Below are 55,381 nucleotides of genomic sequence, written 5' to 3'. Positions count from 1 at the left end.
GGGCTGGCGATGGGCACCAGGCTCATCACCTCCACCCCGCCGGCGACCACCAGATCGGCGGCCCCGGAGCCGACCGCCTGGGCGGCGAAGTGCACGGCCTGCTGGGAGGAGCCGCACTGGCGGTCGACGGTGGTGCCGGGGACGTGCTGCGGCAGCCCGGCCGACAGCCATGCGGTACGCGCGACGTTCCCGGTCTGCGCGCCGATCTGGCTGACGCACCCGAAGTACACGTCGTCGACGGCACCCGGATCGACACCGGTGCGCTCCAGCAGAGCGCGCAGCACGTGCGCGCCGAGATCAGCCGGGTGCACACCGCTCAACGCGCCCTTGCGGCGACCGACGGGGGTACGGACGGCTGAGACGATGAATGCCTCGGACACGATGGCTCCATGAGTTCGGGGTACGAGGGTCAGATGCGGGGCGGGACGCGTGAGAAGTCGGGCGCCCGCTGCCGAAAAAGCCCTCCACGGCCTCTCGTCCCGCAGCGGACGCAGCCGGTGGCCAGCGCACGGGCCACGTGGTCCAGCCGCGGGCCAGGGTCGAGCGTCAGGCGGGAGGACATCAGCCGCCGGGGGCGCCGAAGATGGTGATAGGTCGGCGGCGCAGGGCCTCGGCGATGCGCGCGACCTCGGTGACTGGCCGATCGACCGGGACGACCCGGCTCACCAGTCCGATCGCCGCAGCTTCCGCTGCCAGGTCCCGCGATTGGCCAGCAGACGGTCCAGGATCGCTGGAGCCCGACGCGACTTGTAGAGTTGAATTCAATTCAAAATTCTAGCATAGAAGTCCGTAAGAGCAAGAGCCCTGCAGGAGTTCTTCGGTCGGGTGGGGACGGGGCCAGGAGCGACACACCACGCGGACAAGTGGATCCACCCCGGCTCCGGGTCGTGCGGAACGTGTCCCGGCCGCCGTCTCAGGAAGCGCACGACTCGGGGCGACCGAGATCGTCTTCGCCAGATACGCCACACGGCTCCCCGACCGCGCCCGTCTCCCCGCCCTGACGTCACCCAACCATCCGGGGCCGAAGCCCTGAGTTGCAACACATGCCCGCCGCCGACTGTGGTTACCTGGACACCTCCCGCGCCCCCGCCCGCAGGGCGAGTACCCGTTCCGTCGTGCGCGCTCCCGGGCCGGGCGACGGCGACCGTTGAGCGTCAGACGCCAAGCTTCGCGACAGCCATCTGACGTTCGACGAAAAAGTCCTCGACCTGTCGCAGCGACACCGTGCCTCCCGGCCGGTACCAGTGCCAGACACTGGTGTTCATTCCCAGCAGCGCTCGCGCGAGCATCGCAGGGTCGGCCTCCGGGATTACACCCTGCTCCATCCCGCGCACGAGATAGGCCGCCCAAGCGAATTCGAGCTCGCGCAGGCGTTCCCGGGCCAGCATCCGCGCCGACTCCTCCAACTCGGACTTGCGCCGGATGGCCGCACGCCCTTGCTCCGCGACGAGGATCCGCATACGCGCCACCTCATGGTCACTGAGCCGGAACCCGGCACGCAGGGCCTCGTTCAACCCCGTGTCGAAGTCCTGCGCGTTCTTGGTGACGCGCTCGAACTCCTCGCGGTGGCCCTGGAGGGCTTCGGCCAAGATCACAAACAGGCAGTGCACCTTTGACTCGAAGTAGTAGTACAACGCGGTCGGCCCGATGCCCACCGCATGGGCGACGTCGGCCCACTTGCTGTCCTCGTAGCCGTCCCGAGCGAAGACCTCGATCGCTTTCGCGATGATGACCTCTCGCCTGCCCCCAGACGACACTTGCTCCCCCGGACGCTCGCCGGCCCTGGCTGAGGACGTTCCCGCCTTCGACATGATGCTCCCGACAACTCGGCTTCTCGCCACAATACCAACTTGACATCAGTTGAGCTTGCCCCCGGTCCCGCATCTGCCGAAAATTACTATGCCCACGAGGAGGCAAACTGAAGTGACTTCTGTTTATGATGGGTCACTGCATCAAACGAGGAGCATGAGGTTGACCGGAACGCGTGACGCCTTCTTCGAGGACTTCACCGAAGGACTCGTGATCGAAACACTCCGTCGGACCATCACAGAGCCCGATCTCGTCGGCTTTGTGCAGATCGCTGGGCTTTTCGAAGAGATCTGGCTCGATGCGGGCAAGTCAGCGCGGATCGGGCTCGGAGGCCGTGCGGTGCCGGGCGGGCTCACCTTCGTCATCTCCGAGGGACTGCTGGTACTGACCGGTTCCATGGGCAACGCCGTGGGCATGCTCGGCGTCGACAACCTGCGCTGGAGCCACCCGGTCTGCGTCGGCGACACCGTGCACGGGCGCAGCAAGGTCACCGAAGCGCGCCGTAGCTCGTCGAAACCCGACCGCGGCGTGGTCAGCATCACCCACGAACTGCTCAATCAGGACAATGAAGTGGTCCTGAGCTACTCCAGCACCCGACTTATCGCGGCCCGCGGAACGGAGAAGTGCGCATGACGACCACCCGGCCGCACTGGATCATTATCCCCGGCGCCGGCGGCGTCGGCCTGACCTGGAAAGCGATCGCCGAGAAGCTCGACGCGGTGATCACCCCGATCCCGTTCGCGGACTCGGTCACCGAGATCGCCGAGGGCATCGCAGCACAACTGCCCGAGCACGACGGCCCGCACTACATCATCGGCGCGAGCTCGGGAGCGATGGTCGCGCTGGAACTCGCCCGGCTCGTCCGCGTCGATGGCTGCCTGTTCACCGCGAGCGGCTTCGGCATCGAGGTCGGTGACCGTCTACTGCGCTGGCTGGCGGACGATCCACCCGGTATCCACACCAAGATCGCGAAGATCGGCCTCGCCGACGACGGAGCCGACAGGGACAAACTCGACGCGGTCGTCGCCGACTATGACGCCTGTGGCGCCGAACTCCATGTCAGCCAGCTCTCGGCGATCGCCCACTACCGTCCCGACAGCGGCGTGCGGCGTCCGTTCTCCTTCGTCCTCTGGGGCGACCACGACAGGTCCATCCCGTTCGAGGCGCACCGCGTGCTCGCGATGGAATGCGGCGGAGCGCTGGTGCCGCTCGAGAACTGCGGCCATCTCGTGCACGTCGACCGGCCCGACGCGGTGGTGGCCTGGGCACGTCGCCTCGAAGCTCTGACCACCCGCTAAGCGACAGCCGGACATGCGGCGCCGCTCAGCGGGTGGCAAGCCCGCCGTTGCGGACGGCCCGGGGCGAGCACACCCTTGCCGACCATCGCAGTCGGTTGAATACGCCCTGTCCGCTGCCGTAGTTCCAGGGCAGGTGAACCCACTACTATCCGGTAGGGAACGCCGGGCGCACTTGCTCGATCCGGGTCCACTGCGCATCGGTCGACGATTCGAGTCCACTCATCGGGTGGTCGGCGGGGCCGTCTGATCCGCGTGGTTCGCGCTGTCCGCGATCCGGCGGCGGATCTCGGCCCGGTGGAACTTGCCGACATCGGTTCGGGGCAACTCATCGAGGAGGACCAGTCGTTCAGGCAGCTCCTGTTTGGGAAGCCCCTGTTCGATCAGGAACCGACACAGTTCATTGAGGGAAGGGGCGGCGCTCCCGGCACACGGGACAGCGACCGCAGTCGCCGTCTCCCCCAGTCGGGGATGTGGCTCCCCCACCACCACGACAGTGTCCACGGACGGATGCCGGGACAGCAAGCGCTCCAGCTCGAGCGGGTCGATCTGCAGCCCTCCTCGCCGGATGATGTCCTTCGTGCGGCCGCTCCAGGTGAGATAGCCACTGCTGTCGAGGAACATTGTGTCGCCGGTGTCGTAGAACCCGTCTTCGTCGACGGCGGCGGCAGTCACCTCCGGCTGGCCTGCATACCCGAGGAACAGGTTCGGCCCCCGGCACCGATAGCTGCCGGGTGTTCCTTGCGGCACCTCCTGCGCCGTCTGAGGATCAAGTAGCTTTCCGTCCATGCCCTCGAAGGGGATACCGTCGTGCGACAGCCGGTATTCAGACGGCTCGGTGAGTCTGCCGAGGGCGTGCCCTGGCACCTCGCCACATCCGTAGTTCCGAATGATCGGCACCTTCAGCGAGCGTTCCGCGCGCAGGAAGAGCTCCGCACCGGCGGCACCCGAGGTGACGACTCGGATCGAAGCGAGCAAATCGGCCGCACCCTCGACACCGAGCAGGTCGTAGACGTGCGTTCCCATGGTCTTGAGCACCGTTCCCTGCCAGCGGGCTATCTTCTCGGCCGCGTCGGGGGCGCGCCAGCGGCCCACCGGCAGCATCGACGCGCCGTACATCAGGGGAAGGTAGATGTCGAACAGCGAGCCGCCGGCGTGACCGTAGGGAGCGATCGAGACGAAAACGTCCCGCTCGGTGAAGTCGAGCGCCTCGGCCATCTTCCGCGTGGCGTACACGAGCGCGTTGGAGCAGTGGACGATGCTCTTCGGTGAACCCGTGGTGCCTCCGGTCGACAGCACGAGACAGGGATCGCCGCCGCCGACCGCAACGGGCGACGCGATCGGCCCGTCTACCGAAACCGCCTCGAGGACAGGGATGTCCGGGGATTCGGTGTCTCCGCACTCGCCCTGCAGCATCGCGACGCGCCCGGGCACACGCAGATGTTCCCTCCAGAGCGTCCGCCACTCTTCTTGCTCCAGCTTGTCGCCCATGAGTACGACACCGCGAACGTCGAATTGTTCGAGCAGACGCTCGACCAGAGCAGGCACCACTGTCGGTGCCCTCGGCACGAACACCCAACCGCCGATGGACGCCGCCAACTCCATCACCACGCCCTGCCATGAGTTGGGCAGCACGGCCAGCACGGCCTGCCCCGGCTCGACACCGTCGGCAAGGAGGCGCCCCGCGATCCTGCGGGCGCGGTCCCAGAGCTGCCCATAGGTGAGCTCGAGCGCGCCGACGACGGCCGCGCGCTCTGGGTGTGTCGCGGCCCAGTGCTCCACGAAATGGGCGAGGTTCAGATCCTCCCAGTAGCCCTGCTCCCTGTAGTGCCGCTGGAGCTCGGCCGGAAGAAGCGGATGTGCCGCACCGGCCGAACGTTTGCTGTTTACAGGCGTCACGTGCATCCTCCTCGCCCCACCATTTTCCAAGACGTCGCACCCGCCGAGCAAACGACCGTCAATGTGACGAGCATCGACATTGGAGCACCGTGAGGTAAAATTATGTGAACCCGGGTTGGACATCAATAAGACTGCAAATTCGGGCAGCCTCATTCAATTAAGCTGAGGTCAGTTCAATAATTTGGGTTGCGAATTTCCGGAACAGTCAGGAGTCCGGCGGGCCCAACGAGCCGGCAGTGAGGCTATTGCGGCCACCGTCGACCACGATCGCCTCTCCCGTGACGAACGACGCGGCCGAGGAGGCGAGGAACAGGACAACCTCGGCGACCTCGGCCGCCGCCCCCAGCCGCCCCAGCGGGGTCAGCCGGACGACTTCATCGCTGACGCGCTGGGGAACCTGCGTCGCCATCGGCGTGGCGATCCCGCCGGGAACGACACTGTTGACCCGGATGCGGTGGGTACCCAGCTCATGCGCCATCGCCCGGGTCATCGTCAGCAGAGCCCCCTTGGCGAGGCTGTACACGGGGGCCGCGGGGTGGCCGAAGAGCCCGTCCACCGACGCGTTGTTGACCACCGAGGCGCTCGGCGCGGCCCGCAGGCTCGGCAGCAGCTCACGGATCAGCAGGAACGCACTGTCCAGGTTCACCGCCAGCATGCGCCGCCAGTGCTCCATGTCCGCGGCCTCGACGGACACGGCCTCGAAGAGCCCCGCATTGTTGAACAGGACATCTATCCGCGGACAGCGCTCGACGATCCGTCGGGCGACGCGCACCGCTTCGCCGGGCTGTGCGAGGTCAGCCCCGACCGCCTCGACGCTGAGCCCCTGGGCGACGAGCTCGTCGGCCAGGGCGCTGTTGGCGTCCGCGGTGACGTCGACAGCCACGACGTGCGCGCCCTCCGCTGCGAACCGCTCGACGCTGGACCGGCCGATGCCGGAGGCGGACCCGGTGACGACCACGACCTGGCCGTGGAACCGGCCGTTCATCGCAGTGACCACTGGATGTGCTGCGGCTCGAGGAACTCCCGCACGCCCCACTCGCCGTACTCCCGGCCGATCCCGCTGGCCTTGAAACCGCCGAAGGGTGCGTCCAGCCGGAACCCCCCGCCGCCATTGACATAGACGGTGCCCGCCCGCAGCCGTTTCGCGACGCCGATGCCCTCGGCGGTCGTGGCCGAGAAGACATCGGCAGCGAGGCCGTAGGGCACGTCGTTCGCCAGCGCCACGGCGTCGTCGATGTCCTCGTAGGTCAGGAGCACACCGACCGGGCCGAAGATCTCGTCCTGCGCGATCGGTGCCGTCGGGGCGACGTTGTCCAGCAGGACGGGGTTCATGAACCAGCCCTTCTCGATCTCCGGACGGCCGCCGCCGGCGGCGACGACAGCGCCGTCCCGGACGGCCGCATCGACCATTTCCTCGACCCGTTGCCGATGTTCCAGCCCTATGAGCGGACCAACGATCGTCTTCGGGTGCCACGGGTCCCCGGTCCGGATCTTCGTATAAGCAGCCGCGCTCAGTTCGACGAACTCGTCGTGTTGGTCGCGGTGGACGAGCAGACGCGAAGGCGCAGCGCATGCCTGGCCCGCGTTCATGAGGTACTTGAGGTGCATGCGACGGACGAGCGGCGCCAGCTCCACGCCGGGCAGCACGACGGTCGGCGTCTTGCCTCCCAGCTCGAGGGTCACGCCCTTCAGGCTGGGTGCGGCCTGCCGCATGATCTGCTCGCCGACCTGGCGCGAGCCGGTGAAGCCGATCTTGTCGATCTCGGGGTGGCTCGTCAGCCTGCGCCCGACCGACGGACCGCCGAGCACGATGTTGACCACGCCGGGTGGGAAGTCCGCGGCGGCGATCGACTCGGCGAGCATGAGCGTCGCCAGCGGGGCCCTGGGGCTGGGGGCGATCACCACGGTGCAGCCGGCGGCCAAGGCACCACCCATCGTCCGCAGGGCGAGAACCAGCGGGTAGTTGTAGGCGGGGATGACCGCGACCACGCCGACGGGCTGATAGTTGACCAGGCTGTCACTGGGCATCGGCCCGAGGTCGACTCCGAGCGGCTCGGTGCGGTCCACCGCGGCGAGATCGGCATAGGAGCGCAGGATGTCGAGCGGCATCTTGACCTGGCCGACCCGTGACTGGGCGATCGGCGTACCGCACTCATAGGTGATGGCTGCCGCCAGCTCCTCGGACCGACGCTCGAGCTCGTCGGCGAGCCGGTGCATCAGCCGGGCGCGGCCGCGGGCGCCGAGCCCCGTCCAGGCACCGCTGTCGAACGCCCGGCGCGCCGCCAGGACAGCGCGGTCGACCTGCTCCACGTCGGCCTGCGGTACCGCCGCGAGCTCGAGCTCCGTTGCCGGGTCGAACACCGTGACCGGGGTGTCGCGTCCCGGCTCGGGCTTACCGTCGATGAAGAGGTCAAGGGTCCAGGTAGGACTGGGCGCGGCCGTGTGGCCGGTGGTCGTGCTGGTCAATGGCCTTGCCTTCCGATGCGAGGATGTCACTTCGCGACGTAGCCGCCGTCGACCGGCATGGCCACGCCGGTCACGAAACGGGCATCATCACTGGCCAGGAACGCCACGACGTCGGCGACCTCGCCCGGCTGCCCGAGCCTGCCCATGGGCACCTGGCGCTTGACGTAGCTGGGGATCTTCTCCTCGATGGCCGGATTCTCTTCCCGGGAGAAGAAGCGCGGCAGCATCGGCGTGTCCATCATTCCCGGACAGACGGCGTTGACCCGGACGCCCTCGGACGCGAGGGTCAGCGCGAGCGACTGCATGAGCAATACGACGCCCCCCTTGGTCATTCCGTACAGCGGCGCACCTGGTGAACCGACGAGACCACCGGTGGAGGCGTTGAAGATGACGGCGCCGCGACCCTCGGCACGCCGCAGCGCCGGCAGTGCGTACATGGTCGCGAAGTACGCACCGCGCATGTTGATGTTGACGGCGCGATCCCACTCCTCCAGCGTGATCTCGATGCCCGCCGCGCCAGGAATACCGGCGTTGTTGAAAAGGATGTCGAGGCGCCGGTGGCGCTGGTCGATGTCCGCGAAGAGACCTTTCAGGCCATCGACGTCGGCCACATCGACCTCCGCCACCTCAGCGCTGCCGCCGTCGGACTCGATCAGCTCGACCGTTTCGCGCGCCGACTCCTTGTTGATGTCGGCCACCACGACGGTGGCACCGTCCGCCGCAAGTCGCCGAGCACTGGCCTGGCCCATGCCGGACCCGCCAGCCGTCACGACCGCCACACGATCCTGAAGTTTCATTTGGCACCTCCTCACTTCGCGCGCCTGCTCGCCGCGCACCGTCTCGGTCCTCCCGCACCCGCCACGCCCTCGCCCGGGTGACACATCTGAATCTAGCTGAGTTGAGTTCAAATTAGTAGCCCGGGGTTATAGTACTGATACACGTCCGCAACGGAACCCCCCTGTGCGCATTATTGAAGTCACTTCAAACAAGGAGTCACATGCGGGACCTGTTCGATCTCCATGACCACGTCGCCGTCCTGTCCGGCGGGCACGGCGCCATCGCAGAGGCGATGGCAGGCGCGCTCGCGGCCCGCGGTTGCCACCTCGTGCTCGGTGCCCGCCGCGTCGACCGCTGCGAGGAGCTTGCCCGGCGGCTCACGCGCGAGCACGGCGTGACAGCGCTCGCCCACAGCCTGGATGTGAGCGACGAGAAAAGCGTGCAGTCGTTCGTGACCGCCGCGCTCGGGGTGACAGGACGCATCGACGTAGCCATCAACAGCGCCGCCACCTTCTGGGCGGCGCCCCCCGAAGAGGTGCCGATCGAGCGTGGCTGGCGCCGAGTCATCGACGTCAACCTGACCGGCGCCTTCCTGCTCGCCCAAGCAGCCGGTCGGGTGATGCTCACCCAGGGCTGTGGCTCGATCATCAACGTGTCGTCGTTCGGCGGCCTGACCACCTTGCTGCCCAGGGACGGGTCAACGATCAGCTACACCACGTCAAAAGGGGCCATGATCAGCCTGACCCGCGATCTCGCGGCACAATGGGCGCACAAGGGTGTCCGGGTCAACGCCCTGGCTCCGGGGTTCATCGCCACCGGCATGGCCGACACCATCGAAAAGGAACGGATCGAGCGCTTGACCGCCGATATTCCTATGGGCCGGTTCGGGCGTCCTGAGGAACTCGCCGGCGCGGTCGTCTTCCTTGCCTCCGCAGCCTCCAGCTACGTCACCGGCGCCGTGCTCAGCGCCGACGGCGGCCGCGCGATCGTATGAACGTGCGGCCGCCAGGCAGGCTCACCGCGCGAGAAAGCCCCCGTCAATGACCAGCTCGCTCCCGGTCATGTAGGACGATTCATCGCAAGCGAGGAACAAGACCCCGTACGCGATCTCCCGCGGCTCTCCGAGCCGACCGAGCGGGATGCTCTCGGTGCCGCTGCCGCGCTCCGAGGCCGAGGTCGAGCCGCCCCGCATCGCGGGCATATAGCCGGGATGCACCGAGTTCACCCGGACGTTGTCGCGCCCGAGGCGCAGGGCGGCCATCTTGGTGAACGTCCGCACGGCGCCCTTGGACGCGTAGTACCCCGGGTGGCCCCCGGTGCCTCCCACGATGCCCACGATGGACGAGATGTTGACGATCGAGCCGCGTTTCGCGGCCGCCATGCGCTTCCCGACTTTGGTCGTCCCCAGGTACACGCTCGTCGCGTTCACGGACATGAGCGTGTTCCAACCGTCCAGGTCGTCGTGATCGGGAAAGGTCAGCCCGCTCAGCCCGGCGTTGTTGACCAGTGCGTCAATCCGGCCGTGGCGCTCCATCACTGTGCCGATCAGCCGGTCCCAGTCCCCCGGCACGGTGACGTCGGCCTGATGAAAGACCACATCCCCACCGTCGGCCGAGCTCGAGTCGGTCAACTCGTCGCCGCAGTGCCCATCAATGTCCGTGGCGATGACGTGCGCCCCCTGAGAGGCAAGCAGGCTCACCTGCGCCTTCCCCAGCCCGCCACCTGCGCCCGTCACGATCGCAACCCTGTCTTGCATCCGCATCCGCTTCACCTCTTTCTGCCCTGAGCTTCCGCGGGCGCGAACCACAGGAGTCCGAAACCGTCCTTGCGCTCCACTTCGGCGACCACGGCAAGGCCCGCCAGGAGGTCTGAGGGGTCACCGAGGTAGCGCCCGATCAGGCGGCCCCCGTCGCTGAGGTCCACCGCCACGATCCCGTAAGGCACATCCTGGCCGAACTCAGGGGCGAACGACCTGTTGGCGACCACCCAGGAGTAGACGCGGCCATCGCCCCGTACCGGTTCGAGGTTCCACCCCCGGGAGCCGCAGTGCGGGCAGAAGGGCTGGGGCGGGAAGAACCGCCGGTGACAGTTCGTGCACTCCGGCATGGTGAGGCGTCCCTGCGCCATCGCGTCCCACCACGGTGCGGTGTCGCGGTTCGGCGTAGGGACGACGTACCCAGCGGCGCCTGGCCCGTTCATGTCCTGTCCCCGGTCAGGATGAGAGCCGAGCCGTCCATCATCGCTCCGGACGTGACGACTGCGATGTCATTGCGGTCGAGCTGCCGCTCCCGCTCGTTGCCCTGGATCTGCAGGACCGCTTCCGCCAGGGTGTTCATCCCGTGGAGATACCCCTCACTGAGCAGGCCCCCATGGGTGTTGATCGGGAGCGAGCCGTTCGCCCGCGTGGCACCGCTCGCGACGAACGCCGGAGCCTCACCGCGGGCGCAGATCCCGAGCCCTTCCAGCGTCATCGGGACGACCGCGCTGAAACAGTCGTAGATCTCGGCGAACTGGACTTCATCCTTCGTGACGCTCGCCGCGCCCCAGAGCCGGTCGGCGAGGTATGTATGGCAGTTCACGGACCAGTCCTCCCAGCTGAAGAGATCGGACATGTCGATGCCCGATCCGCGCGGCGTCGTCCATGCGGCGCTGTCGATGACGGCGGGACGCTGCCGAAGGTCACGCGCGTGCTCGAGGGACGTGACGAGCACGGCGCAGGCTCCGTCGACCTCGGGGGTGCAGTCCGCGGTGCGGAACGGGTCGACGACCCACGGCTTGGCGAGATACTCGTCGATCGTCAGCGGATTGCGCAGGATGGCCCGCTCGTTGCGTGCGGCGTACTCGCGTTGGGCGACGACTATCTCGCCGAGGTCACGGGAGGTGGCGCCGGTCTCCACCATGTAGCGCCGTGCCCACATGGCAATGTACTGGGGGTAGGCGCCGAACCCGATCGGATAACGAAAGTCGCTGGTCAGCGACTCGTAGCTCGTCGAGCCTATCCGCAGGCCGCTGCGGCCGTTGAGTGCGCGGAAGACCAGGACGTTGCGTGCCATTCCGGACTCCACCGCCATTGCCGCGAGGGCGACCGCAAAGCACGGCGCCTGCCCTCCGAGGCTCAAGTCGATCGCGAAGTCGAGCGGGCGCCCGCCGAGGCCGGCGGCGACCGCCTGGCCGTAGACCGAGTCGTTGAGCAGGCTGTACGTGACGATTCCGTCGATCTCTGCCGTGTCGAGACCGGCGTTGTCGGCCGCGGCGCGGCAGGCCGTCGTCGCGAGGTCGAGGACGCTGACGCCGGACTCCCGGCTCAGTGAGGTGTAGCCCACCCCGGCGATGGCCGACTTTCCTGCGAAGGTGGGCCTGCGGACGGTGGTCATCACAGGTCCCGGTAGCGCGGCTCGCGCTTCTCGATGAAGGCGTTGATGCCTTCCATCGAGTCCGGTTTGGTGAGGCAGTACTCAAGTGCGTTGTCGCGCTCGATCCTCAGCGCGTGCGCGAAGTCGGTTCCCAAGCCCGCCCAGATGGTCTTCTTCATGTAATGCAGCGCCGTGGGGCTCTTGAGCGCCAATCCGCGGGCGAACTCGATGCCCTCGTCGATCAACTGGTCATCCGGCACGATCCGGTTGACCAGCCTCCACTCGAACGCCTCGCGGGCGTCGAGCATGCGCCCGGAGAATGCCAGTTCCAATGCGCGGGACGAGCCGACGAGCCGAGGGAGCCTCGCGAGGGCTCCGGCTCCACCGATCTGCGCGAAGTTGATGTGCATGTCACCGATGCGCGCCGATTCCGCGGCCCAGGCGAAGTCGCAGGCGAGCAGCAACTCGGTGCCCCCCGCGGCGCAGATGCCGTTGACGAGCGCGACAACGGGTTTGGTCATCGACGCGATGCCCTCGACCAGCCGGCAGTACTCGTCAACGAACTTGGTGAACGCCACGGGGTCGGCCTGCAGCTTCCGGTACGCAGTGATGTCGCCTCCCGCGCTGAACCCGCGGCCCGTTCCGGTGACCAATACGGCACGGACGTCAGGGTCCGCTTCCGCGGTGGCCAGTGCCTTCGCGAGTTCTCGCTGGGTGTCCCAGTTGATCGCGTTGAGCTGGTCCGGGCGATTGAAACGAAGGACGGCGGCCACCTGGCCTGCCGAGTCCAGGGGTTCGTGGTCGACGACGACCAGAGCGGTTTCGTGATCCGTGGGGGGCGCTGCTGACTTGATCGTCATGGCGGTTGGTCTTCCTGTCTGCCGGGACGGACGGGCTGCTGTGACGGATACTCGTGATTTAGTTGAATTCAGATCATGCTGTTGCCTTGCTGGTTCAGGTTTGTGAGCGCAGGTGGCGGCGCTGGATCTTCCCGGACGTCGTCGTGGGCAGGTGCGCGACCAGGCGGACCTCCCGTGGCGCCTTGTAGGCCGCCAGGTGCTTGCGCGCAAAGGCGATGAGGTCCATGTCCGTCACGGTCACGCCTGGCTTCGTGACCACGAATGCGCTCACGCGCTCGCCGCGATAGGCGTCCGGCAGGCCGACGACAGCCGCCTGCTGCACATCGTCGTGGCGAAGCAGGACCTCCTCCACCTCGCGCGGCCAGACCTTGTAGCCGGAGGTGTTGATCTGGTCCTTCAGACGATCAACGATGTACACCCAGCCGTCGGCGTCCACGATGGCGCCGTCCCCGGTTCTCAAGGCGCCGTTGGGCATCGCATCGGCCGTTGCCTCAGGGTTGCGCCAGTACCCGGGGACCACAGATGGCCCGGACACCTCGAGTTCGCCCTGCTCTCCCGGGCCGAGCGGGGCACCGTCCGGGTCGACCACTCGCAGGGTCACCCCCGGCATGGCCTTGCCCACGGACAGGACACCGGAGGCCACATCGACCGGAGCGCGGGTGCCGAGGGGCACCGCGACAACCGCCGACGTCGTCTCGGTCATGCCGTAGACGTTGTGAACGTAATGGCCGAGCCTGCGCTCCAGCGACTCGACCGTGGCCGGGGACACCGGCGCGCCTCCCGAGTAGAGGGCTCGGACACCGGCCAACACCTCCGGTGTGGCCCTCGTGCTGCCTGCGAGCGAGAGGTACGCCGTGATCGCGGCGACGGTGAAGGTCACGTGGTGCTCGACGAAGGCATCGAGCACCACGTCGGGATGAAAACGTTCGGTCAGCACCAGCGGACTGCCACTGACAAGTCCCACCACCGCGTTGATCACCGCACCCGTGATGTGGAACAGCGGCGCCATCGCCAGCACGGTGTCCCGCTCGCCGAGCCCGGCCACGGCCGCGAACCCCGATGCCGAGGCCAGCACTGCCGCGTGAGTGTTCACGGCGCCCTTCGGTGGTCCTGTGGTCCCTGAGGTGTAGGTCAGGAAGGCACACGATGCCGGGTCGGGGGACTTCGCCCCCGGCCGTTCTCCCAGGCGTCGCATCGCCAGCTCGACGAGGTCTGCCTGACGCGTAGCGGCCGGCTCGGGCCCCAGAACGCGGTCGTCGTCTCGCGTCTGGAAGTGCCGTGAGGAGGTCGCCAGCGACCACGCGTCGACCCGCTCGCAGATCGCGCTGACGTGCTCCGCCTCGCGGGTGCCGCAGACGACTCCCACGGCGCCGGAGTCGGACACCAGGTACTCCAGTTCCTCACCGTGGTACATGGGGTTGATCAGCAGTGGGACCGCCCCGATCTTCCAGAGCGCGAGCACGGTCAGCACGAACTGCGGACAGTTCTGCAGGGCGATGCCGACGACATCCCCGCAGCCCACGCCGCGTTCCCTGAGTACGACTGCCACGGCGTCCGACAGGTCGTCAGTCTCGCCCACCGAGAGCGTGCAGTCGAAGTAGACGAGGGCCGTGGAGCCGGGAGCCGCGTGGACGCGCGAGCGCCAGGAGTCGAGGGCGGTCAGGGAAGCGGCAGGTGTCATCGATGCCCTCCTGGTCTTGTCTCGTCTCTTGTCTCGTCCGACATCGACTTATACTATCTGAAGTGAATTCAATAAAGCTAGCAAGAGAAGGGGCCTTGCAGTGAGAGGCAGTGATCCGGAAGTTCGATATGACTTCAACACGATCGAAGTCGTGCGCAAGAACGACATCCTCCACGTGACGCTGGCGAACCCACGCAATGCCGTCAACACCGTCGACGGGCCCATGCATCGCGAGCTCGTCAGGCTCTTCGAGCAGCTGAAGAACGAGCGGGCGGCGCGAGCCGTGGTCCTGACCGGCGCGGGCACGGCATTCAGCGCGGGTGGCGACTTCGCCTGGATGCGGGAGCAAGGGCCTGACACGCTCCGCAACCTTCGCAACGAGGGCAAACAGCTCGTCTGGAACGCGCTCGATGTCGAGGTCCCGATCGTGGCCGCAGTCAACGGCCCGGCGGTCGGACTGGGCGCGACACTCGCCTTGCTGTGCGACGTCGTCGTGATGGGAGAGTCGGCCACGATCGCCGACCCGCACGTGAAGGTAGGACTCGTGGCGGGAGACGGCGGCGCGGTGCTGTGGCCCATGCTCATCGGCCCCGTCCAGGCCAAGCGTTACCTGCTCACCGGCTCGGCGCTGACGGGCCCCGACGCCGAGCGGCTCGGGCTCGTCACGGAGTGCGTGCCGGACAGTGAACTGGCCGAGCGGGCCCACGCCTGGGCACGCCGCCTGGCCTCCGGCGCATCGGTGGCGATCTCCTACACGAAGCTTGCGGTCAACCAGATGATCAAGCAAGCAATGACCACCGCATTCGATTACTCAACCGCGCTCGAAGTCCTGACCTTCGTCAGCGCCGATCACAAGGAGGCGCTCGACGCGATGGAGCAGAAGCGCACGCCAGAGTTCCAGGGCCGATGAGCGACGCGACCGAGGCGTGCGCGGCCGAACCGCCCGGTTTGGACCTCGCCGCCCTCAGAGCCCACCTCGAATCGGCGCTGCCCGGCACCACCACGGGTGAGTTGACCGGCTCCGTGATCGCAGGCGGGAAGTCCAACCTCACCTACGACGTGACCGACGGATCACGGCACTGGGTGGTGCGGCGCCCGCCCCTTGGCCATGTGTTGGCGACCGCCCACGACATGAGCCGCGAGCATCGAGTGCTGACGGCCCTGCACGGCAGTCAGGTCCCCGTCCCCCGCACGTATCTGCTGTGCGAGTCCCCCGACGTCATCGGCGCCCCGTTCTACATGATGGAACGCGTCGAGGGAATGACCTTCCGCTGGCGCTCGCAACTCGAACCGCTCGGAGCCGGGCGGGTCGAAGCAATATCACGCCGTCTGGTCTCCACACTGGCGTCCCTGCACGCGGTAGACCCCACGGGGGTCGGCCTGGGCGACTTCGGCCGCCCCGACGGCTACCTCGAGCGCCAGGTGCGGCGGTGGGGCCGCCAGCTCGACGCGTCACGCAGCCGCGACCTCGCAGGCGTCGACGAACTCCGGCACCTGCTGGAGTCGGCCGTGCCGCCCTCGGGTGAGGCGGCCCTTGTGCACGGCGACTTCCGGTTGGACAACACGCTCGTCGACGACCAGGACAACATCGTCGCGCTGCTGGACTGGGAGATGGCGACTCTCGGGGACCCGCTGGCCGATCTGGCGCTGATGCTCGCCTACGACCGGCTCGCCAGGCACCCCGAGGGTGACGGCATCGCCGATGCCTCCACGGCCACCGGATACCTCAGCGCCTCCGAGGTGGTCGATCTCTATGCCGCGTTGAGCGGTCGCGACGTGTCACGGATCGGGTTCCACCTCGGCCTCGCGTTCTTCAAGCTGGCCGTCATCCTCGAGGGCATCCATTTCCGCTTCGTCAGTGGGCGGACCGTGGGGGACGGATTCAACCGCGCCGGGGCACTGGTCGAGCCTGCACTCGCCGCCGGCCTCGAATCACTGAAGGAGCAGTACTAATGGACTTCGCGCACGACGACGTCACGAAGGTGAAGCTCGAGGAGCTGTCCTCCTTCATGGACGACTACGTCTACCCAGCCGAGCAGACATTCGCCGAACAACTCGCCGCACTCGACGACCGGTGGGCATGGACGCGTGTCCCTGTGCTGCAGGAGCTCAGGGCCGAGGCCCGCCGACGGGGCCTGTGGAACCTTTTCCTGCCTGGCAAGGACGGCGGCGGTCTGACGAACTTGCAGTACGCGCCACTGGCCGAGCTCACCGGGCGCAGCCTTCACCTTGCTCCGCCCGCGCTGAACTGCTCTGCGCCGGATACCGGCAACATGGAGGTGCTGCACCTGTTCGGCACCGAGGACCAGCGGAAGCGGTGGCTCGAACCGCTGCTGAACGGCGAGATCCGCTCGTCGTTCGCGATGACGGAGCCGCGCGTGGCGTCGTCCGACGCGACCAACATCGAAACGTCGATCGTCCGGGACGGCGACGAATACGTGCTGAACGGCCGCAAGTGGTGGATTACCGGGGCGCTGAACCCCGACGCGGCGATCTTCATCGTCATGGGCAAGACCGATCCGAGTGCCCCTCGGCACCAGCAGCAGAGCCAGGTTCTCGTCCCGAGGGACACCAAGGGGCTGACCATCCTGCGCGGGATGCACGTCTTCGGCTACGACGATCACAGCCATGGCGGGCATGCCGAGCTCGTGCTGGAGAACGTCCGGGTGCCGGTGTCCAATGTGATCGGCCGCGCAGGCGACGGCTTCGCCATCGCGCAGGCTCGGCTGGGCCCCGGTCGCATCCATCACTGCATGCGCTCGATCGGTGTCGCCGAGCGTGCCGTGGAGCTCATGGTGCGCCGCGCCTCGGAGCGAGTCGCGTTCGGTAAGCGCATCGCCGATCAGGGTGTGGTGCGTGACTGGATCGCCGAGTCCCGGGTCCGGATCGAGCAACTTCGGCTGCTGGCGCTGAAGACGGCCTGGTTGATGGACACGGTCGGGAACAAGGGCGCGCACTCGGAGATCCAAGCCATCAAGATCGCGACACCGAAGACGATCGAATGGATCCTCGACAAGGCCATCCAGGTACATGGCGCGGGGGGCCTGAGCCAGGACTACTTCCTGGCTCAGGCATTCGCCGGGATGCGAACGCTGCGTTTCGCGGACGGCCCCGACGAGGTCCACAAGAACTCGCTGGCACGCGCGGAGATTCGCCGCCTGGCGGGTGTCTAACGGGCCGTCCACCCGCCGTCGACGGCGAGCACTTGCCCGGTGCAGTAGGAGGAGGCCGGGGAAGCGAGGAAGAGCAGCGCGGTGTCCAGTTCGTGCTCAGCCCCCGGGCGACCGACCATGGTGTTGCGCTCGACCCAGCGAGCCGAGCGTTCATCGGCGAACAGTCCAGCGGTCATCTCGGACGGGAACCAGCCAGGCGCGAGGGCGTTGACCCGAACACCGCGCCGGCCCCATTGACCGGCCAGCTCGCGAGTCAGCCCGATGAGCCCTGCCTTGGAGGAGGCGTATCCCGCGCCACCGACCGGCGCACCGGACACCAGCCCGAGAATCGAAGCGACGTTGACGACACTCATCCCCGACGGCGGATCGGCGGCCATGACCAGGTCGCGCGTCAACGCGTAGGCGGCAACCAGATTGACCGAGAGCAGCCGCAGGACGTCGTCGGGCTCCTCCTCCTCGACACGAAGGGGACCGCTCATGCCCGCGTTGTTCACGACGATGTCGACCCGGCCCGATACCGTCGCCTCGCCCATCGCCTCCGTGACGATCCGGCGACGGTCGTCGGGCGAGTCGATGTCGTCCGGCAGCGGCCTGATCGCGGGATGCAGCCACCGCAACTCGGCCAGCCGGTCGGCCCGGCGAGCCGTGGCCACTACGTCCGCGCCCGCCTCGGCGAGCAGCAGGGCGAAGCAGGCGCCGAGTCCCGACGACGCCCCGGTCACCAACGCGGTGCGGCCTTTCAGGGAAAAGAGCTCGGCCGGGGACTGTGGTGCAGTGAGATCCATGTCTGGCCATCCTCAAGAGATTCACAACTGAACTGACATCAATTTAGTACTACCTAGCTCCATACCGAGGAGAGAGATGCGTCGAACCATCTTCGAAACCGAGCATGAGGACTTCCGGGCCGCGGTTGGGGAGTTCGTGGAGCGCGAGATCAAGCCCCACGTCAAGGAACACGGGGCGCAGGGCGAGATACCCCAAGAGGTGTGGCGCACAGCGGGCGGCCACGGTTTCCTCGGCCTGTGCGTGCCCGAGGACCTCGGCGGGGCGGGGATTGACGACTACCGGTTCAATGCCGTCCTGGACGAGGAACTCGTCCAGGCCGGACTCGCGTACGCCTGCGCGCTAGGGGTACACACGCATGTCATCGCTCCCTACCTTGTGAACCTCACGACGCCCGACCAGCGCAAGCGCTGGCTACCGTCGTTCTGCCGCGGCGAGTTGGTCACGGCCATCGCGATGACCGAGCCGTCCGGCGGGTCCGACCTGGCGGCCTTGCGGACCCGCGCGGTGCGCCACGGGCACGAGTGGGTGATCAACGGCGCCAAGACCTTCATCACGAACGGCGCGTCAGCGGCGCTCACCATCGTCGCAGCGCAGACCGAACCCGGCAGCCGTTCGAAGGGAATCACACTCTTCGCGGTGGAGGCCGGTACGCCGGGTTTCGACCACGGCAGGCGGCTGTCCAAAGTCGGCCAGCCGCAGGGCGACACCGCGGAGCTCTACTTCGACGAAGTCCGGGTCTCCGACGACGCGGTGATCGGAGACGTCGGCGGAGGCTTCCCGGCGATGATGAAGCATCTGGCCCAGGAACGCCTCGCGTCGGCGGTGTGCAACATCGCACACGCGAGGAAGGTGCTCGACGAGGCGATCACCCATGTCAAACGGCGCGAGGCATTCGGTAAGACCATTGCCGCTCTCCAGCACACGCGCTTCCTGCTCGCCGACCTGGTGACCGAGGCCGAGGCAACACAGGCGTTCGTCGACGCGTGCATCGCGGCGCATGTCGCTCATGAGCTCACCCCCGAGCAGGCAGCGATGGCCAAGCTCAAGACATCCGAAGTACAGGGCACGATCGTCGATGCTGCCGTCCAGATGCACGGCGGGCTGGGTTACATGCGCGAGAGCGCCGTCGCCCAGGACTGGATGGATGCCCGTGTCACGCGCATCTGGGCCGGCACCAACGAGATCATGCGCGAGGTCATCGGCCGTTCGGTGACCCGATGAACGGGGGCGTGGGGCAACGCAGGACGGCTCGGTGATCGCTCGGACGGGTTCGCCGAATCTCCAAGCAGAACGGCCCGGTGTGCCAGACGCTTCCCAGCAGATCAGCGTCGGTGGTCTCCTCGGTTGTTGCGTACACGCGCACCCGCGGGTCGGCGAATCCAGCCCGCAATTACTTGGGCGTTCGGGGCCGCCAAGCCCGTCTCCGTGTGGCCCGGAGCCACCGCGTTCGGGTAGATCCCGAGGCAGGGGTGCCGACGGCGCGCCGCCAGGAAGCGGCTCCGAGTCGGTCGGTCACCGCGACCGGCCGCCCCTCGACCAGCGCCTCCGCAATCCGCTGCTTGACCTCCGGGTCGTCCACACCGGCCGTCTGCCACGTCGAGTTCGACCGCCTTGGCGGCGGGCAGCCCCCTGGCGGCGGGGCGGCATTCTCGACGTCCACGTCTGCCGGCACGACCTCCCTTCCCCCCTCCGCGGCAACGTGCCGGGGCACTGCCGCACCCATGGCGGAACCGGCGCCCGTCACCAAGGCGGCCTTGTCCGCGAATCGACCCGCCTGGGCGTCCCTGCGCACCGTAGCCATCCCCTCCCCCCGATCCATTGAACTGACTTCAACTCTGTTAGCGTGGAAGCCTGTGAGACTGACAAGACCTGGGACTGTGAAGATGCGGGCACTGCGGCTGATCACGTGGGGAGAACCCCCGGCTCCGACCCAGGTCGATCGGCCGGTCCCCCACGGCCAGGAGGCGCTGGTGCGGGTCGAGGCCACTGGGCTCTGCCACTCCGACCTGCACCTCACCAACGCGCCTGAAGGGGTTTTCCGTTACCGACTTCCATTCACCCTCGGCCACGAGGTCGCCGGGCACGTCGCGGCGCTCGGGTCCGAAGCCGAAGGCGGCACGGTCGGCGAACGCGTGGTGCTTTACGGACCGTGGGGCTGCGGCGCATGCGACCGCTGCGCCGCGGGGATGGACAACTACTGCGACCGGCGCGACACCCTCGCCTGGAGCGGGGCCGGACTGGGCCGGGACGGAGGAATGGCCGAGTACGTCCTCGTCCCGTCCGTCCGATATCTGGTGCCGATCGGCGACCTGGCGGCCGACCAGGCGGCGCCGCTCTCCGACGCGGGCCTGACGTCTTACCATGCCATCGCCGGCTTGCGGCACACGCTCGAAGCAGGCTCCACCGCCGTCGTCATCGGTGTCGGCGGACTCGGCCACCTGGCCGTCCAGATCCTCCGCGCGACCACGGAAAGCCGCGTTCTCGCGGTCGACATCCGAGAGGACGCCCTGGCTCTCGCGTACCGCTGCGGAGCACACTTCGGGACCTTGCTGCAAGCGGACACCGGCCATGTGCTGAAGGCGCGGAGCGGAGGCATCGGACCGGACGCCGTGCTCGACTTCGCCGGCACCACGGCTTCGATGGAACTCGCGGCGAGCGTCCTGCGCCCGGGTGGTGCACTCGCCGTGGTCGGCAGTGGCGGCGGCCACCTGACGGTACGCAAGCCGGGCGCGCTGCCGCAGGGCCTCAGCCTTTCGCTGCCGTTCTGGGGAAGCCGCCCCGAGCTCGCCGAGGTCATCGCGCTGGCCCACTCAGGGGCGATCCACGTCGAGACAGAGCAGTTCCCGCTGTCCGCCGCGACGGAGGCTTTCGAGCGGCTCCGGCGAGGCCGGGTGCGCGGCAGGGCTGTACTGGTGCCCGACTGATGCGCCGCTTCCTTCAGTTCCCCGAACGCCCACTCGCGTCTACAGAAGGAGAATGTGGAATGCGCTTCGCCGAAAAAGTCGTGATCGTCACAGGCGGTGCTCGGGGCATGGGCGCCTCACATGCACGCGGTCTGGCCGCGGAAGGTGCCCGGGTCGCCATCTGCGATGTACTGGACGACGAGGGAGAAACCCTGTCCGGGGAACTCGCCCGCGCACAGTATTGGCACCTCGATGTCACCAGCGAAGAGTCGTGGCAGTCCGCCTCATGGGCTTCGCAGACGGCATCGGCTACGTCGCGAGCAAGTGGGGGGTGCGGGGCATGACCAAGGCAGCGGCACTGGACTTGGCAGGCACCGGGGTACGCGTCAACTCCGTACACCCCGGTGTCATCAGGACGCCCATGGGAGAGAGAGCCACCCCCGAGTTGTTCGCGCGGCAGCCGCTGCCGCGCATCGGGGAGCCTGAGGAGGTCACCCGCATGGTGCTCTTCCTCGCCAGCGACGATGCCTCCTACACCACCGGGGGTGAGTTCCTCGTCGATGGCGGCCAGACCATAGGCCGGACCGGTCATGCCCGTGCTTCCGACACCGAGGCCGGCAGCTGAGGGGAGCGGTCAGGTGGCCGCCGGTTCCATGCCCGGCGGCCACCGGGACGGTCAGTGCCGCTACACGTCCTTGCGGATGGTGAGAAGAGTACCGATTCCGATCACGCACACCACCATGACGTAGAACGCCGGGGAGAGCAGGTTGCCGGTCTGGTGGACCAGGTAGGCCGCGATGTAGGGAGCCGTACCGCCGGCGAGGACGACGCCGACGTTGTACCCGATGGCCATGCCGGTGTAACGGACCCGGCGCTCGAACAGACGCGGCCACAGGCTGGCCGCAGGAGCCAGCACCAGCGAGCCGCTTGAGAGGAACAGGAGGTATGCCGCACCGGCGAGGGCCAGATTATGCCGACCCATCAGCGACATCGCGGGATAAGCGGTCACCAGGAACCCCAGCAAGCCGACCATCACGATGCGACGACAGCCGAACCGGGAGGCAAGCCAACCCGCCGGCAGCATGAGCAGCACGGAAACGAACACAACCCCCGAGGTCATCCAGAACACGTGGGTCGGGTCATATCCCAGGTCGGTGGTCAGATAGACACCGATGTATGTCAGGCCGAGGAAAAGGGCACCGCTCTGCGCCACTGACAACCCCACAGCCTGCAGAAGCGCCCTGCGGTGGGTCGAGAGGACCTCGCGGACCGGGGCAGCAGGAATGTCACGGCTCTGGGCGGCCGCCGCGAATTCAGGGGTGTCCTCGACCCGCAGTCGGGCCCAGAGGCAGAACAGGGTGAGGGGCACGGCCATCAGGAAGGGCAGCCGCCAGCCCCATGCCGCCATCTGATCCTGCGTGGTGAGTCCAGAGACCGCGCCTGCTGCCGCGGCTGCGATCGCGAACCCGAGGTTGGACCCCATGGGCGAAAATCCACCGAGGAAGGCCCGCCTACGAGGCGGCGCCGACTCGTAGACGTAGGCGTACGAGCCCACCGACTCGCCGCCGGAGGAGATCCCCTGCGCCATCCTGGCGAGCAACAGCAGCACTCCGGCCGTCACACCGATCTGGTGATACGTCGGCAGCAGCCCGGTGATGCTACTGGCGACCCCCATGCACAGCACCGAGGAGACCAGCGCCTTACGGCGGCCGAACCGGTCGCCGAGCCACCCGAAAAAGATACCCCCGAGCGGTCGCACGACAAGGCCGGTGCCGAACACCGCGAGCGCAGCCAGCACTGAGGCGGCCTCATCGTCGCTCGGAAAGAACTGTGGAGCCATGACCACGGCCAGGTAGCCATAAATACTGAAATCGTAGTACTCGATCAACGTGCCGAGGCATGCCGCGAGTATCGCGCGGCGTACGGAACGCGGACTGGGCGGCGCCGGTTCCGCCTCTGAGGCGGCGGACTGGTGAGTAACGCTCATGACCGACTCTCCCTCCTTCGGCACAGGCCGTTCTCTGCCGACGCCTCGGAGGTTACAGAACTGAACTCAACACAGCTAGACTCCCGCACAGCATTTCGAAAAACCGCAGTACAGAGCCATGTTCACGTAGCGCAGCGGCCTCTGCAGGACCGCGATCCGCCCTGCTTTTTGAATTCGATTTAGTAGAAGATTGAGGGTGCGATGACGGCTCCGGCAGCCGCTCGACGGCACGATTGAGGCCCTCGGCGGCCGCCGAGGGCCTCAATCGTGCCCGCCATGGTCTGGGTGAGCAGTCCCTGCTGGGCGCCCACATGCTTGTAGAGACCCAGCCTGAACCTTCCAGCAGATGCGTCCATGCCGGTCATGCGGTGGCGGGGTACTCGTGCTCGGCGAACCGGTGCAAGACCAGTGGTTTTGGCAGGGTGAGCGGGAGTCATCGTGCTGCTCTGCGCGCAGCCCGTGAGCCGCGTCGTCTCCAGGTCAGGGGGCGGGAACGGGGGATCGTTTCGGCAGGGTGTTTCCTGCAGCGGCGAGCAAGACGGCCGAGGATGTGCTGTTTCCCGGGATCGATGTGCGAGTGGAGCGCGTCAGCGACTCCTCCGGCGGCTTGGTAGTGGAGGCGGTGTCCACCGGTAGTCCGGGCCGGTGCCCGGATTGCCGGAAGCGGGCGGGGCGCGCGCAGAGCTCTTACCAACAACGCCCCCTGGACGAGCGGCCGTTGGGCTCCCGCCGGGTCGTGGTCCGGCTTCGGGTGCGCCGGTACTTCTGCGGCCGCAGGAGCTGTTCCCGCAGGACTTTCGTCGAGCAGCTCGGCGGGCCGGCCGAACGGCACCGCCGGCCGAGCGTCCGGCTGACGAGCCGGCTGCGGTCGAGTTGGGTGGCCGTCCGTGGCGGTGCCAGCCGGGGTAACGGCGGAGCTGGTAGTCGTCCAGGCCGCATTCCTGCTTCGCACTCTGGAAGCACTCCTCGATCGCCCAGCGGCTGCCGGCGATGCGGATCAGCTCGTCCAGCGAGCACCTCGCCCTCGACATCTGGCTCGCCGATGTCCGCCTCGACGGACAACGAGAACTGAGCACCCTGGCCGCCGGCGGACGGCGCGACCGCGCAGCCGTACTCGCCACCCTGACCACCACCCCCACCTCGGGGCCGGTCGAGGGCAACGTCACCAGGATCAAACTGCTGAAGAGACAGATGTACGACCGGGCCAACTTCGACCTCTTACGACGCCGAATCCTCCTGTCACCATGATCAACCCGCCACCACCCCCAAATCAGCGACAGAGCACCGAAGTTGAGCCATAACCCTCCGTCGCGTACAGAGCCGCTCGCTCACTCCTCGGGTGTGCCGCACCTCCTTCCCGTTTCACTTGTCAGGCGTGTTGTGCTGCGAAGCCGGATCGCCACGTCGCGTACTCGGGTTGCCATCCTCGGGAGCGGGCCAGACTGTTCGATGCTCCTCGTGCCCAGCTCTGGTGTCCTGATGTGGGCTCAGGCGCGGGCACGCCGAGGGCACTGGCCAAAATCGGCACCCACTCCCGAGCCTGGGCCGGCTCGTTGTCCACGATGTTGACAGGGCCGGACGGCCAGTCGAGAGCGGCAACGGCGGCCCGTGCGGCATCGGCAACGTGAAGGAACGACATCACAGAATGGTCCGCCTCGACGCTCCCCAGGAAACGTGCGTCCGGATCACCAGCCAGCACTGCGGCCGCTGCGCTGCCCGGCGCGTACCAGGTGCCGGGGCCATACAGAATGCCGTACCGCAACAGCACCGCGGTGCCCAATTCGGCCGCCGTATCCTCCAGCGCCCGGACACCGTCGACCATCCCCCCACGCGGCTCCGCCGCCCCGGTGTCGAGTGGTGCGGTCTCGTCGGCCGGGCCCTCACCCGGCACGTACGCCCAGGAAATCGACTGGGCAACGATCCTTTGCACACCGGCGGACTTGGCCGCGTCCACCAGATTGCGCGTCCCCTCCCGGCGCAGCCGGTTGGTCGCCCTCCCGTCCGCCCCCGACAGATCAGTCAGCTGATGAATCACGGCATCCGGTGCGGCCGCTGCCACTACCTGGCGCAGAGCGTCCCGGTCGAGAACATCTGCCTGAGCAGCTGACGCACCCTGACCCCGGACACGCTCCGCACCCGCAACCGAGCGGGAGATCCCCGTGACCTGATGCCCCGCCTCCAACAGCAACGGAACAAGCAGTCGGCCAACCACACCAGTAGCACCCGCAACCACGATGTACATGGACGAATCAGTCCTCCGCTCGGTCCGGACATCCGCTCATCGCGGATCAGAGTAAAGCTATCAATATATAGCAAACTATCCAATTTAGACTAGAGCGGACATCGACAGGCGACGACGCCCCGGGCGACAACCAGCCGGCCAGGCCAGGGCCCAGGGTGAGGCCGATGCCGGGCGGGAGGGCCATCGGCGTACGCCAACGGCAGGGATGCCGACTTCAGTCGCCCTTCTCCCTGTCGTCGTCACCCGCCAGCTTGTACGTCAGGGGCTGGCACGCATGGAACCGCCACATGAACAGGTGGTAGATCGCGGCCCCTATGACGGCTCCCAGGATCGGCGCGATCAGATAGATCCACAGATCGGTGGTCTGCCCGGAGAGCGCGGCAGGCCCGAACTGGCGGGCGGGGTTGATCGAGCCCCCGCTGAGGGGGCCGAGGAGAGCGATCACCAAGGCGACGGACAGCCCGATGACGTACGGCAGCAGGCGGATGTAGCGGGTATGGGCCAGGAAGAACCCGACAGCAAGGATCAGGGCCATCATGCATCCCGCCTCGGCGAGAAAGACCGACGCGGGCTCCCAGGTGGGCGCGGGCCTGATCGCGCCGTAAGCGACCGGCGGCAGGGAGACCGCATCACCCCACACCAGGCGCGCCAGGCCTGTCCCCGCCACGGAGCCCGCGAGTTGGGCGAGCACATAGGGCGGGACACTGCGGCCGGGAAAGGCGTCCACCAGCCACAGGGCGACCGTCACGGCGGGATTCATGTGCCCTCCGCTGCGCCTGCCGGGCGGGGTGAAGATCAGCCCGGTGAGGACGGCCCCGCTGAGAACGCCGATGACACCGAGTGCGACGTGCAGGTCGGCGACGTAAAGCGGGGAGCCCGAACCGCGCAGCCACCGGACGACAGTCACCGCGATGAACAACAGGACGGTGGTGAGCGCGAACTCGTCGGCGGCACGCACCAGGGGTAGCCGGAACGGAAGAGGCGAAACGGTACTCACCATGATCTCCTGGCGTTGGCATGCCGAGGCAGGGTCGATTCAGGAATACCTGCACAAAGACAGCAACGCGCAGGCCGGGACCTACCCTCGCATCACCGCGGGACGCCGACGTGGATCTCGATGACAAAGCCCCCGGGCCGGTGAAGGACTCCGCAGCCGCCCAGCTCAACCCGTCCACCGTGCCGCCCTACGGCATAGCCCGCGACCACGACCACGTACGACTTCTCGAGCTCCGTTCCCCAGCGCGGATCCACGTGTCAGATCGCTGTCGGACAGCGGTCACGAAGGTACGGTCTGTCTTCCCTCGCCGGTGGCGACGGGCGAGGGAAGAGTGAGTGGAGATCGGGCAGGCCCGCGAAGTCTCCCTTGAGGCAGAACGTCAATACCTGGACAACTCGGGTGAATACCCGTGAGCGGAGTTGGTTTACCGCGGTGAACCGCTGCGCCATACGGGTGGCCGGGTGGTGCGGCAAGCTGAAGCAGCGGGACCGTCTGAGATGACGCTGCCCGCCCGAAGTACCGGAACCATCGGGGAGCAAACGGAGCATCGCATGTCAGCAAGCGTCACCCGGACGTGGCGTGCTGGACGGCCAAACCGGTGATGTAGACCACCGGCTGGCTGTGCCCCGCCGGCCGTTCGCCGTGAGCAGCCCGCAGACGACCTCGCCGGCGCTGTCCTACAAAGCGATCGAGTCGCGTATCCCCATCAGCGGTCGAGTCGTCACGGGGTTCCAGGCGCCCAAGTTTTCGAAGCCATGAGACGGCGACAGGCACTGAGTCATAGCTGGAGCCCCTGGGCCCACCGATCCTACGAATGACCGGCCGCAACCCATGCCTCAGAACGTAGGACAGGCACTGAGCTCTCGCGGATTTCGGCGCAGGCCGGGTGAACACCTTCCGCGCTCCTCCGCCAGCGCGAGGGCGTCCAGGACCTTGCCGCGGCGCGGGGCCGGCTGCTGCTCGTGATCGGTCATGCCTCCAGGGACCACGGATCGCCTGTGGACAGGCTCCGGGACCTTCGCCAGGCTGCCGAACCGCGGCATCGGCGCGTCCTGGACCTCCGGCGGCGAAGCCCAGACAAGCTCGCCCACCCGCGATGCGGAAGGCTGCGATCCCGGCCGTGTCGGGCTCCTCCTTCTCAGTGGTCTCCCAGCCGGCGGGCATGACCAGGGTGCCCGAGGTGATGACGAGCGGCTTGCCCGAGTGTTCCAGCGGCTGGCCGAGCGACTCGATCGCGGTCCGGTCGCGCCGCATCATGTCGTCGGGGTCGGAGAAGTCCCCGCAGTAGGCCATGTGCAGGACACCGCCGGCGGCTTCGGCGCCGCCGCGCAGGCTGTCGAGATCGTCCACGGAGCCGCGGTGTGGTGTGGCGCCCAGCGACTCCAGCCGGGCGGCGGCGGCATCCGAGCGCGCCGGACCGGTGACAGTGTGGCCGGCCGCGACGAGCTCGGCGACGATGGCGGGGCCGCCCCGGGCGAAGGAACTCGCCTCCGCGGGCCACTTGATCCGGCTGTGGCGCCCGGTGAGCGAGCTCCGCAGCATCGGTGTGTGGCGCGCCGACAGCGAGGCAAATCTGCGCGCGAAGGTCCTCGGGACCCTGCCCTTGTGGCCCTGGATGACCGCGGTGGTCACCGCCGTACAACCGCACCCCAACGACCCGGGCCCGACCGGCTGGATGAGGGCGGCGGCCATAAGACGCTCGGCCGGGCAGCCGGCCGCACGAAGTCACTGGGCCGCTGTGGCGGACGCTGTCCACGATGGTCAGTCCGGCCTGCTCCAGGTGAGTTCGGCTGTGCGTTCCGCACCCCACAGGCGGGTGGGAGTGGCGACGCCGAGCGTGAGGAGTGAGCCTTCGAAGCCCACTTTCCGGACCTGGGACCGTCCGATCCAGTTCGGGAAGAGGCTGGTGGTGACGTGGTGTTCGACGGTTGTGGGATCAATGACTTCGAACGGCCCGCCGTAGGCAACGTAGCCGACCGCTGCCCGGGCCAGTTCACCGGCCGACGCGTCCTCGAGACGTGCCGATCTCGTGGGCGGGCGGTCGCCGCGCCCCAGCTGGGCGGACATGTATCCCTGGGGGGTGTAGACGATCAGGCCGTAGGGGGTGGGGCCGAAGGGGTGGATGACCTCCCCGTCGGTGCTCGTCGTCGTGTAGGACACGAGGTGCCATACGCCGAGCAGCTTCTTGCGGACCTCTTCGCGGGCCTCGCGTTCATTCCCCGCGGCCGCTTGGCCGGCAATGGTCATGGAAAGGGGCTCCCTTCGTTCCAGGAGAGCGAACGGGCCCCGTTCGGGAGAGCCTACGGGGCCCGTGGCCAGGGTCAGTGCCGGGTGAGCTCTCCGTCGACGAGCCGCCACAGGTGTAGCGGGTTCGCCTCGCGCAGTGGCTGCGGCAGCAGTTCGTCAGGGAAGTTCTGGTAGGTGACCGGGCGTACGAACCGCTCGATCGCGCCCATGCCCACGGAGGTGAAGCGGCTGTCGGAGGTGGCCGGGAACGGGCCGCCATGGGTGGAGGCGTAGGAGACCTCCTGCGGGATCGAAAAGGCGTTGAACACGATGCGTCCGGTGCGGCGCTCCAGGATCGGCAGGAGCTGTTCGACGGCGAGGCGGTCGGCGGCCTCGGCATGTACGGTCGCCGAGAGTTGTCCGCGGAAGGCGCGGGCCGTCCCGAGCAACTGATCCGGGCCGGTCAGTCTGACCAGCAGGATGGCGGGGCCGAAGACCTCTTCGCGCAGGGCGGGCGCGGCCAGCAGTTGCTCACCGGTGACCTCGTACAGCAGGGACTGCCCGTCCCCTACGTGGGCCGGTGTCGGTCCCGCGCCGATCAGAGTGGCGCCCTCGCCCTGCATACGCTGTACGTTGCGGGTGTAGGAGTCGTGGATGCCGGGTGTGAGCATGGTCCGTGCGGCCGCCTTCTCGACCTCGGCGATCGCCGCGTCACGAAGTTCCTGGAAGCCGGGTCCGTCGATGGCGAGGAGTATGGCGGGCTTCAGGCACGCCTGCCCGACGTTGTACATGGCGCGCTGGACCAGGACGCCGCCGATCTCCGTGCCGCGGGTCGCCAGGGCGGCGGGCAGTACGAAGGTCGGGTTGACGCTGGTCATCTCGGTGAACACGGGGATGGGGTCGGGACGCCGCTGAGCCCGGTGGTAAAGGGCCATGCCGCCGCCCTCGGAGCCGGTGAAGGTGACCGCCCGGACCAGGGGATGGTCCACCAGGGCCTCACCGATCTCGTTGCCGGCGCCACGGACGAGGGAGAAGACACCTTCGTGCAGTCCCGCCTCGGCGACGGCCTCCTGGATGACACGGCCCTGGATTTCGGACGCGCCGGGGTGGGCGTTGTGGGCCTTGACGACGACGGGGCAGCCTGCTGCCAGGGCCGAGGCGGTGTCGCCCCCCGCCACTGAGTAGGAGATCGGGAAGTTGCTGGCGCCGAAGATCACCACGGGCCCCAGGGCCACCTTCAGCAGCCGGTGGTCCATGCGCGGTGCGGGCCGGCGATCCGGCTGTGCGGTGTCGATGGCCGCCTGGAGGAAGCGGCCCTGACGGACAACGGTGGCGAACTTGCGGAACACACCGGCGGTCCGTACCGCCTCGCCCTCGAACTGGGCGGCGGGCAGGCCGGTCTCCAACGCGGTCCGCGCGGCGAGTTCGTCCTTGACGGTCTCGAGCTTGTCCGCGATGAGGTCGAGGAATGCGGCCCGCTCGGCCGGCCCGGTGTGGCTGTAAGAGTCCAGGGCATCGTTCGCCAGGCGGACCGCACGGTCGACCTCGGCCGCGCCACCGAAGGCGAACTCCGGCTCGATGAGTTCTCCGGTGGCGGGGTTGAGCGCCTTCATCGTCCCCGCGGTGGCGGGCATACCTGCCGCTCCGAGCAGCAGTTCTCCGGTCAGTGTCATGCGTGCGCTCCCTTGAAAGCGGCGGTGAGCTCGTCGGTGGTGGTGATGGCGTGGGCGTAGGTGGGGCCGTTCAGCTCGTGCGCGGCGTGCATCATCTCGGGGAGGAGCGCCGCGGTGGCGTCACGGACCAGCGTCACGTGGTAGCCGAGCTCCATGGCAAAGCGCCCGGTGGACTCGATGCAGGTGTTCGCCAGCAGGCCGACGATCACGACGTGGGTGATGCCGTGCTGCTTGAGCTGGAAGTCAAGGTCGGTGTTGGCAAAACCGCTCTGCGCCCAGTGCTCCTGCACCACGATGTCGCCGGGCCGCGGCTGGAAATCGGGGTGGAACTCCCCGCCCCAGGTACCGCGGGCGAAACTGTGCCGCTCCATGATGGCGCGCTGGGTGGGGTTGGGGTGATCCCACATCTCGTAGTCACCCGGTTCCCAGCGACGGTGGGGAACGAACACCACGCCGACACCGCTCTCGCGGGCGGCGGTGACCACGGAGCGCAGGTGGTGCAGCAGGCCCACCTCCTCCGCCATGGGCTCCAAACGCGGCCAGATCTTGCCGCCCTCGGACAAGAAGTCGTTGTAGGGGTCGACCAGCAAAACGGCCGCACGGCAGGGGTCACAGGTCTGGTGCACGGGTTCCACTCCAATCTGGATGACGAATAACATCCAGATTGGAAGATTACGTCGGTCATCCTGAAAGTCAAACGGACAGCACCGAATCGCCCGCACGAGACAAGGGTGTATGATGCACATCATCCAGATGCGCGGTGGCTGCACTGCGCCGCCCCACGGAAGGCAGGGCCGGCATGGGCCACTCACAGGCGGAGAAGGTGGCGAGCCGCGAACGGGTGCTGCGGATCGCGTCGCGCAAGGTCCGTGCCGAAGGCGTCAGCCGCCCCGGCATCGCGGACCTCATGAAGGAGGCCGGGCTCACCCACGGCGGCTTCTACAAACACTTCGATTCACGCGACGATCTGATCGCCCAGGCCGCCGCCGTCGCCCTGGCCGAGGGCTCGGCGAAGATGGAGCGGGCCGCCCGGAAGAACGATCAGGACGCACGGGCCGGTCTCATCGACAGCTACCTCGCGAAGCGACACCGCGACGGACCGGCCACCGGCTGCGCACTGGTCTCCCTCGGAGCCGCCGCCGGACGCGGCGACCAGCACCTCAAAGAGACCTACGAGAAGCAGGTCCGCACATACCTGGAGCTGATCGCCGGCCTGGACGACGACGCCGCGGATGCCCGGGCCGAGGCAATGCTCACCCTCAGCGCCCTGGTCGGCGCCGTGCTCATGTCCCGGGCCGTGGCCGACCAAGACTTCTCCGACGAGCTACTGGAGACAGTCGCCAAGCAACTCAAGTGACACGCGTCGGAACGCCTGCCGCCCACCACCGTCTGACGCCCACCCCGGACCGCGCTGCGGTCCGGCGGGATTCCCGGCCCGCGCCGCACCACATACCACAGCCGACGCGACCGGTGACATCGACCGGCCGGTCCAGGCCGGTCCCACAACCGTCCGCGTCGGCCCGCCGCGGACACCCGCCGAAAGGCGGGAGGCACCGGCACGGCGAACCGGACGGGGCGGGCCGCGCCGCAGACCCCGAGGCAGAGCCACGCGGGCCGGACCAGACGCACTGCCCGCAACAACTACTGCCCGCAACAACTAGGGGTTCGACGTCTCGCCATGCGCGGGCGGGAGCAGGCTGTGGAGGACGAGACCTGAGAGTGCGTCGGCCATGCTGTTTCTGTCCTGCTCCGTCGTCGGCGCGGCGGCGGGATTCAGCCGGCCGAGCGCAGGGTGGGCATCCAGACAGCGCGAAGTCCACGACAGCGCGCCAGAAGTTCCCCTTCGACCCGTAACGGTCGTTGATGAAGTTGTGACTGACGTCGAGCCGCCAGGCCAGCTCCCTCATGGTGGTCGCGGCATAACCGAGCTCGGCGAAGGTGCCGAGACCCCGTCGGAGGATCTCCGCCACGACGTCGTCTCACAGGTCAGGCGGCTCGGGGACGACCGGCAGCGGCAGGCGGGTGAGCGCGGCCCGGTACTCGGCGACGATGCGCTCCACGACGGCCGCCGCGGGGAGCACCGTGTCGATGAGTCCCGCAGACTGGCCCGCCTCCACCTTGCCTTCCCGGACCCGGCCGTACAGGGCGGCGTCCCTGAGGGTGGCGGCCTGGAACTCCTTGCGCCGCACGTCGATTTCGGCGCCGGATTCCTCAAGGCGGCGCATGCGCGCGGTGAACTCGTTCTCCAGGGCGCGGATGACACCGAGGCCGTGTCCGACGGTGCGGGTGCCGTCGACACCGGCGGCGAGGACGGCGGCCTGGTAGTCGGGGTGCACGGTGGCTTCCCGGGTGGCCAGGAAACGGGTGCCGAACTGGGCGGCCCCCGCGCCCAGGGCGAGCATCGCGGCCAGTCCGGAGCCGTCCGCGATCCCGCCGGAGGCGATCACCGGGGTTTCGGGGACGGCCGAGACCACGGCCCGGATGAGGACCTGCGTGGTGACCATCGAGGGCGGCGGGTGCCCGCCGGCCTCCGCGCCGACGACGACGAGCCCGTCGATGCCCGCGTCGGCGGCCTTGCGGGCGTGCTCGACACCGGCGACGACATGCAGGCAGACGGTGCCGATGGCACGGAAACGCTCCAGGTAGCGGCGCGGTCCGCCCTGCGAGGCGATCAGTACGGGCGGCCGACGGGCGAGGAGCAGATCGATGACGTCGTCGGCCCCCGCCCGGTGGAGCGGCAGGTTGACCGCCCAGGGGCGGTCAGTGCCCGCGGCCATCTCGTCGAGGGTACGGGCCAGGTCGTCCAGGCGCATGGGCCCCGCGGCGATGACCCCGAGGCCACCGGCCCCGCTGACCGCCAGCGGCAGGGCCGAGCACGAGGAGACCCAGGACATGCCGGCCTGGATGACGGGAAGGTCGATGCCGAGCAGGCGGGTGACGGGGGTGGGGATACGGATCACGCCGGTCATGCCGGCACCTCGTCGTCCCGCCGCGTGAGCAGCCCGCGGGCGTGGGCGGCGAGCCGGTTCTTCTGCACCTTGGAGCTGGCGGTCATGCCGATGTCCTCGAACCCTTCGACGATGCGCAGATGGCGGGGGACCTTGAACCCGGCCATGCGGGTGCGCGCCCAGGCGATCAGTTCGTCCTCGGTGGTGCCCGGTTCGGTGAGGACGACGAACGCGAAGACCACCTCGACCAGCCGCTCGTCGGGGACACCGACCACGACGGCATGCCGCACCCGCGGATGCCGGTGCAAGGTGTTCTCCACGTCGGCCGGTGCGACGTTCTCGCCGCCGACCCGGATGATGTCCTTGGTGCGGCCCACGAAGTGCAGCCGGCCCGTGGCGTCGAGCGCGCCGACGTCACCGGTGGCCAGCCAGCCGTCGGGGTCGATGGCGGCGGCGGTCGCCTCCGGCGCGTCCAGATAGCCCCGCATGACGTTCCAGCCGCGCACCAGGATCGAGCCCGGCTCGCCGGGACCGCAGTCGCGGGTGTCGTCCGCGGCGCGGATGCGCACCTCGACGCCAGGCTCCACCAGCATCGCACCGGATGCCCTGACCTGGTCGTCCTCCCACCAGCAGGACTGGGCGACATTGGGCGAGGCTTCGGACAGGCCGTATCCGGCGACGCACTCGGTGGCACCCAGCTCGTCGATCACCCGGCGGATGACGGTGGGAGAGGCCGCGACCCACGCGCCCCGCAGGTGCAGCGTGCGGTGTGCGCGGTCGGGGTGGTTGAGCAGCATCAGCGCGATGGTGTCGTTGCCGGAGAAGTGTGTGCAGCGTTCACCCTCCAACAGCCGCAGCGCTTCGGCCGGTTCGAACCGCGCCATGGTCACCAGGGTCGCGGCGTGCTGGATGGACGCCAGTACGGACAGGGTGCTGCCGGCGACGTGGAAGAAGGGCCGGGCGCTGTGGAAGCGGTCACCGGGGCGCAGGCCAAGGCGCGCCCCGGAGAAGAACGCGTCGGCGCACATGCTGCGCTGGGTGAGCAGCACGCCCTTGGGGTGGGATGTCGTGCCGGAGGTGTACTGGACCAGCAGGATGTCGTCGGGGGTGCCGGTCGCGGGGACCTCGCCGGTGGCCCCGGCCAGGAACCGCGGCCACGCCGTCGCCCACTCGGGCACCTCCTTCCCGCACACGACGACTCTCTCCAGGTCGGGCAGGCCGCGGCAGGTGGCCGTGGAGTCCTCGCCGATGCCGAGCTCGCGCAGGATGGCGCAGAAGTCGACGCGCAGGACGCGGTCGGCGACGAACAGCGTGGAGACCCTGGCGTGGGCGAGGGTGTGGTGCACCTCGTCGGCGGTGTACCGGGTGTTGACGGGTATGGTCACCGCGCCGACCGAGCCCAGGGCGACGAACAGGGCGACCCAGCGCGGCCCGTTGCCGAGGCAGAGGCCGATCCGGTCGCCGCGGCCGATGCCGGCGTGGGTCAGGGCGGCCCGGATCCGGGCGACCTCGGCGGCGAGTTCACCATAGGTGATCCGCTCCTCGGCGGTGACCACGGCCTCCACGTCGGGGGCGAGCAACGCGGCCCGTTCCAGCGCCTCGTGGGCGGTCAGGGGGCATGCCGTCCTGAGGTTCATCGCTTCTCCTCGTCGGTGGTGGACGCGTTGTCGGAGCCGCGGCGGGTGAACCGGTCGACGCCGTCGCGCCAGCCGCCGTCGGTGAGGCACTGCTCGATCGCCGCCATCTCGATCCTGATGCCGCGATCGAGGTCCGTCTCGCCGCCCAGGTCGACGGCCCGTTTCGTCAGCTCGATCGCCAGGGGCGGGGCCTTCGCGACGGTGCCGGCGATCTCCACGCCGGTCCGCGCCAGCCGCTCCTCGGCCACCACCTGGCAGACGACACCCAGGTCGAGGGCCTCGGTGGCGGGCATGGGGCGGCCGGTGAACAGGAGTTCCTTCGCGCGGCGCCTGCCGATGACGCGCTGCAGCCGCTGGGTGGCGCCCACCGTGCCCCAGTGCGGCTCCGGGAAGCGGAACGTGGTGCCCTCGGCGGCGATGGCGAAGTCCGCGGCCAGGGTGATCTCTCCGCCGGATCCCACGACCGCGCCGTGCACGAGTGCGACGACGGGGCGGCGGCACCGTTCGATCGCGTCGTAGGCGGCGAACGAGGCGATACGCCTGCGGCGGACCCAGGCGGCGTCCCGGCCGGCCCGCTCCTTGAGGTCCGCACCGGCGCAGAACGCGGGGCCCTGCGCGGACAGCAGCACCACGCGGACGGAGTCGTCGGCGTCGAGCTCCTCGAAGACCGACCGCAGCTGCCGGCACATCGGCAGATCGACGGCGTTGCGGGCGCGGGGCCGGGCCAGTTCGACACGGGCGATCCCGTCGGCCACCGCACAGCGCACTCGCGGGTCCGCGGAGGTCGGCTCGTCGGTCCCGGACATCTCAGATCACCCCCGAGGCCCGCAGGTCCTCGATCTCGCCGCGGTCGAGCCCGGCGAGCTCCGTGAGCACCGCGTCGGTGTCGGCGCCCAGCAGCGGCGGGGCGTCGGTGGGCGGCGGCGCGCCGGTGGTCTCCCGCAGCGGGGTGCGCAGGGCGCGGAAGGTGCCCTCGGTGGGATGCTCGAACTCCGCGACGACGTCCCGCGCCCGCGCGTGCGGGTCGGCCAGGGCCTCGCGGACGCCACGCACCTCGCCGGCCGGGATGTCGGCGGCGCGCAACTCCTTGAGCAGCGGATCGCGGTCCCGTCCGGCGATCGCCGTCCGCAGGGCGGTCATCACGCGGTCGCGCCCGGCGACGCGCCCCGCGTTGTGCCGCAGACCGGGATCGGCGGCGAGGTCGTCAAGACCGAGGACGGTGCACAGCGGTGCCCAGTGCTGGTCGCTGCCGCTGATGTGCAGCCAGCCGCCGTCGGCCGTCTGGAACGCGGCGGACGGGACCCGGCCGGGGTGCTGGGTGCCGGTGCGCACCGGGTCCTCGTCCAGGGCGAACAGCCGGGCCGCGTTGAGGGCCTGCAGACTGAGCTGGACGTCCATCATGGAGACGTCGTAGTGGCGGCCGTGGCCGGAAGCGGCACGCCCGGCCAGACCGGTGAGCGCGGCGATGGCGACCCACAGGCCAGAGGTCATGTCCGCCACCGGGATCCCGGCCTTGCTGGGCGGGCCGTCCGGTTCCCCGGTCATCGCCATGACGCCGGACAGCGCCTGGAAGACGGTGTCGTAGCCCTTGCGGGTGCGGTCGGGGCCGCTCTGCCCGAAACCGGTGGCGGACACGTACACCAGGGCCGGGTTGTCCGCGGCGAGCCGGTCGTATCCCAGTCCCAGCCGTTCCATGGCGCCGGGCAGGAAGTTCTCGACGACGACGTCGGCGCCGGTGGCGAGGCGGCGGGCGAGGTCCTGGCCGCGGGGGTCCTTGAGGTCGAGGGTGATCGAGCGTTTGCCGCGGTTGAACGCGAAGAAGTAGGCGCTCTCGCCGTGCGGCAGACGGGGCTCGAAGCCACGGGTCTCGTCGCCGCGGCCGGGGCGTTCGACCTTGATGACGGTGGCTCCCAGCTCGGCGAGAACCTGGGTGGCCATCGGGGCGGCCAGGACCCGCGAGAAGTCGAGGACGGTGATGCCGTCGAGCGGGCCGGGCGTGGGGTGCGCGCTCACCGGCGGAACCCCCGCATCAGTGCGTTGACGTCCTGGCCGGCCCGCATCGCGGCCTCGGTCGGCAGATCGGCGACGCGGTAGAAGAGGTCCTTGGCCGCGTGGATGGCGCGGGGCTCCACGGCGGCCCACCGCTCGGCTGTGCCGAGTGCGGCCTCGACCACCTGGTCCGGCTCGACGACGCGGTTCACCAGGCCGTGTGCCGCGGCCTCGGAGGCCGAGAGCAGCCGGCCCGTGCTGATCAGCTCGAAGGCGAGCTTGCGGCCGAGGTGGCGCTGGAGCCCGGTCATGACCAGGGCGGGCACGATCGAGTGCCGCAGTTCGGGGTAGCCGAACCTCAGGTCCGTGCCGGCTATGGCCATGTCGGCGCCGATGGCGAGCCCGGCGCCACCGCCCACCGCGGCGCCGCGCACCGCGGAGATGACCGGTGTGCCCATCCGCTGCATCTGCGTCTGCAGGTGCGCGGTGAGCGCCGCCCGCTCCAGGACGGCGTCCGGCTCGTCGGGGGTGAGGGTGGAGAACTCCGACAGGTCGGCGCCCGAACAGAAGCCGCGGCCGGCGCCGGTGAGGACGACGGCGCGGACTTCGCGGTCGTCCTCGGCCGCGGTCAGCGCGGTGCTCAGGGCCCGGGTGAGCGCGGTGTTCAGCGCGTTGAGCTTGTCGGGGCGGTTGAGGGTGAGGACGCGGACCGGGCCGCGGTCCTCGACGAGCAGCACATCGGCGGCCGCTTCGCCCGTGTCGGCCGGCTGCCCGCTGGTCGTGACGGTCACGGAAGGTTCTCCCTTGGGGGGTGGGGTGGGGTGGGGAAGCGTGCGGTGGGGCGGGTCAGGCGGCGGCCGCGGAGCGGGCGAAGCCTGCGCGGGCCACCATGCTGTGCAGGGGCCGGCCCAGGGCCTCCTCGCAGGCCCGGGACGCGGCGGCGAGCGCGTCGAGGTCGATGCCTGTGTCGGCTCCCATCGCGTCGAACAGGCTCACCAGGTCCTCGGTGCAGACGTTTCCGGTGAGGCCGGCTCCGTAGCCGATCCGCGACGGATGGCCGCCGACGCCGCCCAGGGCGCTGTCGAAGTGGCGGCAGCCCGCGTCCAGGGCGGCGACCGCGTTGGCGATGGCCGTTCCGCGGGTGTTGTGGAAGTGGGCGACGACCGGCAGCCCGGGGTGGGCCCGGTCCAACCGGGCGAAGAGGCCGGTGACGGCCGCGGGGGTGGCGACGCCCGTGGTGTCGCCCAGGGTGACGGCATCCGCGCCGAGGTCGACGAAGCGGGCGACGTCCTCGGCGACCCGGCCCGGGTCGACGGGGCCTTCGAAGGGGCAGCCGAAGGCGACGGACACCACCCCGATCAGCCGGAACCGGTCGCCGGCGAGCGCGACCATCTCGGTGACCCGTTCCCACTGGTGCTCCCGCGTGGTGCGCAGGTTCTTCCGTGTGTGGCTCTCACTGGCCGACACCAGCAGGCTCAATTCCTCGGCGCCCGCACCGCGTTCGAGGTCGGCCAGGGCGCGCTCGACGGCCCGCGGGTTGGGACACGTCGCCTTGAACGCCACACCGGGGCGGTGGGTGACGCCCGTCAGCACATGGCTCGCGTCGGCGAAGGCGGGAACCCACCGCGGATGGCTGTAGCCGGTCGCCTCGATGCGGCGGAAGCCGGCGTCGGCGAATGCCTCCAGCAGGGCGATCTTGGTTTCGGTGGGCACGAACGTGGGTTCGTGCTGCAGCCCGTCCCGGGCGAAGCATTCGCAGATCGTGACCGCGTCGGTCATCGAGCCACCTCCTCATGGATGACTCCACCACAACTACCCCCGCCGTGTTGATAAAGTCAACACTCAGGCGTCGTCGAGCCGATCTCGCTCCCGCCGCTCCAGGGACAGCGCGAGATCGGTGAGCTTCTCCAGGGCACGCCCCAGCACCCGCGCCTCTTCGCCGGAGAGGACCTCCGCGAACGTCGCATCCCGCTCGTTCGCCGCCGCGATCAGACCCCGGTACGCCGTCACCCCGGCCTCGGTAAGAGCCAGTTGGCGGCTGCGCCCCGATCCTTCGGTGCGGCCGACCAGGCCCCGCTCCACCAATCCCCGCACCACCCGGCTCACCTGCGCTTTATCCAGTCCCGCCCGCCGGGCCAGGCGGTTGAGGGTCAGGGTCGGATCGGCCGCGATCAGTGCGATCGCCCGCCACTCGCCGAGGCTGACATCGAACTCGCGGCGGTACCTCAGGGCCGCGCTGCGCGACAGTGCCGACGATGTGCGCGACAGCCGATAGGACAACAGCTCGGAGATCGGCACCAAGTCTCCGCCACCCTCACGTTTCACCATGGGGAGCATGGTATCTCCGTCGGAAGTGTTGACTTTATCAACGCAAGCGGCGGAAACTCGCACCGCCCGCCGCCCCGGCGACGCAGCCCCTCTCAGCAAAGGAGTCGTACGTCGTGGCCGACCCTTCAACTCTCACCGGATCCCAGGACGCCGACGCCGCCGAAACTTCCTCGGTCGACCGCACCGCGACCTACCGCACCATCGCCTGGCGTCTCATGCCGCTCCTGGTCATCTGCTACGTCGTCAGCTTCATCGACCGCACCAACATCGGCATCGCCCAGCAGGGGCTCGAGCGCGACCTCGGCTTCGGCTCCGCCGTCTACGGCCTGGGCGTGACCCTCTTCTTCGTCGGCTTCATCCTCTTCGAGGTGCCGAGCAGCACCCTGCTCGCCCGGATCGGCGCCCGTAAGACACTCGTGCGCATCATGGCGTCCTGGGGTGCCGTCACCGTCGCCACATCACTCGTCCAGAACGAGATCACCTTCTATATCGCCCGGTTCCTCCTCGGTGTCGCCGAGGCCGGCTTCTTCCCCGGGGCGCTCTACTTCCTGTCCCGCTGGTTCCCCTCCGCCCGGCGTACCCGCATGACCGCGGTGTTCTTCGCGGGCGTGCCCATCTCCGGCGTCCTCGGCTCCCTCATGTCCGGCAGCATCATGCACAGCTTCGGCGGCGTGGCCGGCCTCGCCGACTGGCAGTGGCTGTTCCTCATCGAGGGCATTCCCCCGATCGTGCTCGCCGGCGTCGTCCTCCTGTGGCTCGTCGACGAACCCGGACAGGCGCGGTGGCTGACCCCCGCGCAGCGAGCGGCCGTACGCGCGGACCTCGACGCGGACCAGCGGCGCAAGGGCGACGAGGAGGCGGCCGGCGGCGGGCACGGCGGTCTGCGCCTCGCGCTGCGGGACCCCAAGGTGTGGATCATCGGTCTGTGTGCCTGCGGTGCCTACACCCTGGCCAACGCCGTGTCGTTCTGGACGCCTCGGATCATCGCGGAGGCGGGCGTCGGCGACGTCCTCGACCTCGGGCTCTTCTCCGCCCTGCCGCCCCTGCTCGGCATCGTGGTCATGCTGATCGTGGGACGGCACTCCGACCGCACTCTCGAACGCCGCTGGCACGCGGCCCTCAGCTGGACCGTCGCCGCCGTCGCGATGGTAGCGCTCTCGGTGTCCAGCGGCAGCGTCATCGTCGTCGTGGCGCTGCTGGCGGTCCTCGCCGCGGCACACTACTCCGGCCTTACCGTCTTCTACTCGATCCCCTCCATCTACCTGGGAGAACGCGCGGCGGCCACCGGAATCGCCTTCGTCACCTCGATGGGCTCGTTCGCCGCGGCCGCCTCCCCGTCCCTGCTCGGCTTCATCCAGGCCGGCACCGGCAGCCTTGCCCTCGGCCTGCAGATCAGCGCCGGTATCGTGCTGCTCGCCGTCGTCCTGCTGCTGCTCGGGGTCAAGGCGAGCGATCTGCGGGAACGACGGTCCCTTTGAGGCGTGCGGCGGGTCGCCCGAACAGCCGGTCGCCCGGGAGATGGCCGAACTGCTCGCCGAGAACGTTCCGTAGCGCCAAGCCGCTGTGGGGACCGGGCAGGAAGGAGCCCTGGGGCTCCTCCCCCGGTGCTCAGGCTGAGAAGACCTGCCTCGCGGCCGTGATGGCCGTCATGGCCTTGGGCCAGCCGGCGTAGAAGGCGAGGTGGGTGATCGCCTCGGTGAGTTCGGTCTCGGTGACGCCGTTCTCCTTCGCCCGTCCGAGGTGGAAGCGGAGCTGGTCGGCGTCGCCACCAGCGACGAGGACGGCGACGGTGATCAGGCTGCGGTCGCGGGCGGCCAGCCCGGTGCGATTCCACACGTCCTCGAACAGGATGTCGTCGGTGAGCTCGGCAAGCTTCGGAGCGAAATCACCGATCGTGCGGCGTCCGCCGCCGATCTGTTTCTGTTGGTCGGTCATCGAAGGTCCTTTCGCTGGTCGTGGCGGGTCACAAGCCCAGGAGCCCGCAGGGGAGCCGGTCCCCGTCTCCGGGCGCGCGGCGGCCCGGGAAAGGGGGATGGGGCCTGGTCAGTGGCTGCGGGCGCGGTTGTACTGCTCGTCGGTGACCGGCTCGTTCCAGGTGGTTTCCGCAACTCCGTCGCCCTTGCCCTCCCACATGGCGATGTGCTCCATGAAGCGGTCCGGGGTGGCGCCGTGCCAGTGCTCCTCGTTCGGGGGGCAGGTGACGGTCTGGCCGGGGTGGGCTTCGAAGACGATGCCGTCGCGGGTGCCGATCAAGGCGATGCCGGAAACGACGTGCAGGGTCTGGCCCAGCACGTGGGAGTGCCAGTGGGTACGGGCACCGGGCGAGAAGCGGACCATGTTGGCGCGCATCCGGGACGGTTCCTTGCCCGCGTAGATCACGTCGAACCAGACGTCGCCGGTGAACCAGTCCGCGGGGGCCTTGGTAGTGGCCCGCTCTTTGACGAATTCCATGGTGTCTCTCTCAGGAGTGCGGGGTTGTGGGATGGGTCAGGCGGCGTCGGTGTGGGCGAGGCCGGAGCCCAGCTCGCGGGAGGCGTCGACCTGGGCGAGGAGTTCCCTGGCCTTGGCCTCGACGGCGGCGAGGCAGTCGTCACCCGCGACGAACCGCAGCGGGGGCTGATCCAGGTCGGCGACCTTCAGCAGGGCGAGGGCGAGCTTGGCCGGGTCGCCGGCCTGCTGCCCGTTCATCGACTCCCAGGTCTTCTTGGTGGCGGCGGTGCGCTCGGCGTAGTCGTCGATGGACAGCTCCCCCCAGGTGGTGGAGGCGTCCACCAGCAGCTCGGTGCGGAAGAAGCCCGGCTCGACGACCGTGGTACGGATCCCGAACGGCTCGACGTCGTGGCGCAGGGACTCCATGAAGCCCTCGACGCCGAACTTCGCCGCCGCGTAGGCGACGCAGAAGTCGACGCCGACCACACCCGCCAGGGAGGAGATCGTGATGATGTGCCCGGACCGCTGCTTGCGCATGACCGGCAGCACGGCGCGAGTGACGTTCATCGGGCCGAACAGGTTCGTCTCGATCTGCGCCCGCACCTGCGCTTCGGACAGCTCCTCGAAGAACCCGGCGTAGAAGTTGGCGGCGTTGTTGATCAGGACATCGATCCGGCCGAAGCGGTCGACGGCCGCCTCGACGGCCGTCTCGGCGGCGGCCGGGCCGGTGATGTCCAGGGCCGCGACCAGCAGCTCGTCCTGCTCGCCGCCCAGCGTCTCAAGGACGCGCTCGGGACGGCGCCCGGTCGCCACGACCTGGTGGCCGGCGGCGAGGGCCTGGCGGGCGATGTCCGCGCCCAGGCCACGTCCGGCGCCGGTGATGAGGAAGACCTTGCTCATGATGGGTGAATACTCCAAGCGGATGATCAAGATGAGAGACAGCGGGAGGGATCAGCCGGCCTTACGCTCGTCGGCGATCTTCTCGCGGGAAGTACCGCGAACCGGCCGGTAACACTCTGTGCCACACAGGGCCGTCCGGCAGCCGCCGCAAGCCCGGATTCCGATAGGTGTCCGGCACCCCCGACCGCTGCCGTTATCTAGGAAACCGCAGTTCAAAGGCGGGAAGAAGGGTCTGTCATACCAGGTACTGACAGGGCCCCCCACGCGTGCGCCGCCCGATCTAACCTGGAATGCGTGAGTACCGAGAGCGACATCCGCGAGTTCCTGGCCTCCCGCCGCGCCAAGATCACCCCCCAGCGGGCGGGCCTGCCCGCCTACGGTGGCAACCGGCGCGTGCCGGGCCTGCGCCGGGAAGAAGTCGCCCTCCTCGCCGGCGTCAGCATCGACTACTACATCCGCTTGGAGCGCGGGCACCTCGCCGGAGCCTCGGAGGAAGTCCTCGACGCCGTCGCGAACGCCCTCCAGCTCGATGACGCCGAACGCGCCCACCTTCACGACTTGGCACGCGCCGCCGCCAAACGCCCCGTCCGCCGCAAGCGCGTCCGCGGACCACTACCCGACAGCGTCCTGCGCGTACTGCACTCCATGACCGACTCCCCGGCCTTCATCCGCAGCGGACGCCTGGACATCCTCGCCACCAACCACCTCGGCCGCGCCCTCTACTCCCCGCTCTTCCCCGACCCCACCACCCCGACGGCCAACATCGCCCGCTTCCAGTTCCTCAATCCGCGCGGCCGCGACTTCTTCCCCGACTGGGAAGAGTCTCTGAACACCACCGTCTCCCTGCTGCGCACCGAGGCCGGACGCACACCGCACGACAGCGAGCTGACCGGACTCATCGGCGAGCTCGTCACCCGCAGCGAGGAGTTCCGCACCGCCTGGGCCAAACACAACGTGCGTCTGCACCAGACCGGCCGTAAGTCCTTCCGTCACCCGGCCGTCGGCGTCCTCACTCTCGACTTCGACACCATGGAACTGCCCGCCCAGCCCGGCTTGACCCTCACCGCCTACAGCACCGCACCGCATACCCCCGACCACGACGCCCTACAACTCCTCGCCGCCTGGGCCGCCACCGAAAACACCGAGCCCGCCAGTCACCCCTCCAACCGACAGGATCGATGAACGCCGGGCCTCGTCCACCGAGCGGGGCCACCGCGTCTCGACTGGCCGGACTACGAACCGCCTGACCACTGATCGCCGTACCGCGCGCCGCCGGCGGCCCTCACCGCGTGGCCGGGTTGCCCCCGCCCCAAGAGTGGGTTTCCGGTGCCCGGGCCGGTGCGGGAGCGCTGAGCACCGCCCCTGAGGCTGCCGTTGGGTGGTGAGTCCGTGGCGGGCGGTGGTGATCAGGATGCGGGAGTCCGAAGGGTGGAGGCAGACAGAGGTGGGCTGCGGAACCAGCACACGACACGAGCCCCGCACCGCATGATGCAGGGCGCGGCTAATGTCCGGGTCCCTCTGCTGTGGAGATCACGCTGTCAGAGGATGAGCGTGCCGAGCTGATGCAGCCCCTCCTGCGAAGTGCGCGATGGGACGCCGATGCGGTCCGTATCCCCACCCCCGTCACCGGAACAATGCGAGGTTCTCGGTGGCCCACTGACGGAACGTACGGCCGGGGCGGCCGGTGATCGGCTCGGCGGAACGCGGCGCCTCGCACCGCCCATCGGACAACTGGGCCCAATAGTCCAGCACCGCCGCGACCAATGATGCAGGAACGTGGCTGCCCAGGCGCGCGGCAGCCTGTTCCGGAGCCGCTTCGCGCAGCTCGATCTCACGGTTCAGCAGCTCCCCGAGTATCCGCGCCTGGTCACGGAATCCGAGCACCTCCGGACCGCCCAGGCTGATCGTCTCGTCGTCCAGTGTGTGGGTGGTCAGCGCCAGTTCAGCGACGTCGGCGATGTCGTCGGGGTGTATGACATCCAACCGGGCTTCCGGGTATCCCTGCTCGACCGGCGCTCCCGCCCGGATGGACTCCGCCCAGCCCAGGGTCATGGTGGCGAACCCGCCCGGCCGCAGCACGGTCGAGGTGAGGGGCGCGGCGCGCAGCGCCCGTTCCACCAGCAGGTGGTGGCGGGCCAGGGCGCTGTGCTCGGCGTTCGGGAGGTTCACCGAGTCGGACGAGAGCAGCACCACCCGTCGCACTCCGGCCGAGACCGCCGCGTCCAGGAGCTCATCGATCCCGGTCGGCTCGGCGTACAGGAACATGCTGCTCACTCCGGCCAGCGCGGGCGCGAACGTCGTCGCGTCGGCGAGGTCGAGCGGGACGACTGTGACACCGGCGGGCGGGTCGGCCTTCTCCGGGGCGCGGCTGGCCGCCCGGACGTCATAGCCGGACGTGTGCAAGCGGTGCACCAGACCGGCGCCGATGCCGCCACGGGAGCCGGTGATCAAGATGGTCATGTGGTACCTCCAGGGGACGGGGCAGGCACCGTCCACACTGCGTCGGACCACGCATCGCGTCCAACGAATGGTTCTGCTCGCAGCCATCGCCATCTGCGATAGTTGCGCTCATGGAGCTGCGCCAGCTGGAGTGCTTCGTCGCGGTGGCGGAAGAGTCGAGCTTCACCCGCGCGGCGGCCCGGCTGCACATCGTGCAGTCGGCGGTGTCGGCGACGATCGCCTCCCTGGAGCGGGAGCTGCGCACCCAGCTGTTGTGGCGCACATCCAGGCGGGTCGTCCTCACGGAAACCGGACACGCGCTCCTGCCCAAGGCGCGGGCGGCCCTTGACGCCGCGCGCGAGGCGCGCGCCGCCGTCGATGAGGCCGGCGGCGACATCCGGGGGACCTTGCGCATCGGGACGATGAGTTCACTCGGGCCGATCGACCTGCCCGCCATGCTGGGGAGCTTCCACCGCCAGTACCCCGCTGTCTCCGTGCACCTCGCCACCGCGGCCTCGAGCGGTGGCTCGCCCGGCCTCCTCACGGCGCTCACCGAGGGCAGACTCGACCTCGCGTTCGTCTCGGGCCCGGGCCGCCCGCCGACCGGCGCGCAGCTGAGAGAGCTCACCTCCACTCCCTTGGACCTCGTCGTTTCAGCCGACCACCGCCTCGCCGACCGCACCGAAGCGGCGATGGCCGAACTGAACGACGAGGCATTCATCGACTTCCCGCCCGGCTACGGCAACCGCGCCGTGACCGACCGCGCGTTCACCACCGCGGGGATCCACCGTCACGTCACCATCGAGATCACCGACATCACGGCCGGTGCCGACTTCGTCCGTCACGGCCTGGGCATCGCTCTGCTGCCGCGCGGCGTCGTCGAGCCCCACGCCGATCTCACCACGCTGCCCATCACCGACGCCCTGCTCAACTGGACGATCTCCCTGGCTGTTCCCGACAACCGAACTCCGAGCGCGGCCGCCCGGGCATTCGAACAGTTCGCGCATCAGCATCCGAAAGGGCGCGGGTGACCGCTGTGATCGGTCAATGACGCCGCCGCCCGTTCGCTGGGCAAGGCGTCTGCGGAGGGCATCCACACCGGGCCAGTAACCCTGGCCGCTTCCCTGATCATCGGTACCGGCTACCTCCCGTCCCACGACCCGCACCAGACCGTTCTGCCCCGCAGCCACCGCCTGGCTCTCCGCCCTGCCGCCTCCCTCGCCCGCCACCACCAACAACGCGCCGCCCCGCGGAAGCCACCCCGTGGGCGATCTACGACGCCGTCAAAGGGCTCACCGGCATCGGACGCGTCCTTCTCGCCACCTCCAACCGCGCCCACCACGCCGACGCCGAACCCGGACTCCGCGTCGCGCTGACAGCCCTCACCCACATGATCCTCACCCCCATCGGAACCCGACCGGGCCGGTGGCTCCCCGCCACCCATCACCCACCCACCATCCGCATCCCGCCCTCCGGCGCCGCCACCACCGCTCTCGCACACGGCATCGCCGGCTCGGGCTAGCAGTTCACCGGCGGCACGGGAAGTGGCATGACACCTTCGATCTTGCAGCCGATTCGCATGGTTTCCTGAGGGATCGTTTGATTGTCCGTGACCGGCGTCACCTCCATGCTGGGCTTGTCCAGCTCAAGGAGGAGCGCCACATGCATGCGCGAGCGATGGATCCCCTGCTCCAGCCCTTCACGATCAAGAGCCTGACCCTGCGCAACAGGGTGGTCAGCACGTCACATGAACCGGCGTTCGGGGAAGAGGGGCTGCCCCGGGACCGGTACCGGATGTACCACCTGGAGAAGGCGCGCGGCGGGGTCGGGCTGACGATGATCGGCGGGTCTGCGGTGGTGTCGCCCGACAGTCCGCCGTCCTTCGGCAATCTGCTGCTCTACCGCGACGAGGTGGTGCCGTGGTTCCGGCGGCTGGCCGACGATGTGCACGACGCCGGGGCGGCGGTCATGTGCCAGGTCACGCACCTGGGGCGGCGTACCAGCAACTACACGGGTGACTGGCTGCCGGTGCTCTCCGCGTCGCCGGTGCGGGAGCCCGCGCACCGGGCGTTCCCCAAGGAGGCCGAGCAGTGGGACCTGGACCGCGTCGTACGGGACTACGCGGCCGCGGCCGCCCGCTGTGAGGCCGGGGGGCTGGACGGGATCGAGATCCAGTCGTACGGACACTTCCTCGACAGCTTCCTGTCCCCGACGACGAACCACCGGGACGACGAATACGGCGGCAGCCTCGCGCACCGCATGGCCTTCCCGCGCCGGGTGGTCCGGGCGATCCGGGCCGCGGTCGGGCCCGACTTCATCGTCGGCATCCGCATGATGATGGACGAGGACCGGCCCGGCGGGCTGGTCCTGGACGAGGCGCTGACCGCGGTCCGGGCGTACATCGCGGACGGCATCGACTTCGTCAGCACCATCCGGGGCTCGATCGAGAGCGACGCCACGCTGGCGAAGGCCATCCCGACGATGGGCATGCCCTCCGCGCCGTTCCTCGACTTCACCGCCGAGATCAAGCGACGGATCGAGGTGCCGGTGATGCACGCCGCCCGCATCGCCGACGTCGCCACCGCGCGGTACGCGGTGCGGGAGGGGCTGCTCGACCTGGTCGGCATGACCCGGGCCCAGATCGCCGACCCCCACCTCGTGGCCAAAGTGGCCGCCGGGGACGAGGACCGCATCCGGCCGTGCGTGGGGGCGAGCTACTGCCTCGACGCGATCTACGGCTCCGGGGACACCAAGTGCGTCCACAACGCCGCCACCGGGCGGGAACTGCGGCTGCCGCACACCATCGCCCCCGCGGCCGAACGGAAGAAGGCCGTGATCGTGGGCGCCGGGCCCGCCGGGCTGGAGGCGGCCCGGGTGCTGGGCGAGCGCGGTCATGAGGTGGTCGTGTTCGAGGCCGGTGACCTGCCCGGCGGGCAGATACGCATCGCCGCCTCCAACACCCGCAGGCGGGATCTGCTCGGCATCGTGAACTGGCGCGTCGACGAGTGCAAGGTACTCGGCGTCGACCTGCGGCTCGGGGCGCCGGCCGAGCCCGAGGACGTCCTCGCGGAACGCCCCGACATCGTGCTCATCGCCACCGGCGGACTGCCCAACGTCTCCTTCCTCACCGAGGGAGCCGACCTCGTGTGCGACACGTGGGACGTCCTCGGCGGAGCCCTGCGCCCCCGCGGACACGTGCTGGTCTACGACGACAACGGCGCCTACCCGGGCCTGGACGCCACCGAGCTGCTGGCCCGCAAGGGCCTGCCCATCGAGTACGTGACGCCGGAGCGCACCCTCGCACCCGACGTCGGCAGCATGAACTCGCCCGCCTATCTGCGGGCCTTCGCCGAACACACGGTGCGCACCACACTGGCCCACCGGCTGGTGTCCGTACGCCGCACCGAGGACGGCCGTCTGACGGCCACGCTGCGCAGCCCGTACGCGGACACCGAGGCGGAGCGGATCGTGGACCACGTGGTGGTGGAACACGGAACGCTGCCCCTCGCGGACCTCTACTGGGACCTGCTCCCCGCGTCGCGCAACCTCGGCCGCGTGAACCACCCCGCCCTGCTGGCCGGTGAACCACAGCGGGAAGCCGACAACCCCGAGGGCCGCTTCCAGTTGTTCCGCATCGGGGACGCCGTCACCAGCCGCAACATCCACGCCGCGGTGCTCGACGCACTGCGCCTGTGCCTGCCGATGTGAGAGGAGAGCAGCGTGAGCATCGTGACAACGCCGGCCACCGTCAGGCCCCGCGAGGAGCGGGGAACGTCCCGGATTCAGGACACGGTGGCGCGACGAGTCGTCGGCCACAGCCTGGAACGGCCCTTCTACACCGACCGGGAGTTCTTCGACCTCGACATCGCGGCCGTCTTCACCCGCCACTGGCTCTTCGTGGCCGTGGACGCCGAGATCCCCGAGCCGGGCGACTACACCACGGTGGAGATCGGCCCGTACTCGGTCATCGTCGTACGCGGCGACGACGAGAGCCCGCGCGCGTTCCACAACGTGTGCCGCCACCGCGGCGCCCGCCTCCTCGACGGGGAGCGCGGATCGGTCGGCAACCTGGTCTGCGGCTACCACAAGTGGACGTACGGAACGGACGGCGCGCTCCGGTACGCCCCCTCCCAGCCGGGGGACTTCGACCCCGGCTGCTTCGGCCTCAAGACGGTGCACGTGCGCAGCGTCGGCGGGCTCGTGTTCGTCTGCCTCGCCGACCAACCCCCGGCCGACTTCACCGAGGTCGCCGCCCGCATCGAACCGTACCTGCTGCCGCACGGCCTGCGCCGGGCGAAGGTGGCGGCCCGCACCGACCTCGTCGAGGACGGCAACTGGAAGCTGGTGATGGAGAACAACCGGGAGTGCTACCACTGCGACGGCCACCCCGAGCTGCTGCGCACGTTCTTCCCCACCTACGGCTACGCCGGGGAGGACATCCCCGCCCCGCTGCGCCCGGCACACGAACGCTATCTGCGGACCGACGCCGAGTTGCGCGAGACGTACGAAAGGCTCGGCCTGCCGTACGCGCTCATCGAGGAGCTGGACCACCGCACCACCGGGTTCCGCATCCAGCGCGACGCGCTCGACCTCGCCGGCGAGTCCTTCACCAAGGACGGCCGGGCCGCCTGCCGCCGCCTGCTGGGCGATCTGCCCACACCACGCCTCGGCCACCTCTCCCTGCACATGCAACCCAACTCCTGGTTCCATGTGGTCGGCGACCACGCGATCACCTTCAGCGCGCTGCCCCTCGGCCCGGACAAGACGCTGCTGCGCACCACCTGGCTCGTCCACCCGGACGCCGAGGAGGGCGTCGACTACGACCGGGACACCCTGCTCGCGGTGTGGACGGCCACGAACGAGCAGGACGCGCGCCTGGTCGCCCGCGCCCAGCGGGGCGTCTCCAGTCCGGCCTACGCACCCGGCCCGTACGCCCCGACGGAATACCAGGTCGAGGCGTTCTGTAGCTGGTACGTCGCCCGGCTGCGCGAGGAGCTGCGGCGATGACCGGCCCACTGGTGTGCAGGCAGGTCCGCGACGTCACGCACGACATGAAGACCTTCGTCTTCGAAGCGCCTGAACCCGCTCTCTTCCGGCACGAACCGGGGCAGTACCTCACGTTCACCTTCGAGATCGACGGCCAGGAGATCGACCGCTGCTACACGCTCTCCTCCCCGCCGTCGCGTCCGCACCTCGCCTCGATCACCGTCAAACGCGTGCCCGGCGGCCGGGTCTCGAACTGGCTGCACGACCATCTGACGCCGGGCGACGTGGTGCGCGCCCGGGGCCCGCTCGGCGGGTTCTCGACGGCACGGCACCCGGCGCCCGCGTATCTCTTCCTGTCCGGCGGCAGCGGGATCACGCCGCTGATGTCCATGACCAGGACCCTGTACGACCTGGCGTCCCCGGCGGACGTGGTCTTCGTGCACAGCGCCCGCACCCCCGACGACATCCCGTTCCGGCAGGAGCTGGAGCTGATGGCGGCGACCGCGCCGCAGATCCGGGTCGCCCATGTCTGCGAGGACGACGGGGCGGTGGAGCGGTGGGACGGCCACCGGGGCCGTCTCACACTCGACGTCCTGCGGCAGATCGCCCCCGATCTGCCCCGGCGCGAGGTGTTCACCTGCGGACCGCAGGGGTACATGCGGGCGGTCCGCCGGATGCTGGCCACGGCGGGGCTCCCGGAGGACCGCTGCCACGAGGAGAGCTTCGAGGTACCGGCTCCAGCCGCCGTGAAAGCGACCGGGGACACGAGCTTCGCGGTCCGCCTCTCCCGCAGCGGGGCCACGATCGCGTGCGACACCGGTACGCCCCTGCTGGAGGCCGCGGCCCGGGCGGGCATCACCCTCCCCTCCTCCTGCGGGCAGGGCCTGTGCGGTACGTGCGTCACCACTCTGGAGAAGGGGACCGTCGACATGCGGCCGGGCGGCGGCCTCCGCCCCGGGGACGTGGCGCGGAACAAGATCCTGCTGTGCTGCTCAACGCCCCTGGAGGACCTGGTGATCGACGCCTGACGCGGCCGGGGGGACGCGCCTCCGTACGGCGCTGCCGCGCCGGGAAGGAGAACCAGAACGTGGCCGTCAGGGCGAGCACGGTCAGGGCGGCCCCTGCCCAGCCGAGCCCGGTCACCCCCGCGGTGAGCGGCATCCAGGTGGTCAGCGGGCCGACGGCGACCGCGGGCACCCCGGAGCCCCAGTAGAACAGCAGATACAGCGCGGCCCCGATCCCGCCGCGCTGCCCGGCCGGTGTCCGCGCGTCGACCGCTCGCGCGGCACCGCTGTACGCGAGCGCGTGCCCGAACCCGGCGAGGACCGTGGAGCCGAGCCTGACGGGCAGGGAGGAGGCCCCGGTGGACACGAGGAGTAACAGACTCCCGGCGCACCGGTTTCCGAGTTCAGGCGACCCGGCTTCGTCGCTGCTCTCGCGTCCCATGGGTGTCATGGTGCCCGGTCGTGGAACTCGACGAGATCGAGCGAGGTGTTCTCGCGCGTCGCTGTGGGGAAGATCGGTGTCACACGGAGTCGGGTTGGGGCGGTCAGCACACGTGCGGTCACGCGAGGTCTTGGTCACAGCCGTTCTTCCGCGGAAGATCACTCATCAGCGCACCGATGTACTTCCCAGCTTGGGCACGCGGCCGCGCCCGCCGAAAGCACGGCCCCAGCCGTCGATGCAGCTCGGCCAAACTTGCCTCCGCCCGCTTACCCTTTACCGTGACAGCCGCAGCCGCAGCCGCCTCACGATCTTCTTGCCTCACAACATGATGACTTGATGGATGTCGTCGCGGATCTCCCAGCGGAAAACACCCGCGCCGGAACCGGTTGCCGCGGGTCAGTGTCACCGCCAACGGGATATCACCGGCCGGGCCGAATCCACCTGTCCCGCCCGAGACTTCCTGACCTGGGCACGCCAACGACACCTCGGTTCGGGCTCAATTGCCGTCGCCCGCCCGCTGACGCTGGATCAGGTCGGCCACGGCGGCCGGGCGGCTCAGGTAGGGCGAGTGGCTGGTGTCCCACATTTCCGTGCGAGAGCAACGCCCGGCGAAGCGGTCCGGAAGCGGAGTCGCGATGGCCCGGTCTTGCTGCCCGCGGAGGTAGATCGACGGGGTATCCCGCCAACTCACGCGAGTAGGTGTGGCGTCGAAGATCGACGGAGGTTCCGGACGCAGCAACTCCACCGCACGCGTGGCCGCCGGTTCGTCGACGTCGCCGTAGAGCTTCGCCCGGGCATCATCCGGGTCCAGGCAAAGCCGCCCGTCCGCGTCCGGCAGCGCGAGCAACCCCTCGCCGGGCTCGCCAGGCGTCTCCGCGAGCACTTTGGCCGGGGACTCATCGACGTCGAGAATCCAGCTGTTGAGGAAGATCAACGCGGCAGCACCACGCACCGTCCCAGCGGTGACACCCCCGAACGAATGTCCCACCACCACCGACGGCTCCGACGAGCCCGAGACGATGGCCTCGACCTTCGCGGTGCTCTCGGCGAGCGACAGCTCGTAGAGGTCGGGCACCTCCACGGACAGATCCCGGGCGCGCAGCAGACCGGCAAGTTCGGCGTAGTGAGCGGGCTGGTGCCAGGCTCCGTGAAGGATGATCACGTCAGTCACCTGCGCACATTACCGCTCGTTACCCGGCCGACGCCACGTGCTGAGCATGGCCGGAGAACGTGCAGCCCGCATACGAGGCACGTGGGCCCACGTCGCGTACGTTCCGGCGTCGGTCTCGTACCTGGCGTGCAGATCCGGCGAGGCCGCCACGGCAGGCCACCGATCAGCACCGGTGGTCGGGCACACGATCCTCGGTGAATGCGGGACCAGTCGCTGCGGCATCCGACGCACTGTCGGCCGGATCCTCCTCGAGATTGGCGACAAGCCTTCTCAACAGATCCACAAGGAGATCGATTTCTTCGGCGCTGAAGCCTCGCAACGCCTGATCGTTGGTCTCGAACAACGCCGAGTGCACCTGTGTGAGCTTTTCCAGTCCGGTCTCGGTCAGTGAGATCAGGCTGACCCGTCGATCATGCTGGGCGGGGGTGCGCCGGATGAGGCCGTCGCGGTCCATCCGGGCGAGCAGTTGGGCCATGGACGGCTGCTCGATCCGGGCCAGCCCCGCCAATTCCTTCTGGGAGAGCGCGTCGGCCTTGCTCAGCGCCGCCAGCACGGGCATCTGCGCGAAAGTCAACCCCAGCGGCCGCAGTCGCCGGTCGTTGATCCGGGACAACGCACGCGAGGCGATGTTGATCAACGCGGCGGGCGCGGAGCCGAACCTGGAGTGCGTCATGCGTCAAGTATATAGGTTCCTATTGACCAACTACATAGGCACCTATACAGTCCGAAGCATAGGAGCCTATGTAGTTGGGCCGTCAAATCAGGAGATATCCGTGATCATTCGCAACGTGACCGTCATCGACGGGCAGGAGGCCGCCCCGATCGCCGATGCCGAAGTGGTGGTGACCGACGGACGGTTCAGCGCCATCCGGCCGGCGGCCGACGCGCGGCCGGCGACCGGTGGCGCTCCCGTGCTCGACGCGCGGGGTGGCTACCTGGTGCCGGGCCTGTGGGAGAGTCATACCCATCTGGGTGGGCTCGCCTACTTCAAGCCCGAGAACGAGCGGGCGAAGTACGTCTCCCAGCTACTCAGCGACTTCCTGAGTGCCGGGGTGACCAGCGTCGTCGACCTCGGCGGTCCACTGGAGATCGAGCTCGCCGCCCGCGACTACCGCGACAAGGCCACCGACACCGCTGCCGGGTTGTTCTTCGCCGGGCCGGTGTTCACCGGTGTGGAGGGCTGGCCGGTCCTGGACGATCCGGCGCGTGCCCCCATCGCCTACCAGACCGACAACGCCGACGTCGCCTATCGTCAAGCACTGGAGCTGGCCGATCAGGTCGACTTCATCAAGTGCATCTACGACGGCGAGCCCGGCGCTCCGGACAAGCTGCCCCTCGACGCCCTCAAAGCCATCGTCGCGGCCGCGCACGAGAAGGGCAAGAAGGTACTCGTGCATGTCCACGAACGCATCGATCTGGAGGAGGCGGTGGCGTCCGGCGCGGACGGCATCGAACACGCTTTCCAACCGCAGGACCCCGGTAGTACCGCAGAGGCCCGCGACGTCGCCGCACTACTGGCGGAGACGAACACCTATTACTGCCCCACCCTGGTCACCTGGGAGCAGATCGCGCACAACGGCGAGGCCGGCTATTTGCAGCAGTTGGTCGATGATGGTTTCGCCACGCACGACGACATCCCGCAGATCACCAGCCGCCCGGTCTACGGGCGCCAGTTCCCCCGGCATTCCCCGCAGGACTGCACCATCCGTTTCGACTATGCGATGCGCACGCTGGCGCTGATGCACGACGCGGGAGTGAAGATCACCGCGGGCAGCGACGTGGCCATGTTGATGCCCTCGCGACCCGTCGCCCTGCTGCGAGAACTGCAATTGCTGGCAAAGGCGGGCCTGCCGCTGCCCGCGGTCCTGGCGGCCGGTACCCGGCATTCGGCCGAGAAGATCGGTCAGCAGGCGACGACACCGGGGACGATCACCGTCGGATCCGTTGCCGACGCGCTGTTGCTCGACGCCGACCCCTACGTGGACATCGCGCACCTGGTCGACCGTTCCCACCACATCGGGACGTTGCGGGCCGGGCGGCCAAGCTGGGATGAGGGCCACCCCCGAGCCTGACACGGCCGATTCCAGGTTCAGATGCGCCAGCACGACAGATGAGGATTCCTCGACCCCCGTTGGTGCACACCAACAGGCGAGACAACGGTTCCTGGTCTCAACGCTACGAGCCCGCGCTGCCGGTGGCTGATCTCATCCCGATCACCAAGGACAGATCCACAGGGACGGCTGCCCCTTCCCGTCCGGCTGAGGTTGTTCGCGTGAAGGTCAACGAGCTGCTTGGCCGGACGGTGTCATCGTGCGTACCGACGACCCGGCCGCCGAACCCGTTGGCCGTGCCGCTTCGCAAGGTCACCCCAACAGGCGACGGTGATCAGCATCAGCCATCGTGACGGACATATAACTGCATTCCCGGACCACACATGGCCCGGCGCTGATACGTGCAGCTGGGCGCCCTCACTTGGTCGGGTGGTGATGGGTGGCTGCCGCGCCTCTCTCTTGGAATCCCACCACGGCCGCGCCGTGCTCGTGAGCCCACTCAGTCAGTACGGCGATCGGCTTCACCAGCGTCCGGCCCAAGTCCGTCAGCACGTACTCGACCTTCCCGGCCTCGGCGTGGCGGTCGACCAGGCCGTACCCCTGCAACCGCCGCAGCGTCTGGGTCAGCACTTTCCGCGAGATTCCGCCGATCAGGTCGACCAGCTCGCCGTGCCTGCACGATTCCCGGCTCAACGCGAACAGCACGACCACCGCCCACTTGTCGGCGATGATCTCGATCGCCAGCCGAGCCGGGCAGTCGGCGAGGAAGACGCTGCCGGAGTACTCACGCATGCCCCGACACTAGGGCCCGTCTTCAAACGGATCTTGCCCAGAGCAGGAATGACGCGAGGCTGACCGCTGCTTCGTAGGAGGTGGCGGTCTTGTCGTATCTGGTGGCGATTCCGCGGAAGCCTTTGAGCCGGTTGAAG

General features: G+C 69.0%; 54 protein-coding genes and 3 pseudogenes. 21 read left to right on the top strand and 36 right to left on the bottom strand.

The window, feature by feature from the left end:
* Together J5X86_RS46120 and J5X86_RS46115 are read right to left on the bottom strand one after the other, a co-directional pair.
* Positions 1–380 (bottom strand): beta-ketoacyl synthase N-terminal-like domain-containing protein (locus tag J5X86_RS46120; RefSeq protein WP_308124936.1); only part of this gene is annotated, 380 nt, incomplete at its 3' end.
* A 774-nt stretch (positions 381–1,154) separates the two neighbouring features.
* Positions 1,155–1,811 (bottom strand): TetR/AcrR family transcriptional regulator, encoded by a 657-nt coding sequence (locus tag J5X86_RS46115; RefSeq protein ID WP_208522589.1) that lies wholly within the window; start codon positions 1,809–1,811, stop codon positions 1,155–1,157.
* A 160-nt stretch (positions 1,812–1,971) separates the two neighbouring features.
* Between J5X86_RS46115 and J5X86_RS46110 the strand changes: the two genes are divergently transcribed.
* Together J5X86_RS46110 and J5X86_RS46105 are read left to right on the top strand one after the other, a co-directional pair.
* Positions 1,972–2,442, top strand: coding sequence for a MaoC family dehydratase N-terminal domain-containing protein (locus tag J5X86_RS46110; protein ID WP_208522588.1), 471 nt, complete (start codon positions 1,972–1,974; stop codon positions 2,440–2,442).
* The gene (locus J5X86_RS46105; RefSeq protein WP_208522587.1) at positions 2,439–3,107 is read left to right on the top strand and encodes an alpha/beta fold hydrolase; all 669 of its coding nucleotides are present in this window, start codon (positions 2,439–2,441) and stop codon (positions 3,105–3,107) included. Before J5X86_RS46110 ends, J5X86_RS46105 begins: the two co-directional genes overlap by 4 nt.
* A gap of 219 nt (positions 3,108–3,326) precedes the next feature.
* On the opposite strand, the gene J5X86_RS46100 is transcribed toward J5X86_RS46105, so the two are convergent.
* The 4 genes from J5X86_RS46100 to J5X86_RS46085 all read right to left on the bottom strand — a co-directional run bounded on the left by J5X86_RS46100 (position 3,327) and on the right by J5X86_RS46085 (position 8,266).
* A complete protein-coding gene (locus J5X86_RS46100; protein ID WP_208522586.1) occupies positions 3,327–5,003 on the bottom strand; it encodes a class I adenylate-forming enzyme family protein in 1,677 nt (558 codons plus the stop codon).
* A 205-nt stretch (positions 5,004–5,208) separates the two neighbouring features.
* Positions 5,209–5,988 carry an SDR family NAD(P)-dependent oxidoreductase gene (locus tag J5X86_RS46095; protein WP_208522585.1) on the bottom strand — a complete coding sequence of 260 codons (780 nt, stop codon included), beginning with the start codon at positions 5,986–5,988 and terminating at the stop codon, positions 5,209–5,211.
* Positions 5,985–7,469, bottom strand: coding sequence for an aldehyde dehydrogenase family protein (locus tag J5X86_RS46090; protein ID WP_208522584.1), 1,485 nt, complete (start codon positions 7,467–7,469; stop codon positions 5,985–5,987). Before J5X86_RS46090 ends, J5X86_RS46095 begins: the two co-directional genes overlap by 4 nt.
* 26 nt (positions 7,470–7,495) lie before the next feature.
* Positions 7,496–8,266 carry an SDR family NAD(P)-dependent oxidoreductase gene (locus J5X86_RS46085; protein WP_208522583.1) on the bottom strand — a complete coding sequence of 257 codons (771 nt, stop codon included), beginning with the start codon at positions 8,264–8,266 and terminating at the stop codon, positions 7,496–7,498.
* A gap of 200 nt (positions 8,267–8,466) precedes the next feature.
* Here J5X86_RS46085 and J5X86_RS46080 point away from each other — a divergent pair, with 200 nt between their 5' ends.
* On the top strand, positions 8,467–9,240 hold the full coding sequence (locus J5X86_RS46080) for an SDR family NAD(P)-dependent oxidoreductase (RefSeq protein ID WP_208522582.1): 774 nt from the start codon (positions 8,467–8,469) through the stop codon (positions 9,238–9,240).
* A gap of 21 nt (positions 9,241–9,261) precedes the next feature.
* On the opposite strand, the gene J5X86_RS46075 is transcribed toward J5X86_RS46080, so the two are convergent.
* The 5 genes from J5X86_RS46075 to J5X86_RS46055 form a co-directional block, all read right to left on the bottom strand.
* Positions 9,262–10,008, bottom strand: coding sequence for an SDR family NAD(P)-dependent oxidoreductase (locus J5X86_RS46075; protein WP_243983163.1), 747 nt, complete (start codon positions 10,006–10,008; stop codon positions 9,262–9,264).
* A 5-nt stretch (positions 10,009–10,013) separates the two neighbouring features.
* A complete protein-coding gene (locus tag J5X86_RS46070) occupies positions 10,014–10,373 on the bottom strand; it encodes a Zn-ribbon domain-containing OB-fold protein (protein ID WP_208522593.1) in 360 nt (119 codons plus the stop codon).
* A gap of 68 nt (positions 10,374–10,441) precedes the next feature.
* Complete coding sequence (locus J5X86_RS46065) at positions 10,442–11,620, bottom strand: lipid-transfer protein (protein WP_208522580.1); 1,179 nt, start codon at positions 11,618–11,620, stop codon at positions 10,442–10,444.
* Positions 11,620–12,459 carry an enoyl-CoA hydratase/isomerase family protein gene (locus J5X86_RS46060; RefSeq protein ID WP_208522579.1) on the bottom strand — a complete coding sequence of 280 codons (840 nt, stop codon included), beginning with the start codon at positions 12,457–12,459 and terminating at the stop codon, positions 11,620–11,622. Before J5X86_RS46060 ends, J5X86_RS46065 begins: the two co-directional genes overlap by 1 nt.
* Before the next feature lie 94 nt (positions 12,460–12,553).
* Positions 12,554–14,140 (bottom strand): class I adenylate-forming enzyme family protein, encoded by a 1,587-nt coding sequence (locus J5X86_RS46055; protein ID WP_208522578.1) that lies wholly within the window; start codon positions 14,138–14,140, stop codon positions 12,554–12,556.
* 151 nt (positions 14,141–14,291) lie between these two features.
* On the opposite strand from J5X86_RS46055, the gene J5X86_RS46050 reads away from it, so the two are divergent.
* From J5X86_RS46050 to J5X86_RS46040, 3 genes are read left to right on the top strand one after another with little or no spacing between them, the layout of a single operon-like run.
* The gene (locus J5X86_RS46050; RefSeq protein WP_208522577.1) at positions 14,292–15,050 is read left to right on the top strand and encodes an enoyl-CoA hydratase-related protein; all 759 of its coding nucleotides are present in this window, start codon (positions 14,292–14,294) and stop codon (positions 15,048–15,050) included.
* Positions 15,047–16,093: a phosphotransferase family protein gene (locus J5X86_RS46045; protein WP_208522576.1), complete on the top strand. Its 1,047-nt coding sequence runs from the start codon at positions 15,047–15,049 to the stop codon at positions 16,091–16,093. The genes J5X86_RS46050 and J5X86_RS46045 overlap by 4 nt, the downstream gene beginning before the upstream one ends.
* The gene (locus tag J5X86_RS46040) at positions 16,093–17,313 is read left to right on the top strand and encodes an acyl-CoA dehydrogenase family protein (RefSeq protein WP_208522575.1); all 1,221 of its coding nucleotides are present in this window, start codon (positions 16,093–16,095) and stop codon (positions 17,311–17,313) included. The genes J5X86_RS46045 and J5X86_RS46040 overlap by 1 nt, the downstream gene beginning before the upstream one ends.
* On the opposite strand, the gene J5X86_RS46035 is transcribed toward J5X86_RS46040, so the two are convergent.
* Entirely contained in the window at positions 17,310–18,098 is a 789-nt protein-coding gene (locus tag J5X86_RS46035) for an SDR family NAD(P)-dependent oxidoreductase (protein ID WP_208522574.1), read from the bottom strand. The two genes, J5X86_RS46040 and J5X86_RS46035, sit on opposite strands and share 4 nt — an antisense overlap.
* 76 nt (positions 18,099–18,174) lie before the next feature.
* Here J5X86_RS46035 and J5X86_RS46030 point away from each other — a divergent pair, with 76 nt between their 5' ends.
* The 4 genes from J5X86_RS46030 to J5X86_RS53120 all read left to right on the top strand — a co-directional run bounded on the left by J5X86_RS46030 (position 18,175) and on the right by J5X86_RS53120 (position 21,627).
* Positions 18,175–19,320, top strand: coding sequence for an acyl-CoA dehydrogenase family protein (locus J5X86_RS46030; protein ID WP_208522573.1), 1,146 nt, complete (start codon positions 18,175–18,177; stop codon positions 19,318–19,320).
* A 662-nt stretch (positions 19,321–19,982) separates the two neighbouring features.
* Positions 19,983–21,023, top strand: coding sequence for an NAD(P)-dependent alcohol dehydrogenase (locus J5X86_RS46025; RefSeq protein ID WP_208522572.1), 1,041 nt, complete (start codon positions 19,983–19,985; stop codon positions 21,021–21,023).
* Complete coding sequence (locus J5X86_RS53125; protein WP_374229477.1) at positions 21,023–21,346, top strand: SDR family NAD(P)-dependent oxidoreductase; 324 nt, start codon at positions 21,023–21,025, stop codon at positions 21,344–21,346. The genes J5X86_RS46025 and J5X86_RS53125 overlap by 1 nt, the downstream gene beginning before the upstream one ends.
* Positions 21,289–21,627, top strand: a complete 339-nt coding sequence (locus J5X86_RS53120) for an SDR family NAD(P)-dependent oxidoreductase (RefSeq protein ID WP_374229476.1) — start codon at positions 21,289–21,291, stop codon at positions 21,625–21,627. The genes J5X86_RS53125 and J5X86_RS53120 overlap by 58 nt, the downstream gene beginning before the upstream one ends.
* A 60-nt stretch (positions 21,628–21,687) precedes the next feature.
* Here the strand turns inward: J5X86_RS53120 and J5X86_RS46015 are convergent, their stop codons facing one another.
* Together J5X86_RS46015 and J5X86_RS46005 are read right to left on the bottom strand one after the other, a co-directional pair.
* Entirely contained in the window at positions 21,688–22,989 is a 1,302-nt protein-coding gene (locus tag J5X86_RS46015; protein ID WP_208522571.1) for an MFS transporter, read from the bottom strand.
* Positions 22,990–23,876: 887 nt separating this feature from the next.
* Positions 23,877–24,008 (bottom strand): annotated as a pseudogene (locus J5X86_RS46005) (IS701 family transposase); the annotation flags it as partial.
* Between J5X86_RS46005 and J5X86_RS46000 the strand changes: the two are divergent.
* Positions 23,980–24,237: a transposase gene (locus J5X86_RS46000; RefSeq protein WP_208522570.1), complete on the top strand. Its 258-nt coding sequence runs from the start codon at positions 23,980–23,982 to the stop codon at positions 24,235–24,237. The pseudogene J5X86_RS46005 and the gene J5X86_RS46000 overlap by 29 nt on opposite strands.
* 121 nt (positions 24,238–24,358) lie before the next feature.
* Here J5X86_RS46000 and J5X86_RS45995 read toward each other — a convergent pair whose 3' ends face one another.
* The 3 genes from J5X86_RS45995 to J5X86_RS51520 all read right to left on the bottom strand — a co-directional run bounded on the left by J5X86_RS45995 (position 24,359) and on the right by J5X86_RS51520 (position 27,770).
* The gene (locus J5X86_RS45995) at positions 24,359–25,231 is read right to left on the bottom strand and encodes an NAD(P)-dependent oxidoreductase (RefSeq protein WP_208522569.1); all 873 of its coding nucleotides are present in this window, start codon (positions 25,229–25,231) and stop codon (positions 24,359–24,361) included.
* A 214-nt stretch (positions 25,232–25,445) separates the two neighbouring features.
* Positions 25,446–26,231: an MIP/aquaporin family protein gene (locus J5X86_RS45990; RefSeq protein WP_243983152.1), complete on the bottom strand. Its 786-nt coding sequence runs from the start codon at positions 26,229–26,231 to the stop codon at positions 25,446–25,448.
* A 561-nt stretch (positions 26,232–26,792) separates the two neighbouring features.
* On the bottom strand, positions 26,793–27,770 hold the full coding sequence (locus J5X86_RS51520) for a hypothetical protein (protein ID WP_243983161.1): 978 nt from the start codon (positions 27,768–27,770) through the stop codon (positions 26,793–26,795).
* Here J5X86_RS51520 and J5X86_RS45975 point away from each other — a divergent pair.
* A pseudogene (locus tag J5X86_RS45975) lies at positions 27,700–27,891 on the top strand (muconolactone Delta-isomerase family protein); the annotation flags it as partial. The gene J5X86_RS51520 and the pseudogene J5X86_RS45975 overlap by 71 nt on opposite strands.
* Before the next feature lie 98 nt (positions 27,892–27,989).
* Here the strand turns inward: J5X86_RS45975 and J5X86_RS45970 are convergent.
* From J5X86_RS45970 to J5X86_RS45960, 3 genes are all read right to left on the bottom strand, one after another.
* Positions 27,990–28,475, bottom strand: a complete 486-nt coding sequence (locus tag J5X86_RS45970; protein ID WP_208522568.1) for a lipocalin-like domain-containing protein — start codon at positions 28,473–28,475, stop codon at positions 27,990–27,992.
* 74 nt (positions 28,476–28,549) lie between these two features.
* Entirely contained in the window at positions 28,550–30,127 is a 1,578-nt protein-coding gene (locus J5X86_RS45965) for an aldehyde dehydrogenase (NADP(+)) (RefSeq protein WP_208522567.1), read from the bottom strand.
* Complete coding sequence (locus J5X86_RS45960; RefSeq protein ID WP_308124935.1) at positions 30,124–30,753, bottom strand: isochorismatase family cysteine hydrolase; 630 nt, start codon at positions 30,751–30,753, stop codon at positions 30,124–30,126. The genes J5X86_RS45965 and J5X86_RS45960 overlap by 4 nt, the downstream gene beginning before the upstream one ends.
* Before the next feature lie 173 nt (positions 30,754–30,926).
* Here J5X86_RS45960 and J5X86_RS45955 point away from each other — a divergent pair, with 173 nt between their 5' ends.
* The gene (locus tag J5X86_RS45955; RefSeq protein ID WP_078646527.1) at positions 30,927–31,484 is read left to right on the top strand and encodes a TetR/AcrR family transcriptional regulator; all 558 of its coding nucleotides are present in this window, start codon (positions 30,927–30,929) and stop codon (positions 31,482–31,484) included.
* On the opposite strand, the gene J5X86_RS45950 is transcribed toward J5X86_RS45955, so the two are convergent.
* The 8 genes from J5X86_RS45950 to J5X86_RS45915 form a co-directional block, all read right to left on the bottom strand.
* A complete protein-coding gene (locus tag J5X86_RS45950) occupies positions 31,477–32,034 on the bottom strand; it encodes a hypothetical protein (protein ID WP_243983159.1) in 558 nt (185 codons plus the stop codon). The two genes, J5X86_RS45955 and J5X86_RS45950, sit on opposite strands and share 8 nt — an antisense overlap.
* A 72-nt stretch (positions 32,035–32,106) precedes the next feature.
* A complete protein-coding gene (locus tag J5X86_RS45945) occupies positions 32,107–33,096 on the bottom strand; it encodes a nitronate monooxygenase family protein (RefSeq protein ID WP_208522564.1) in 990 nt (329 codons plus the stop codon).
* Positions 33,093–34,712 (bottom strand): AMP-binding protein, encoded by a 1,620-nt coding sequence (locus tag J5X86_RS45940; protein WP_208522563.1) that lies wholly within the window; start codon positions 34,710–34,712, stop codon positions 33,093–33,095. The genes J5X86_RS45945 and J5X86_RS45940 overlap by 4 nt, the downstream gene beginning before the upstream one ends.
* Positions 34,709–35,518 carry an enoyl-CoA hydratase/isomerase family protein gene (locus J5X86_RS45935; RefSeq protein ID WP_208522562.1) on the bottom strand — a complete coding sequence of 270 codons (810 nt, stop codon included), beginning with the start codon at positions 35,516–35,518 and terminating at the stop codon, positions 34,709–34,711. Before J5X86_RS45935 ends, J5X86_RS45940 begins: the two co-directional genes overlap by 4 nt.
* A gap of 1 nt (position 35,519) precedes the next feature.
* Entirely contained in the window at positions 35,520–36,725 is a 1,206-nt protein-coding gene (locus tag J5X86_RS45930) for a CaiB/BaiF CoA-transferase family protein (RefSeq protein WP_208522561.1), read from the bottom strand.
* Positions 36,722–37,492, bottom strand: a complete 771-nt coding sequence (locus J5X86_RS45925; RefSeq protein WP_208522560.1) for an enoyl-CoA hydratase/isomerase family protein — start codon at positions 37,490–37,492, stop codon at positions 36,722–36,724. Before J5X86_RS45925 ends, J5X86_RS45930 begins: the two co-directional genes overlap by 4 nt.
* A 55-nt stretch (positions 37,493–37,547) precedes the next feature.
* Positions 37,548–38,480 carry a hydroxymethylglutaryl-CoA lyase gene (locus J5X86_RS45920; protein WP_208522559.1) on the bottom strand — a complete coding sequence of 311 codons (933 nt, stop codon included), beginning with the start codon at positions 38,478–38,480 and terminating at the stop codon, positions 37,548–37,550.
* A gap of 63 nt (positions 38,481–38,543) precedes the next feature.
* Positions 38,544–39,038, bottom strand: a complete 495-nt coding sequence (locus J5X86_RS45915) for a MarR family winged helix-turn-helix transcriptional regulator (RefSeq protein WP_208522558.1) — start codon at positions 39,036–39,038, stop codon at positions 38,544–38,546.
* Positions 39,039–39,142: 104 nt separating this feature from the next.
* Here J5X86_RS45915 and J5X86_RS45910 point away from each other — a divergent pair, with 104 nt between their 5' ends.
* Entirely contained in the window at positions 39,143–40,507 is a 1,365-nt protein-coding gene (locus tag J5X86_RS45910; RefSeq protein ID WP_308124934.1) for an MFS transporter, read from the top strand.
* 130 nt (positions 40,508–40,637) lie between these two features.
* On the opposite strand, the gene J5X86_RS45905 is transcribed toward J5X86_RS45910, so the two are convergent.
* From J5X86_RS45905 to J5X86_RS45895, 3 genes are all read right to left on the bottom strand, one after another.
* A complete protein-coding gene (locus tag J5X86_RS45905) occupies positions 40,638–40,964 on the bottom strand; it encodes a carboxymuconolactone decarboxylase family protein (protein ID WP_208522557.1) in 327 nt (108 codons plus the stop codon).
* Positions 40,965–41,072: 108 nt separating this feature from the next.
* Positions 41,073–41,480 (bottom strand): cupin domain-containing protein, encoded by a 408-nt coding sequence (locus J5X86_RS45900; RefSeq protein ID WP_119994044.1) that lies wholly within the window; start codon positions 41,478–41,480, stop codon positions 41,073–41,075.
* Positions 41,481–41,516: 36 nt separating this feature from the next.
* Positions 41,517–42,359 (bottom strand): SDR family oxidoreductase, encoded by an 843-nt coding sequence (locus J5X86_RS45895; RefSeq protein ID WP_208522556.1) that lies wholly within the window; start codon positions 42,357–42,359, stop codon positions 41,517–41,519.
* A 294-nt stretch (positions 42,360–42,653) separates the two neighbouring features.
* On the opposite strand from J5X86_RS45895, the gene J5X86_RS45890 reads away from it, so the two are divergent.
* Complete coding sequence (locus J5X86_RS45890) at positions 42,654–43,541, top strand: helix-turn-helix transcriptional regulator (protein WP_208522555.1); 888 nt, start codon at positions 42,654–42,656, stop codon at positions 43,539–43,541.
* 441 nt (positions 43,542–43,982) lie between these two features.
* Here J5X86_RS45890 and J5X86_RS45885 read toward each other — a convergent pair whose 3' ends face one another.
* The gene (locus J5X86_RS45885; protein WP_208522554.1) at positions 43,983–44,819 is read right to left on the bottom strand and encodes an NAD(P)H-binding protein; all 837 of its coding nucleotides are present in this window, start codon (positions 44,817–44,819) and stop codon (positions 43,983–43,985) included.
* A 110-nt stretch (positions 44,820–44,929) separates the two neighbouring features.
* On the opposite strand from J5X86_RS45885, the gene J5X86_RS45880 reads away from it, so the two are divergent.
* The 5 genes from J5X86_RS45880 (at position 44,930) to J5X86_RS52275 (ending at position 50,997) form a co-directional block, all read left to right on the top strand.
* On the top strand, positions 44,930–45,829 hold the full coding sequence (locus J5X86_RS45880) for a LysR family transcriptional regulator (protein WP_208522553.1): 900 nt from the start codon (positions 44,930–44,932) through the stop codon (positions 45,827–45,829).
* A gap of 631 nt (positions 45,830–46,460) precedes the next feature.
* Entirely contained in the window at positions 46,461–48,506 is a 2,046-nt protein-coding gene (locus tag J5X86_RS45875) for an NADH:flavin oxidoreductase (protein WP_208522552.1), read from the top strand.
* Positions 48,507–48,518: 12 nt separating this feature from the next.
* Complete coding sequence (locus J5X86_RS45870) at positions 48,519–49,805, top strand: aromatic ring-hydroxylating dioxygenase subunit alpha (protein ID WP_308124933.1); 1,287 nt, start codon at positions 48,519–48,521, stop codon at positions 49,803–49,805.
* Positions 49,802–50,812, top strand: coding sequence for a hybrid-cluster NAD(P)-dependent oxidoreductase (locus J5X86_RS45865; protein ID WP_208522551.1), 1,011 nt, complete (start codon positions 49,802–49,804; stop codon positions 50,810–50,812). The genes J5X86_RS45870 and J5X86_RS45865 overlap by 4 nt, the downstream gene beginning before the upstream one ends.
* 59 nt (positions 50,813–50,871) lie before the next feature.
* Positions 50,872–50,997, top strand: coding sequence for a hypothetical protein (locus J5X86_RS52275; protein ID WP_279595780.1), 126 nt, complete (start codon positions 50,872–50,874; stop codon positions 50,995–50,997).
* A gap of 729 nt (positions 50,998–51,726) precedes the next feature.
* Here the strand turns inward: J5X86_RS52275 and J5X86_RS45860 are convergent.
* Both J5X86_RS45860 and J5X86_RS45855 read right to left on the bottom strand, forming a co-directional pair.
* Entirely contained in the window at positions 51,727–52,401 is a 675-nt protein-coding gene (locus J5X86_RS45860) for an alpha/beta hydrolase (RefSeq protein ID WP_208522550.1), read from the bottom strand.
* Positions 52,402–52,564: 163 nt separating this feature from the next.
* Positions 52,565–53,074, bottom strand: a complete 510-nt coding sequence (locus tag J5X86_RS45855) for a MarR family winged helix-turn-helix transcriptional regulator (protein ID WP_208522549.1) — start codon at positions 53,072–53,074, stop codon at positions 52,565–52,567.
* A 115-nt stretch (positions 53,075–53,189) separates the two neighbouring features.
* On the opposite strand from J5X86_RS45855, the gene J5X86_RS45850 reads away from it, so the two are divergent.
* The gene (locus tag J5X86_RS45850; protein ID WP_208522548.1) at positions 53,190–54,473 is read left to right on the top strand and encodes an amidohydrolase family protein; all 1,284 of its coding nucleotides are present in this window, start codon (positions 53,190–53,192) and stop codon (positions 54,471–54,473) included.
* Between the two features lie 396 nt (positions 54,474–54,869).
* On the opposite strand, the gene J5X86_RS45845 is transcribed toward J5X86_RS45850, so the two are convergent.
* Positions 54,870–55,244: a helix-turn-helix domain-containing protein gene (locus tag J5X86_RS45845; RefSeq protein WP_208522547.1), complete on the bottom strand. Its 375-nt coding sequence runs from the start codon at positions 55,242–55,244 to the stop codon at positions 54,870–54,872.
* Between the two features lie 22 nt (positions 55,245–55,266).
* Positions 55,267–55,381, bottom strand: a pseudogene (locus J5X86_RS51515) (IS5/IS1182 family transposase); the annotation flags it as partial.

The organism is Streptomyces sp. NEAU-YJ-81 (assembly GCF_017592595.1).
In the GTDB taxonomy this organism is placed as follows: Bacteria; Actinomycetota; Actinomycetes; order Streptomycetales; family Streptomycetaceae; genus Streptomyces; species Streptomyces hygroscopicus_B.
The sequence above is the reverse complement of the archived record's forward strand: the minus strand, read 5'-3'. Positions and strand labels throughout refer to the sequence as shown.

Coding starts and splice junctions, on each gene's coding strand:
- J5X86_RS46115 (WP_208522589.1), bottom strand. CDS start 1,811: ATGTCGAAGGCGGGAACGTCCTCAGCCAGGGCCGGCGAGCGTCCGGGG.
- J5X86_RS46105 (WP_208522587.1), top strand. CDS start 2,439: ATGACGACCACCCGGCCGCACTGGATCATTATCCCCGGCGCCGGCGGC.
- J5X86_RS46095 (WP_208522585.1), bottom strand. CDS start 5,988: ATGAACGGCCGGTTCCACGGCCAGGTCGTGGTCGTCACCGGGTCCGCC.
- J5X86_RS46085 (WP_208522583.1), bottom strand. CDS start 8,266: ATGAAACTTCAGGATCGTGTGGCGGTCGTGACGGCTGGCGGGTCCGGC.
- J5X86_RS46080 (WP_208522582.1), top strand. CDS start 8,467: ATGCGGGACCTGTTCGATCTCCATGACCACGTCGCCGTCCTGTCCGGC.
- J5X86_RS46075 (WP_243983163.1), bottom strand. CDS start 10,008: ATGCGGATGCAAGACAGGGTTGCGATCGTGACGGGCGCAGGTGGCGGG.
- J5X86_RS46070 (WP_208522593.1), bottom strand. CDS start 10,373: ATGGCGCAGGGACGCCTCACCATGCCGGAGTGCACGAACTGTCACCGG.
- J5X86_RS46065 (WP_208522580.1), bottom strand. CDS start 11,620: ATGACCACCGTCCGCAGGCCCACCTTCGCAGGAAAGTCGGCCATCGCC.
- J5X86_RS46060 (WP_208522579.1), bottom strand. CDS start 12,459: ATGACGATCAAGTCAGCAGCGCCCCCCACGGATCACGAAACCGCTCTG.
- J5X86_RS46055 (WP_208522578.1), bottom strand. CDS start 14,140: ATGACACCTGCCGCTTCCCTGACCGCCCTCGACTCCTGGCGCTCGCGC.
- J5X86_RS46045 (WP_208522576.1), top strand. CDS start 15,047: ATGAGCGACGCGACCGAGGCGTGCGCGGCCGAACCGCCCGGTTTGGAC.
- J5X86_RS46040 (WP_208522575.1), top strand. CDS start 16,093: ATGGACTTCGCGCACGACGACGTCACGAAGGTGAAGCTCGAGGAGCTG.
- J5X86_RS46035 (WP_208522574.1), bottom strand. CDS start 18,098: ATGGATCTCACTGCACCACAGTCCCCGGCCGAGCTCTTTTCCCTGAAA.
- J5X86_RS46030 (WP_208522573.1), top strand. CDS start 18,175: ATGCGTCGAACCATCTTCGAAACCGAGCATGAGGACTTCCGGGCCGCG.
- J5X86_RS46025 (WP_208522572.1), top strand. CDS start 19,983: ATGCGGGCACTGCGGCTGATCACGTGGGGAGAACCCCCGGCTCCGACC.
- J5X86_RS53125 (WP_374229477.1), top strand. CDS start 21,023: ATGCGCCGCTTCCTTCAGTTCCCCGAACGCCCACTCGCGTCTACAGAA.
- J5X86_RS53120 (WP_374229476.1), top strand. CDS start 21,289: ATGGGCTTCGCAGACGGCATCGGCTACGTCGCGAGCAAGTGGGGGGTG.
- J5X86_RS46015 (WP_208522571.1), bottom strand. CDS start 22,989: ATGAGCGTTACTCACCAGTCCGCCGCCTCAGAGGCGGAACCGGCGCCG.
- J5X86_RS46000 (WP_208522570.1), top strand. CDS start 23,980: ATGCGGATCAGCTCGTCCAGCGAGCACCTCGCCCTCGACATCTGGCTC.
- J5X86_RS45995 (WP_208522569.1), bottom strand. CDS start 25,231: ATGTACATCGTGGTTGCGGGTGCTACTGGTGTGGTTGGCCGACTGCTT.
- J5X86_RS45990 (WP_243983152.1), bottom strand. CDS start 26,231: ATGGTGAGTACCGTTTCGCCTCTTCCGTTCCGGCTACCCCTGGTGCGT.
- J5X86_RS51520 (WP_243983161.1), bottom strand. CDS start 27,770: ATGCTGCGGAGCTCGCTCACCGGGCGCCACAGCCGGATCAAGTGGCCC.
- J5X86_RS45970 (WP_208522568.1), bottom strand. CDS start 28,475: ATGACCATTGCCGGCCAAGCGGCCGCGGGGAATGAACGCGAGGCCCGC.
- J5X86_RS45965 (WP_208522567.1), bottom strand. CDS start 30,127: ATGACACTGACCGGAGAACTGCTGCTCGGAGCGGCAGGTATGCCCGCC.
- J5X86_RS45955 (WP_078646527.1), top strand. CDS start 30,927: ATGGGCCACTCACAGGCGGAGAAGGTGGCGAGCCGCGAACGGGTGCTG.
- J5X86_RS45950 (WP_243983159.1), bottom strand. CDS start 32,034: ATGAGGGAGCTGGCCTGGCGGCTCGACGTCAGTCACAACTTCATCAAC.
- J5X86_RS45945 (WP_208522564.1), bottom strand. CDS start 33,096: ATGACCGGCGTGATCCGTATCCCCACCCCCGTCACCCGCCTGCTCGGC.
- J5X86_RS45940 (WP_208522563.1), bottom strand. CDS start 34,712: ATGAACCTCAGGACGGCATGCCCCCTGACCGCCCACGAGGCGCTGGAA.
- J5X86_RS45935 (WP_208522562.1), bottom strand. CDS start 35,518: ATGTCCGGGACCGACGAGCCGACCTCCGCGGACCCGCGAGTGCGCTGT.
- J5X86_RS45920 (WP_208522559.1), bottom strand. CDS start 38,480: ATGACCGACGCGGTCACGATCTGCGAATGCTTCGCCCGGGACGGGCTG.
- J5X86_RS45915 (WP_208522558.1), bottom strand. CDS start 39,038: ATGCTCCCCATGGTGAAACGTGAGGGTGGCGGAGACTTGGTGCCGATC.
- J5X86_RS45905 (WP_208522557.1), bottom strand. CDS start 40,964: ATGACCGACCAACAGAAACAGATCGGCGGCGGACGCCGCACGATCGGT.
- J5X86_RS45900 (WP_119994044.1), bottom strand. CDS start 41,480: ATGGAATTCGTCAAAGAGCGGGCCACTACCAAGGCCCCCGCGGACTGG.
- J5X86_RS45895 (WP_208522556.1), bottom strand. CDS start 42,359: ATGAGCAAGGTCTTCCTCATCACCGGCGCCGGACGTGGCCTGGGCGCG.
- J5X86_RS45885 (WP_208522554.1), bottom strand. CDS start 44,819: ATGACCATCTTGATCACCGGCTCCCGTGGCGGCATCGGCGCCGGTCTG.
- J5X86_RS45880 (WP_208522553.1), top strand. CDS start 44,930: ATGGAGCTGCGCCAGCTGGAGTGCTTCGTCGCGGTGGCGGAAGAGTCG.
- J5X86_RS45875 (WP_208522552.1), top strand. CDS start 46,461: ATGCATGCGCGAGCGATGGATCCCCTGCTCCAGCCCTTCACGATCAAG.
- J5X86_RS45865 (WP_208522551.1), top strand. CDS start 49,802: ATGACCGGCCCACTGGTGTGCAGGCAGGTCCGCGACGTCACGCACGAC.
- J5X86_RS45855 (WP_208522549.1), bottom strand. CDS start 53,074: ATGACGCACTCCAGGTTCGGCTCCGCGCCCGCCGCGTTGATCAACATC.
- J5X86_RS45845 (WP_208522547.1), bottom strand. CDS start 55,244: ATGCGTGAGTACTCCGGCAGCGTCTTCCTCGCCGACTGCCCGGCTCGG.